We start from the raw sequence: 57,671 nt of genomic DNA on the forward strand, positions 1-57,671 counted from the left end.
ATCGACATCAACCCGTTCCTGATCAATGCCAAGACGGGTGTGGCGGTCGATGCCCTGATCGTGCTGAACAATGCCGCGGCAAAACGCGCCGCGGGGCATTGATGCCATAGGGCGGATTAGTCGTTAACCCGCCCCGCGTATCATTGCGGCCTTCTTCCAACCTCCTCGTTTTGGCCGTAAAATCTCCCGCATGGCACGCGCGAGCAATCTCGTCATCGGAACCGCGACGTTGGCGGTGATCGCCGTGGTATTCGGCGGGCTGCTCGGCGTGCAGAAATGGCGCACGATCCAGAGCCGCAGCCAGCTGCGCGTGGTGTTCGAGGGCGGCTCCGCCAGCGGCCTGCGCCGCGGCGGCCCAGTGAATTTCGACGGCGTGCCCGCGGGCCAGATCCTCTCGATCAAGCTGGACAGTCCGCGCAGGATCGTGGCGCTGGTGATGCTCGACAACACCGCGCCGATCCGCAAGGACACCGTCGCCGGCATCGAGTTCCAAGGCCTCACCGGCGTTGCCGCGATCTCGCTGGTCGGAGGCGCGCCCTCCGCGCCGCCGGTGCCGCTGGACACGGACGGCATCCCCGTGCTGACCGCCGATCTCAGCGACGCCGAATCCATCGTCGAGACCCTGCACAGCGTCGACCGCACCATCGTGAGCAACGCCCCCGCGATCAAGGAGGGCCTGCGCACATTCGAGACCCACACCGCCGATCTCCGCAGCAAGGGCGGTGAGATCGATTCCGTGATGGCCAAGGTCGACAGCGCCTTTGCGGGATTCGACAAGGCCGTCACCAAGATCGAGGGCGTGGTACCCGGCTTCGTCGACGGCAAGGCCGACGAACTGTTCGAGAAGGTGCAGGGGCTGCGTGAGCTCGCCGACACCATGAGAAAGAAATCGGCTGTTTACATCGAGGACATCCGCCGCTCGCTGCTCGACGTCAGCGAGACCGCCAACAAGATGGCGGGCATCCCCGTCGCACCGCGGCCGCCGCGCAGGCCCGAGCAGCCAAAGCGGTGATGCGCTCTTACCCTCTCCTGGAGGGGGAGGGTCGATCGCGCGCAGCGCGAGCGGGGTGGGGTGATCTCTCAACTCGGGCAGTGCAATGGGGGATAGACTGTCACCCCACCTCGGTTCGCATTGCGCTTCGCTCCATGCGAACCGATCCTCCCCGTCCGGGGGAGGATGGCAATCCCGCCGTTGCCGATCGACCTCGCCTCACCACGCGTAGCGCACGAGGCCCTTGCCGGCGTAGGAACGGGTGACGTTCGAGAACTCGCCCTCGAAGGTCGCCGACGCGGACCAGCCGTTCATCCAGTTCATCTGCACCGCCGCCGTGGTCAGCGCGGAATCGCGCGCCTGCGCGGCGCCGTTCACGACGAAGGCGGAGCCCGGCAGCGTCTGGAACACCGCGCCGACGGTGCGATCCGGATTGTAGTCATGCGCCCAGGCGAGCCGGCCGCGCAGGGTCATCAGCCCGCCGGCCGCGGCGAACGACTGATCCGCGCGCAGGCCAAGCTCAGTGCGGGTGCTGGTCACATCCTTGGCGGCATAGTTGAGCGCGAAGGTGTTGTTGCCGACCACCGCGAACTCCGAATAGTTCGGAAGGCTGAACATGGTGGCCTGCAGCGCCGCATAGGGCGTGAGGCCGACCCACTGCATGGCATAGCGATAGCCGCCTTCGATGCGGCCCGAGAGGGCGTTGGCATTGAACTGCGCACGCAGCTGGTCGACGCCGGCAGCGGTGACGATGCGGTTGGTGGTGACGTCCTGCCAGCCATAGGCCAGCGCGGCCGTGACATAGGCCGGTCCCGCGGTGTGACGCACGAAGGCGCCGGCCTGGAACAGGTCGGAGCGGCCCCAGCCGAGCCCGTTGACACTGAATCCGGTACCACCGCCGGCAAGCGCAAAGCCGGCGATGGTCGCGGGCGAGAAGCGATAATCAAGACCGACCGCGGTGCCATAGATGCTGCTGGTGGTGTTGTTCGAGCCCAGCGCCACATGGCCGTCGGTGGTCTGCGAGCCGCCGTAGCCGGCCGCCCACACATCCCAGCGCTGCGCAAAGCTCGCAGCCGGCGCCTTGCGGTAGATCGAGGCAAAGGCGTCGCGCGCGTCCCTGCCACGCGCGGCGTAGGCACTCGCGTTCGTCTCCTCGGCCAGCGGCGTCGCACCGGGCGTGCCGCTGCGCCCCGAGCCGAACACATCGGTCAGCAGTCCGAGGAACTGGTTCATCGCGTTGAAGGTGGTCTGCTGCGATCCCGTGCCCGATTCACCGGAGGCCTGGGTGAGACCGGCCGGCGAGAGATTGGCAAGCGCGACCGGGAGGCTGCCGGTGCGATCGAAATAGCGCGTCAGCGCGTTGGCGACGTTCTGCTGGTTGATATTGAGGCCGGAGCCGTAGCTCAGCGACAGATCGAGGAAGACGTCGTGCGGATCATAGCTCAGCACCGCCTTCAGGTTCGGCGAGAGCCCGGCAACGACCGGATTGAACTTATCGGGGAGCGTCGTCGCAGTCAGGATCTTGTAGTGCTTCGCGATCGAGCCGGTCGGGACGACCACGACCGTTGCACCGCCAAGCGTCGCCATTCCCGTCACCGCCGCAAGGCCGTTGCTGGCGCCCGAGACCTGCACCAGGTAGCTCGACGCCGACGTGAATGTGAGGTCGCCGGACACGGTGAGCGTGCCGGTCGGATTGCCCGGCGCCAGTGTACCGCCATTGACGGTGGTCGTGCCGACCGCGCCGACGCCGCCGAAGGTACCACCGCTCGCGACGGTCACGGTGCCGTTGATGGCGCCGACGAGCAGAAGCGTACCGCCGAGCACGTTCCAGTCCTGATTGCCGGTGCCGGTCACGGTCCAGGTCGAGCTGTCGACCTTGTTGAAGGTCGCAAAGCCGGCGTACTGGAGACCGGTGCCGATGTCGCTGAGATTGAACGTATCCTTGCCGGTGCCGCCGAGCTGGAAGGCGCCGGTGCCAGAGCCAAGCACCTGGCCCTTGATGATGCTGCCCGGGCCGAGCGTCAGCGCGCTCGGGCCGCAGCTGCAGAACTCGATCGCCGCCAGACCGGTCGCGGCGTTGATGGTGCCCGAGTTGAACACGCTTCCGCCGCCGCTCAGGTTGATGCCGACACCGCCAGTCCCGACGGTGATGGTGCCGGTATTGACGACCTGGCTGGTCGGGCTGAACGAGTTCACGCTGATGCCGACGCCGCCGGCGCCGACGGTGATCGTGCCGCTCTGGCTGATGATGGCCCGATCACCCGCCACGGAAATGCCGGCCGATGCGGTATTCCCCGCCGTGATCGTACCGCCGTTGGTCACCTTGACATCATCGCCGAGCGCGGCGATGCCAACGCCGGCATTGCCGGCCGTGATTGAGCCAAAGTTGCTGACGGTCTGGACGTTGCCTTGCAGGAAGATGCCGGCGGCGAACTGCCCGACCGTGATCTTGCCGGTGGCGGTGTTGACGACCGTATTGTTGTTGCTGATCGCCAGAATGCCGCCGGAGAATCCGGCGGATGAGCCGACCGTGATCGTGCCGGCATTGGTGATGGTCCCGCCGCCAAACGCAAAAATGCCCCTTGCACTGTCGCCGCCCGTGATCGTGCCCGTCTCGGCGTTGGTGATCGTGTTGTTCTGGCCCGAGAAGATGCCCGCCCCCGACGCGCCGACAGACAGCGCTCCACTGTTGGTGACGGTGTTGCTGTCGCCGACCGAGATCGCGGCACCGTTGTCACCTGTCGTGATCGTTCCGGCATTAGCGACGACGTTGTGGTCGATCACCTGGATGCCGAGGCCGTTGTCCAGCACCGTGATGCGGCCGTTGTTGGTCACCGTGTTCGAATATCCGGCGCCGATGCCGGTCAGGCCCGAGCCAGCCGAGAGAATGCCGTTGTTGACGACCGTGCTGGTATTGTTGACGCCGATCGAGACCGTCCCGTTGTCGTTCACGGTCGCGCCGGAGAGCACGTTGACATTGAGGCTGTCGACCCCGACCCCGGCCTGAAAGCCATCCGCGTCCGTGCCGCTACATGTAACGGTCTGGCCGCTGATGGCCGGATCAGGCGCGCAGAGCGCGTTGGCCGGCGTCGTGCAAAGGCTGAGGCCGACGAAGACCGCCGATACGCTGAAAAGCGACGCAGCAACGGATCGGCGCAGTCGATTCTGCCGCCTCCAAAGCCCCTCGCCTTGCACGCCACACCCCCCGTTCGCAGCAATTCCGCCGGGAACTTAGGTCATGACGAGGCTCCATAACACTACGGCAGCCTCAAAATGCGTCCGTTTGCCCTACAGCCGGGGCAGAATCCGACCGCCTTGTTGCAACCGCGCCACGCTTTTGCCGCGCAGAATGATCAATCCGCGCATGTGCGGCGTGTGCAGTCCTGTCGCAGTGTTGACCGCCGTTCACATGAACCCCGATCGTCCAAGGCGATCGCTAGCGCACCTCACCCATACACGAACGCCTTGTCGTCCAGATCGGTCTTCGGGATCTCGTCCTTCTCGGTCCAGTAATCCTGGCTGTGCTGCCATTCCGGCTTGTCGCCGCGCTTCGGCAGCAGGTTCATGTTGCGCATGATGTATCCGGGGTTGAAGTTTTCCGGATCGATCCAAGGCAGGATCGGCATGTTGTGGTCCTCGGGGCGCAAGCTCACCTCGACCTTCTTCGTACCCTTCGCCTTCATGTGGCCGAGCAGCCGGCAGACGAAATCAGCGACGAGGTCGACGCGCAGCGTCCAGCTGGCGCGGAAATAGCCGAACACCCAGGCCATGTTCGGCACGCCCGTGAACATCATGCCGCGATAGGTGACGGTGTCGCCGAAGGCGAGCGGCTTGCCATCGATCTCGAAGGCGATGTCGCCGAGCGCCGAAAGGTTGAAGCCGGTCGCAGTAACGATGACGTCCGCTTCCAGCAGCTTGCCCGATTTCAGCTGGATCCCGTTCTCGACGAAGCACTCGATCTCGTCGGTGACGACGGAGGCCTTGCCGCTGGCGATGCCCTTGAACAGGTCGGCATCCGGCACGAAGGCGATGCGCTGCCGCCATGGCCGATAGTTCGGCGTGAAATGCGTCTCGACGTCGTAGTCCGCGCCGAGCACCGCGCTGATCTGGCCGATCAGCTCCTTCTTCACCTGCTCGGGCTTGGAGATGCAGAGCTTCGTGAACGCATCCTGCTCGAACAATATCTTGCGGCGGACGATCTCGTGAATCCAGGCCGCGTCGACCTGAAGCCGTCGCAGCTCCTCGGCGATCTCGATGGCGTTGCGGCCGAGCCGGAAATAGGTCGGCGAACGCTGCAGCATGGTGACATGCGCGCATGTGTCGGCGATGTTCGGCACCAGCGTCGCCGCGGTCGCGCCCGAGCCGATCACGACCACCCGCTTGCCCGCGAGATCGATATCGTCAGGCCAGGTCTGCGGATGGACGATGCGGCCCTTGAAACGATCCATGCCCTTCCATTCCGGTGTGTAGCCTTCGGAATGGCGATAATAACCCTGGCACATCCAGAGGAAATTCGCGGTGAAGGTCTTTGACTCCCCGGTGTCGGTGGTGACCGCCTCGATGGTCCAGAGATTCTGCTCGCTCGACCAGCTCGCCGAGTTGATCTTGTGCTTGTAGCGGATATGCCGGGCGATATCGTTGTCGTCGATCACCTCTTTCATGTAGGTGAGGATTTCTTCGGCGGTCGCGATCGGCGGGCCGACCCAAGGCTTGAAGCTGTAGCCGAAGGTGTGGAGGTCGCTGTCGGAGCGAATGCCGGGATAGCGATGCGTGCTCCAGGTGCCGCCGAACGTCGCCTGCGTTTCCAGGATGACGTAGCTCGTGCCCGGAAGCTGCTTGGTGAGATGGTAAGCGCTGCCGATGCCGGAGATGCCGGCGCCGACGATCAGCACGTCGAAATGTTGAGAGGCCTGCTTGGCCGTGGCGTGACTGCGAACAGCGACATTCATTGTTGCTTCTATGCCTTGCTTGTTTTTGTGGCCGCCCTTGATGGACGACGCGTTTCCTCCGCGACGGGCATGGTCGCCCACCGCGCTTCCGCATTAAAATGACATAGATCAATTCGCGATCAAACTACAACGCCGCGCCCCAGCTCCGCGCGGTCTGCAAGATCCAGTCGCGATAGAGCGTGAGCGGCGTGACGCCGGTCAAGCCGCCGCAGCCGGCGGCGCCATTCGGTCCTGTGGACCAGCTGATGAGACCGACAAGCACGGGACCGCTCGGCTTGTCCTCGAACACGGGCCCGCCGGAATCGCCGGTGCAGGCGCCGATTCCGTCGCGAACACCGTTGGTTACGGGATCGACCAGGCGAATCTGAAGCGTGCCGGGCTGACCTGTCGCGACGAGACCGGCAACGCGTGTGGTGCCGCCGCTCTTGCCGTCACCGCGCACCGTGACACCGATGCCGGCGATGACGAAGCGGCCGCCGACCTGGATTGGAATATTCGGCGCACCGACCACGACCGTCGATTTTCCCTTGAGTGGAATATCGAGTTGCAACAGCGCCACGTCGGCAGTGGCGCGGTGCGCCTGCATCGCCTGCATGTTGAAGCTCGGATGGATCGCGACGGTGCGCACGTTCAGCAATTGCGGTGCACCGTCGGTGCCGCGATCAACGATCTTGTAGTCCGCGCCCGGCTGCACGCAGTGCGCCACCGTCAGCACGATTTTCGGCGCGATCAGGCTGCCGGTGCAGAAATTGCCGCGCGAGCCCACTATGGTAATGACCGCGCGCGCAACGCCGTCGGCCTGCGGCGTGCCGCCGCCGACGATGGCGTGAGCGGGGGTGGCGAGCAGAGCGGCAATGATGAGGGCTGCAAGCTTCTTCATGGAACACGTATTGGAGCGGAGCCGATGCGGCGCGGATTGCTTCGGACTGGTCCTTGCCGATAGCGCATGCTAGCGCTCTTGGAAAGGAATTGACGAGGGCAGGACAGTGGCGATCGAGGCAGTGATCTTTGATTTTGGCGGCGTTTTGACCAGCTCGCCGTTCGAGGCGTTCACGCGGTTCGAGACCGAGCGCGGATTGCCTGCCGACATCATCCGCCGCACCAACGCTGCCAATCACCTCGAAAACGCCTGGGCCAGGTTCGAGCGGGCCGAGGTCGATATCGACACCTTCGATGCCTTGTTCGCGGAGGAGTCACGCGCACTCGGCGCGGAAGTGCGCGGCCGCGACGTGCTGCCGCTGCTCCAGGGCGATCTGCGCCCCGAGATGGTCGAGGCGCTCAAGCGTATCAAGGCGCAATTCAAGACCGGCTGCATCACCAACAATCTGCCGGCCAACGCGATCGGCAGCATGACCGGACGCTCGCTCTACATTGCCGAGGTGATGGTGCTGTTCGACCATGTGATCGAATCCGCCAAGATCGGCCTGCGCAAGCCCGACCCGCGCATCTACCAGCTGATGGTGGAGACGCTGAAGGTTGATCCGAAGACCTGCGTCTATCTCGACGACCTCGGCGTCAATCTGAAACCGGCGCGCGAGATGGGCATGACCACGATCAAGGTCGCCAATGGCGCGCAGGCGATCCGGGAGCTCGAGGCGGCGACAGGGTTAAAGCTGGCCTAGTTCACAAATGCCGTAGGGTGGGCAAAGCGCAGCGTGCCCACCACTAGCAGATGGTGGGCACGGCGCTTCGCGCCTTTGCCCACCCTACAGCACCTACTCCGCGGCAGCAGCGATCCGCTCCGGAAACGCAGCTGCCAGCGCGGCTCGATCCGGCTTCAACACGCCGCGCTCGGTGATCAGGCCCGTCACCAGCCGCGCGGGCGTCACGTCGAAGGCATAGTTCGCCACCGGTGAGCCCTCTGGCACGATGCGGACCGTCTCCAGTCTTCCATCCGCGGTGCGGCCGGTCATGTCGGTGACCTCGGTGCCGCTGCGCTGCTCGATCGGGATGTCGCGGATGCCGTCATCGACGGCGAAATCGATGGTTGGCGACGGCAGTGCGACGTAGAACGGCACGCCGTTGTCATGCGCGGCAAGCGCCTTCAGATAAGTGCCGATCTTGTTGCAGACATCGCCATTGGCGGCGACGCGGTCGGTGCCGACGATGGCGAGATCGACCATGCCGTGCTGCATCAGATGTCCGCCGGTGTTGTCGGGGATCACGGTGTGCGGCACGCCGTGATGGCCGAGCTCCCACGCTGTCAGCGAGGCGCCCTGATTACGCGGGCGCGTCTCGTCGACCCAGACATGGACCTTGATGCCACGCTCATGCGCGAGATAGATCGGCGCCGTCGCCGTGCCCCAATCGACGGTCGCGAGCCAGCCGGCATTGCAATGAGTGAGCACGTTGACCGTTTCGCCCGGCTTCTTCGCCGCGATCGCCTCGATCAGCTTCAGGCCGTTGCCGGCGATGCCGCGGTTGATCTCGACATCCTGCTCGACGATCTCGTCGGCGCGCGCATAGGCGGCTTCCGCCCGCTCAACCGGATCGATCGGTTCGAGCGTCGCGCGCATCTCGTCGAGCGCCCATTTCAGATTGATCGCGGTCGGCCGCGCCACGACGAGTGTGTCGTAGGCGCGCTTCAGGCCGGCATCGGAGGCGTCCTCGCGCATCGCAAGCGCCATGCCATAGGCCGCGGTGGCACCGATCAGCGGCGCGCCGCGCACCAGCATGTCGCCGATGGCGACGGCCGCGTCCTCGCACGACGTCAGCTTCGCAATGACGAACTCGTGCGGCAGCCGGCGCTGGTCGATCGCGCCGACCGACCAGCCGTCGCGCTCGCGCCAGATGCTGCGGAAATGCTTGCCGTCGACCTTCATGGCGTTCTGCCTTTTCGTTCTTCTTGCGTCTCAGCCGCGCAGGATGCGCCCGGCCACAGCGTCGAGCTTCTTCAGCAGCTCGGGATCGCGCGCCTCGGGCGCGGTGATCAGCGCGGTGTCGAGCGCGCGGTCCGAGCCGATCGGGCACGGCTCGTGCTCGCGCGGAAAATCCTTTGCCAGCCGCGCCACCAGCGCCTTGGCCTTGTCGGCGTTCGAGCTCAGCACGCGGATGATGTCCTGCACGGTGACGGCGTCGTGATCGGGATGCCAACAGTCGAAATCGGTCACCATCGCGACGGTGGCGTAGCAGATCTCGGCCTCGCGGGCGAGTTTTGCTTCGGGCATGTTGGTCATCCCGATCACGGAATAGCCCAGCGTCTTGTAGGTCATGCTCTCCGCATAGGTGGAGAATTGCGGGCCCTCCATGCAGACATAGGTGCCGCCGCGCGCGATCGCGATGCCCTCGGCTTCGGCCGCCGCCGCAAGATGGATGCGCAAGCGCGGCGAGACCGGATGCGCCATCGACACATGGGCGACGCAGCCCCGGCCGAAGAAAGAGCTCTCGCGCTTGTGGGTGCGGTCGACGAACTGATCGACGAGAACGAACGTGCCCGGCGGCAGTTCCTCTTTGAACGAGCCGCAGGCCGAGAGCGAGATCAGGTCGGAGACCCCGGCGCGCTTCAGCACGTCGATATTGGCGCGATAGTTGATGTCGGAGGGCGACAGCCGGTGGCCCTTATCGTGCCGCGGCAGGAACACGATGGGCAGGCCGGCGATGGAGCCACGCCGGAGCGGCGCCGACGGCTCGCCCCAGGGGCTCTTGATCACCTCTTCGTGTGCGCCTTCGAGGCCCGGCAGATCGTAGATGCCGGAGCCGCCGATGATGCCCAATACCGCTTGCGCCATGCCTGCTCCACCCTGTTCGCTACGTGCGACATGGTTAAGCTATGCCAGTTTTGCGGCGGTTTTGGAACGGGGATAGTCGGGGGATGGCGGCGCTGTGAGAAGCGGTGGTGCCGGCCTCACACTCAGCGTCGTCCCTGCCTAGTGCGCAATTGCGCACGGCGCAGGGACCCATACTGCGGCATCTATCGAGGTGGTCGGTCGCAGTCCTGAACGACCAGTCTTCGCCAAACGTCTCCCTGGGGTTATGGGTCCCTGCGTTCGCAGGGACGACGCCGGGGGGGGTTGCAGCCTAGTTAAGCCGCGGTCGCCAGCTTCAGCTGGGTCGCAACCATGCGCTCCAGCGTATCGACGGACTGGAAATTCTCCGGCGTGATCTCGGCTTGCGGAATGGTGAAGTCGAACTCGGCTTCGACGCCGAGCATCAGATTGACCATGTCCATCGAGGTCAGGCCGACGTCGACGAGCTTCGCCTGTGGCGTGACATCAGCGCTCAGCGAATTCTGCTCGAGGATGCCCTTCACCAGCTTGATGATGCGATTGCGCAAATCGGTATCGAAGGCCTGCATCGGTAAATTCCCATCTGTCATCAAAGGTCGGACCGGTCGCCGGCTACGATGGGCACGGCCAGCCGATCTCGCAATGGGCGTCACCCTTACTTCGCGTTTCTTAGTAAACGATGACTCAGATTGTCTGGAATTCGCCCTTCTTCCAGAACCCTAACGCGACCTTCGAATTTCCGGCGACGCAAACAACCCGACTTTAACTGTCCATTCGGAATTGGGCTTCGTTTACCCTCTATTTCATCGACGAATTTGAATTAAATCCCTAGCCTCTCCCACAAGCAAAGATGATCGGAGGATCGCGCCAAGCGGCATCGCGAATGATGCCGGCGATCCTGAACGACAAACCGGAGGCGGACGAGTATGAACGTGCGTGAAGCGGTCCTCACTGTCGACGAAACACAAATGAGTTTTCTCGAGCAGGGTCCTTCCCTGATCGAGCGCGCCGCCCGGACCGCCGCTGCGGCGGCCGCCGACGCAGACGGCGTCGACCGCGACGCCCGTTTTCCCCATAAGGCTTTCGACGTCGCGCGCGAGCAGAAACTGCTCGGCGTCATGATCCCGGTCGAGTTCGGCGGCTTCGGTGCCTCGATCCACGACGTCACCGACATCTGCTACACGCTCGGGCGCGCCTGCGCTTCGACCGCGATGATCTACGCGATGCACACGACAAAGGTCGCCTGCGTGACCAGGCATGGCCACGGTATTCCCTGGATGGAAACCATGATGCGGCGGGTCGCGCGCGACCAGTGGCTGCTCGCCTCCTCCACCACCGAAGGCCAGAACGGCGGCAACATCCGCGCCAGCGCGGCCGCGGTCGATCACGCCGGCGACACCATCTCGCTGGTGCGCGACGCCACCGTGATCTCCTACGGCGCCGAGGCCGACGGCCTCGTCACCATCGCCCGCCGCGCCACCAATGCCGCCGCTTCCGACCAGGTGCTGCTGGCGCTCGCCAAGGACGACTATTCGCTGAAGCAGACCCAGGGCTGGGAAACGCTCGGCATGCGCGGCACCTGCTCGACCGGATTCGAGCTGAAGGTCGACTGTCCCGCCGACCGCGTCTTCCCCGAGGCCTATGACAAGATCCATGCCCAGACCATGACGCCGTTCGCGCATCTGTGCTGGTCGTCGGCCTGGGCCGGCATTGCCGCCGCCGCCGTCACGCGCGCGCAGGCCTTCATTCGCAAGGCGGCCCGCTCGTCCGGCGGTCAGATGCCGCCGGCCGCCGCCCATTTCACCGCCGCAAAGATGTCGCTCGCAAAACTGCGCGCGCTGATCGCGGCAAATATCGAGGCCTTTGCCCGCGCCGAGCACGACGAGCGCGCGCTCGGCTCGCTCGACTTCCAGTCCTCGATCACGCTGCTCAAGGTGCAGGCCTCCGAGCTCGCGGTCGAGACCGTGATGCACGCGATGCGCACCGCCGGCCTTTCCGGCTACCGCAACGACGGCGAGTTCACCATGGGCCGTCACCTGCGCGACGTGCTGTCGTCGCCGATCATGATCAACAACGACCGCATTCTGGCCAACGCCGCGACCTCGACGTTGATGAGCGGCGTGCCGGCAAGCCTTCACGACTGAAACAACAAGAACAATTTTTCTGATAGCAGGACACCATTCCATGAACATTGCCGTCCTCCCCAACTCGCCCGAGACCGCGCCCGAGATCGCCGATCCGCTCGATCATCTCGCCGACAAGCTGTTCCACCGTATGGGCTCGGACGGCGTCTATGCCCGCACCGCGCTCTATGAGGGCGTCGTCGAGAAGCTCGCCGCGCTGATCACCCGGCATCGCGAGGCCGGCACCGAAGCGCTGCGCTTCCCGCCGGTGATGAGCCGGGCCCAGCTGGAGAAATCAGGCTATCTCAAGAGCTTTCCGAACCTGCTCGGCTGCGTCTGCGGCCTGCACGGCACCGAACGCGAGATCAATGCCGCGGTGAGCCGCTTCGATGCCGGCGGCGACTGGACCACCTCGCTCTCGCCCGCCGACCTCGTGCTCTCGCCCGCCGCCTGCTATCCGGTCTATCCGATCGCGGCGAGCCGCGGCCAGTTGCCTAAAGGCGGCCTGCGCTTCGACGTCGCCGCCGACTGCTTCCGCCGCGAGCCGTCAAAGCATCTCGACCGGCTGCAATCGTTCCGGATGCGCGAATATGTCTGCATCGGCACGCCCGATGACGTCGCCGATTTCCGCGAGCGCTGGATGGTGCGCGCGCAGAAGATCGCGACCGACCTCGGCCTGACCTTCCGCGTCGACTATGCCAGCGATCCGTTCTTCGGCCGCGTCGGCCAGATGAAGGCGGTGAGCCAGAAGCAGCAGCAGCTCAAGTTCGAGCTCTTGATCCCGCTGCGCTCGGAAGAGCAGCCGACCGCCTGCATGAGCTTCAACTATCACCGCGAACATTTCGGCACGACCTGGGGCATCCAGGACGCCAATGGCGAGCCCGCGCACACCGGCTGCGTCGCCTTCGGCATGGATCGCCTCGCCGTCGCCATGTTCCACACCCACGGCACCGACCTTTCCGCCTGGCCCGCCAAGGTGCGGGATCTCATGGGCATGCAGCCGCACGTCGCGACTGAAGCCCATGGCGAAGGCTGGCGCTAACTAAACTCACGAGGCCTCCCATTTCCACGGGCAAGACGAGCGTGATCCACACCAAGGTCCGATGCCGCGAGATCACCGAAGCCGACGTCGAGGCGGTCGCGGACCTGTTGACGCGCGGCTTCGTCGGCCGCTCGTACAATTACTGGATCCAGGGCCTGCGCCGTCAGGCCTTCCGGCCCGTGCCGGAGGGCTATCCGCGCTTCGGCTACATGCTCGACAATGACGGCACGCCGGTCGGCGTGCTGCTGCTGATCTACACGGCGCGGAAGGTCGGCGAGGAGACCGCCATCCAGTGCAATTTGTCGAGCTGGTATGTCGATCCGGCCTACCGCAACTATGCGCCGCTGCTGACCAAGATCGCGCAGCGGCACAAGGACGTCACCTATCTCAACATCTCACCGGCGCCGTGGACCTGGCCGATCATCGAGACCCAGGGCTTTCGCGCCTATTGCCGCGGCATCTTCTTCTCCGTGCCGGCGCTGTCGCGCGCCCCGCGCTGGAGCAAGATCGAGGTCATCCCGCAGCACGCCAAGACCATCGAGGGACTTTCCGCCGAGGAGACCGAGCTGTTGACGCGGCATGCGCGCTACAATTGCCTCAGCCTGGTCGTCCGAACACCAAAGGGAACGTTCCCGTTCATCCTGCAACCGGTGCGCATCCGCCGCGGCTTCATCGCGCCGCCCGCGATGAAGCTGATCTATTGCCGCAGCGCCGCCGAATACGCCGCCTGCGCCGGCCGCATCGGCCGGCTCTTGCTGCGGCTCGGCAAGATCTCGGTCGCGGTCGATTCCAACGGCCCGATTCCCGGCCTCGCCGGCCTTTATACCGAGCGGCGCGGCCGCAAATATTTCAAGGGCCCGCATCGCCCGCAACTCGGCGACCTCACGGATACGGAGCTCGTGCTGTACGGGCCGTAGGAATCGAGCCAAACATCCGCTGTCGTCCGTGCGAACGCAGAGACGACGATGGGATTTGTTGCGCGCTCTCGGCTAACTCTGGCTCGCAGGCACTTCCGCATTCGCGTGCCGACACACGCCTTTCCTCATTCCCAGTCACCCTCCGTAAACTACTGCGCTTAAGGGAATTTTCCCGCCTCTTCGCTACCCTCGGCGCCCGAATTACGTTGCGTTAAGTCTATTGCCCGCCGAGACCTCGCCGACCCCATGACGTCGACCCGCGACAATGAGCTTGGTGCACGCCGCGAGCAGGGCCCGGAGGCCCTGGTCGGGCTGAGCCAGCTTGCGCTCGACCACATGGAGCAGGGCGTCTGCGTCTACGATGCCGACAACCGGATCGTGCTGGTCAATCAACGCTACCTCGGCCTGTTCGACATGTCGGCCGAAATCGTGCGGGTCGGCACGAGCTACCGCGAGGTGCTTGCGCACAGCGCAAGGCGCGGCAACTTTCCCGAGGACGAGCTCGACACGCTGTATTCGGCGCGGATCGCGCAGATCGCAGCGGGCAAGCCGTTCCGGACCGAGCAGCGGCTTGCGACCGGCCTCGTCATGTCGCTAGAGCTCAAGCCGCTCCCCGGCGGCGGCTGGATGACGATCTGCGACGACGTCAGCCGCCTCGCCCGACTCGAAGCGGAATTGCGCGTGCAGACGGAGCGCAGCCAGCACGCGCTCGCCAACATGTCGCACGGCCTCATCATGTACGACGCCGACAGCCGCGTCGTGGTCTGCAACGAACGCTTCCTGAACCTCTACGATCTCGACCCCGAAGTCGTGAAACCGGGCATCACGCACAGCACGGCCATCGACCATTGGTTGTCGCGCGGCAATTTGCCGGGCATGTCGGCCGACGAATTCCACGACACCCGGCTGGAGGACGTGCGCAGCAGGAAGGCGAAAACCCTGCTGGTGAAGCGCTATGACGGGCGGATGGTGCAGGCCGTCTCGCGCTTCCTGCCCGACGGCGGCTGGGTGACGGTGCACGAAGACGTCACCGATCGGCTGCAATACGAGGAGGCACTGCGGCAGCAGAACTTCATCCTCGATGCGGCGCTGGAGAACATGGCGCACGGGCTCGCCTTCTACGACAGCGACATGCGCCTGCGCGTCTGCAACACCACCTACCGCACCATCTACCGGCTGTCGCCGGAGGAGACCAGGCCCGGCACGCATCTGGGCGAGCTGATCGAGCGATCGATGGTGAACGGCGCGTTCTCCTCGGAATACAGCCCGCAGCAGATCCTCGAAACCGCCCGCGCCCGGATCGCCAATCGCGACTCCTCGCCGATGCGCCGGAGCATGTCGAACGACACCGTGATCTCGGTGCGCTATTGCGCGCTGGCCGAGGGCGGCTTCGTCGCCACCTACGAGGACATCACCGAGCGCGAGCGCGCGGTCGAGGAGCTGAGCGAGCAATACCGCCGCTTCGACGCGGCGCTGAACAACATGAGCCAGGGCCTGTGCATGCTCGATGCAAGCCTGCGCGTCATCGTGTGCAACCGCCGCTACATCGAGATGTACGGCCTCTCCCCCGACGTGGTGAAGCCCGGCGTCTCGATGCGCGAGATCATGGAGCACAGCTGCGATCTCGGCATCCATCCGAACACGACCGCGGCCAAGCTCTATGCCGACTATGTCGAGCGGCTGCGGGAAGGCGAGCACACTCTGCACCGTCATTTGAGCGACGGCCGCATCATCAAGCTCAACCACAAGCGGATGGAGCATGGCGGCTGGGTCGTCACCTATGAGGACGTCACGGAGCGTCACAAGGCGCAGGCGCGCGTGGCGCACATGGCGCGGCACGATTCCCTGACTGATCTGCCCAACCGCACGCTGTTCCGCGAGAAGATGGGCGAGGGGCTGAACCAGGTGGCGATCGCCGGCGGCGCGATGGCGGTGCTCTGCTTCGACCTCGACAATTTCAAGACCGTCAACGACCGCCTTGGCCACGCTGCCGGCGACCGGCTGCTGCGCTGGGTCGCGGCGCGGCTAAAGGAGAATGTCGGCGAGAACGACACCGTCGCGCGCCTCGGCGGCGACGAATTCGCCGTGCTTCAGCGCGGGCCGCAGCCGGAATCGGCCGAGAAGCTCGCTCGCCGCCTGGTCGAGATCATCGGTCACCCGCCGGCGCTGGAAAGCCAGTCGATCCATGTCGGCGTCTCCGTCGGCATCGCGATCGCGCCCGATCACGGCCTCGATGCCGACGAGCTGATGAAATGCGCCGATCTCGCGCTGTACCAGGCCAAGGCCAAGGGCCGCGGCGCCTATCAGCTGTTCGAGCCCGAGATGGAGGAAGAGGCGCGCAGCCGCCACGCGCTGGAGCACGACCTGCGCGGCGCGCTGGAAGGCAGCCAATTCCATCTGGTGTTCCAGCCGCAGGTGCGGCTCGACACCACCGAGCTCACCGGTTTCGAAGCGCTGCTGCGCTGGAAACATCCCTCGCGCGGTTTCGTCTCGCCGGCCGAGTTCATTCCGATCGCGGAAGAGAATGGGCTGATCGTGCCGATCGGCGAATGGGTGCTGCGCACGGCCTGCGCCACGGCCGCCTCATGGCCTGATGTCACCGTCGCGGTGAACCTGTCGCCGGTGCAGTTCCGCTCGCGCGGGCTGGTCGCGATGGTCACGAGCGCGCTGGCGGAAGCCGGCCTGCCGCCGCAGCGTCTCGAGCTCGAGGTCACCGAGACCGCCCTCCTCGACGACAGCGAGGCGACGATCGAGATTTTGCACCAGCTCCGTGCGCTGGGCGTCCGCGTCAGCCTCGACGATTTCGGCGTCGGCTATTCCTCGCTGAGCTACCTGCGCAAGTTTCCGTTCGACCGCATCAAGATCGACCGCTCCTTCGTCGGCACGCTCGGCGAAAGCCCCGAGAGCGTCGCCATCGTCCGCACCATTGCCAGCCTCGGCTCCGTGCTCGGCGTCGAGACCACGGCGGAAGGCGTGGAGACCATCGAGCAGCTCGACTTCGTCCGCGAATGCGGCTGCACCGCGGTGCAGGGATATTATTTCGGCAAGCCGTGCCCGGCGGCCGAGGTCGGACGTACCATCGAGACGCTGAACGCGGTTCGGCGCGTGGCGTAAGCCGCAGCAATCAGTCTTCGCGAGGATCCTCGAGCCGATCGCGCAGGGCGCCGATCAGGCGGTGGGCGATCTCGATCTCCTTCACCGACAAGCCATCCGCCAGGCCGTTGACCCACGGGACCTGCAAGCGGCCGGCGGCGTCGTAGACCTGCCTGCCCTTGTCGGTGAGCACCACGAGCTGCGCCCGGCGATGATGCGGGTTGGTCTCGAACACGACGAGACCATTCCGCTCCAGATCGTTGACGATCCGCTGCACGTTCTGGCGATTGGCGCCGAGATTGCGCGCCAGCCAGGCGACCGGCTCGGGGCGCTCGGCATCGACGATCGCCCCGAGGATCTGCCAGCGGGCGCTGGTGAGGCCGAGCGAGGCGACCAGCCGGTCACCTGCGGTGAGAAGCAGGCCGTTGGCCCGGAACAGGTCGAGGATGAGGCCGGTCAGGGCATCGCCCGCCGGGGTGCGCTTGGTCTTGCTCATTTGTCTCGATTATTCCGTATTGACATCATCATGTCAAATATCTATGTCGTGTATTGTCGAATTGACATGATGATACCAAACTGGATGGAGTAGTGCCATGCCCCAGATGCGCCCTCTCGACCCCGCCTTCCCGATCGACCGCCAGATCGCGCTCGATGCAGGCCCCGTGGTGCTGGTCAATTTGTTCACGCTGGATGCCGCGGATGAACAGAGCTTCCTGACGAGCTGGCAAGACGATGCCGCTTTCATGAAGCGGCAGCCGGGTTTCATCTCGACCCAGCTTCACCGCGCCGTCGGCGACAATCCGACCTATCTCAATTACGCGGTGTGGGAATCCAACGCGCATTTCCGCGCGGCGTTCACCCACCCCGAATTCCGCGCCAAGATCGCGGACTATCCGGCGTCGGCCGTGGCAAGCCCGCATCTGTTTCAGAAGGTGGCGGTGGCAGGAATTTGCGTGGCGTAGCTACGCATCATCATTGCTTCGCTACGCTCGCGATGGCGGAGGCGAGAGCCGGCCCCAATGGCGCAATCGTAGGGTGGGCAAAGGCGCACTTGCGCCGTGCCCACCATCTCTCCATGAATGCAACTGAAGTCGTGGGCACGCTTCGCTTTGCCCACCCTACGGCATTTCAACTACGGCACCTCAACTCGCCGCGGGCAGCGCGCTGTCCGGCGGCGCACCCCACGGGCGCTCGGCCGATGCCAGCCCGATCAGGCGGCCCTGGATGTAGTCGCAGCCCCAGTCGCGCAGCATGTTGGCGGCTTCCTCGTCCTGCACCCATTCGGCCACGGTCTTGATGTCGAGGCGGCGGGCGAGGTCGATCAGGGTCTGCACGAAAGCGCGATCGTCGGCAGAATGGGTGATGTTCTGCACGAAGGCGCCGTCGATCTTGACGATGTCGACGCCGAGCTTGCGCAGGTTTCGGAACGAGGTGTAGCCGGCGCCGAAATCGTCGATGGCGATGCGGCTGCCGAAATGCTTGAGCCGGCCGACGAAGGCGCGGACGTCGTCGATGTCCTGGATCGCAACCGTCTCGGTGATCTCGACGATCAGCCGCTCGGCAACGCCGGGATGGGCCTGCATCAGCGATTCGATTCCGGCCCACCAGTCCGGATCCATGGTCGTATCCGGCGAGATGTTGAGGCTGAGGCAGATGCCGGGAGCGGCTGCGAGCTCGGCGACCACGAGCTCGAGCACGCGGTGATCGACGAGGCGGATCAGGCCGAGCCGCTCCGCCACCGGCACGATGTCAGGCGCGAGCAGCACCTGGCCGTCGCCCTGATCCATCCGCACCAGACATTCGTGGAACGCGCGCTCGCGCGAGGCGGCCGCGACCACCGGCTCGTAGGCGAGCTTGATACGGCGCTCGTTCAGCGCGGTGACGATCTCGTCCGTGACGCGGATGTTGACGCGACGCTGCGCGTCGCGCGCGGCGTCCGGACGCCAGGCCGCGAACGAGCCGGCGCGGCGGCGCTTGGCCGCGTCCAGCGTCTCATGGGCGCGGTTGACCGCCTCGTCGGTGCTGCGGGCATAGCGCGGCAGGCTGACCGCGCCGATCGAGGCCGTGACCGAGACCGGCCCGGATTTGGTCGGCACCACCTCGTCGCGGATGCCGGCGAGGAAGCGTTCGGCGGCGACGTTCATGTCGTCGACGGTGCAGTTCTTCAGGATCAGGCCGAACTTGTTGCCGGAGAAGCGCCCGAGCACGTCACCGCCGCGCAGCCGCGCACGGATGCGCTTGGCGACGTCGAGGATCACCGCATCCGCAACGTCGAAGCCGAAGGCGTCGTTGACGCGGGCGAGATGGTCGATGCCGACCAGCATGAAGGCTGCGGTCGAGCGGAAGCGGGTCGTCTCCTCGATCGCCTCGGCCAGCGCGGCGATCAGGTGGGAGCGGTTCAGCTCGCCGGTCAGCGGATCGAGCCGGGCGAGCTTGGTCAGTTCCTCGTCGCGAGCATGCCGCTCATTGTTGATGCGGACAGAGCCGATCGCGCGCGTGGGGCGGCCATCGGGGCCGGCGAACCAGCGGCCGGTCTCCTCGATCCAGACCACGGGATCGGCGGCGCTCATGCGCACGCCATACTCGACCCGGTAGGGCGTGCCGTCGGCGCCGTGCACGGCGGAGGTCTGCGCCAGCGCGGCGGTCCGCAGCGACTGCGAAGGCTCGATCAGCTTGGCGAACTCGGCGCCGGTCGCGAGTCGTTCGGCCGGGATATCGGGGAAGACGGCGCTGACCTGCTCCCCCCAGACGATGACATCGCTGGCGATGTCCCAGGCGAACAGGGCCTGGCCGAGCGTGGCCAGGATGTCGGAGGCTTGCGGCAATGCGGGGGTCAAAAATCGCCTCGTTTCGGGACAGCAGGGGAGTCCGGAGCCGGCACAGGATAGAGCCAGATTCGCCCCCGACCCTAGGCAAAGTTGATAAACAATTTGGAAACCACGTTTCTGCGTGCGGCGGAACCAAACCGGGCCGTCCGGCATAGGCCTTGCGAGTACTGACACGCACCCGGCGCCAGCGTCCCGAAACGCGACACCTTCGCCGGATCAACGGTGATTGCGATGTTGGGTACTGATCGATCAGACGTGGTGGAAGCCGGCACGGGCACGGCCCTGGTGCCGGTCGTGCCCACGCTTGCGTGGGTCCACAAGGCGCCGCTGCCGCGCCCCGATCCAAGCTTCGTCACCCAGCTCATCGCCAATGCCGAGCACCTGCCCCAGACCACACGGCTGCGCCGCGGCTCCTCTGAAGACGCGCGGATGGCCTATGGCAGCAAGCGCCCGCTTCCAAGCGTCACCGCGCGCACGCGGCAGGTAGCTTAATTGAATCTTCTAGACGCTCGTTGCCTCGCACTCGCGGCATAGAGAGATCGTCATGCCCGGGCTTGTCCCGGGCATCCACGATCTGCCTTCAACGTGGCTAAGACGTGGATGGCCGGGACGAGCCCGGCCATGACGTGGCGGTGGCCTCGGCGCTCGATCAGCGCGGCGCGTCGGGAGACGACGGCGTGCCGCTGCCCGGCTGCAGATGTGGCGAGGGAATTTCCGGCGAGGACGGGTTCACCGGCTTCGGCGCGGGATGATCCATCAGCACGGATTCGGCGACCGACTGCGCCGTGGGCGCGGGCGGCACGACAGGCGCGGCTTGCGGCGCGGGCGCCGGCTCGAACCTGGGCTCGGATGGGGGTTCATCTGCCGGCGCTTCGGCCTGGCGCTTGGCCCTGCGCGGCGCCGGCACCGTCTCGGCGACATAGGCGACGCGGCGACGCGTGCGCTGGGCGATGCCGCCGAGGAAATCGGCCATCGCGAGCAGCACCAGCAGGAAAAAGGTGGAGTTGCCGAATTTGGGCCACATCACGAATTCGGCGGCGGCCGCGCCGAAGATGATCAGCGACAGCAGATGATCCATCAGGAATTTGGAGCCGGGCCGCGCGCCTTTGACCACCTCGAGCAGCAGCAGCACGACGCCGAGCGCAAGCAGCAGATCGGCGAGCGTGACCGGCCAGGTCTCGCCCGTGATCATCGGCACCTTGAACAGCACGTCCGTGAACGACACGGTGGGCATCAGGAAGGCGATGATGTTGTAGACCGCGAACGGAATCAGGAGCAGCGGGAAACCGACCATCGGCGAAATGCCTTCTCGATCAAGATATCCAGACAGGACAATGCGGCGGCGAAGCATTGGCTCCGCCGCCGTCACTGTCATATCTCATGCGTTGGCCGAAATCAGGCAGGTCAAATCGTCCTGCCCCGAGAAAAGTCCGAAAACTCAGGACTCTTTCTTCTTCAGGACCTGACGGCCCTTGTACATGCCGGTCTTGAGGTCGAGATGGTGCGGACGACGGAGCTCGCCGGAGTCCTTGTCTTCCACATAGGTCGGCTTCTTGATGGCGTCTGCCGAGCGGCGCATGCCACGGCGCGACGGCGAGGTTTTTCTTCTCGGAACGGCCATTTCAATATCCTCTAGGGATTGGTGTCATCAGGGCATCGTCCGCGAGGGGACGGCTCAGCACCCGCAATACGAGGCGAGCTGAATGCCGATCAAGGCCGCGCTTATAGAGGAAGGCTGGCCGTAAAGCTAGGCTCTTGGGCCGGAAAATATGCCCCAAATGGGCCCGAAATCAGCGATTTTCCCGCCAGCAGGTCACAAGCGAGCTCGCCTGCCCCCGCGCCATATAGGTCGCCGCCAGCCGCCGGACACCCGGGCCGGGGGTCCGGGCGCTGCGTTTGACCGGGTTGGGCAGGATCGAGGCCAGCAGGGCCGCTTCCCGGGGCGAGAGGTCCTCGGCCGATTTGCCGAAGGCATAGGCGCTGGCCGCCTCCACCCCGAATTGGCTCTGGGGGCCGAGCTCGGCGATGTTGAGGTAAATCTCCAGGATCCGCGCCTTGGGCAGGACCAAGTCGATCCACAGCGCCAGCGGGAATTCCAACGCCTTGCGGACGAAATCCCGGCCCTGCCAGAGGAACAGGTTCTTCGCCACCTGCTGCGGGATGGTGGAGGCGCCCCGGAAGGCGGTGCCGTCCTCTCTGGCGTCGTCGATCGCCTCGCGGAGCGCGCCCCAATCGATGCCGTGATGCTTGCAGAAATGAGCATCCTCGGCCGCCACCACTACGCGCGGCAGATAGGGCGACATGTTAGCCAGATCGATCCATTCCCGCTGCATCGGCGCGCCGCGCAAGCTGCGCCAGGCCATCAGCGTCGAAACCGGATGGCCGGCGCGGTAGAACGGCGCGATCACATAGGGCGCGAGAACCACGATCGCGAGCAGCGCCAGCAGGATTTTAACGATGCGCAAATCGACCTTTCCGGCGGAAAACGAAACGCGGCCACAAGGCTGGCATTAAGTCTGTGATAATTCGGGCCTTTTCCAGCACTTTTTACGCCTTCCAAACGATTGACTGGGGCGGGCGCATAAAGGATTGTCCGGCCGAATTTTAGTTCTGGAGCCCTTCTTGATGACCGGCACGTCCCCGTCCGATTTCGCCAAACGTCTGGACAAGACCGCTGATGATACCGAGGCCCTGCTCGGGCGCCTCTTATCGGACGACATCCTGCACGATGAGATCGCCCGGCCCAAGCGACTGATGGACGCAATGCGCTATTCGAGCCTGAACGGCGGCAAGCGTCTGCGGCCGTTCCTGGTGGTCGAGAGCGCGGCGGTGTTCGGCGTGCCACGCGAGGCCGCGCTGCTCGCTGGCGCTGCGCTCGAATGCATCCACTGCTATTCGCTGATCCATGACGACCTGCCGGCGATGGACAATTCGGACCTGCGCCGCGGCCGCCCCACCCTGCACAAGAAGACCGATGACGCGACCGCGATCCTCGCCGGTGACGGTCTCCTGACGCTCGCCTTCGACATCATCACCCGCGACGAGATCCATCGCGACGCCAATGTGCGCCTGCTCTTGACGCGCGCACTGGCGCGCTGCGCCGGCATCGGCGGCATGGTCGGCGGCCAGATCCTCGATCTCGCCGGCGAAGGCCGCTTTGGCGGCAACGAGCCGATCGATGTCGCCCGCATTCAGCAGATGAAGACCGGCGCGCTGTTGCGCTACGGCTGCATCGCCGGCGCGATCCTCGGCCAGGCCTCGCCAAAGGAATATCAGGCGCTCGACGATTACGGCCGCGCGCTCGGCGAAGCCTTCCAGATCGCCGATGATCTGCTCGACGTCGAAGGCGATGCGGCTGCGCTCGGCAAGCCGGCCGGCGCCGATGCCGTGCTCGGCAAGACCACCTTCGTCACCCAGCTCGGCATTGAAGGCGCCAAGCAGCGCGTGCGCGACCTGCTCGCGCGGGCCGACAGCGCGGTGTCGATCTTCGGCGACCGCGCCGCCGTGCTCCAGGCCGCCGCACGCTTTGTGGCGGAACGGAAGAGCTGACGTTTCACCTCTCCCGCTTGCGGGAGAGGTCGCGCCGAAGGCGCGGGTGAGGGCTCTCTCGTCTTGGGGGTTCTCAATTGTGGAGACACCCTCTCCCCACCCCTCCCCCGCAAGCGGGGGAGGGAGCAGACCGCTGCAGCGGCAACAGTGTGAGAGCCATCACCATCATGGCCACCGACAAGGAAGATCCCGTCCTCGTTCGCTTCCGCAAGATGTCGCGGCCGGTGCGGCTGATCTATGCGCGGCCGCGGACCTTCATCTCGCTTGGCGTCGGGATTCTCGTCTGCCTGCTATTACCAGGCTCGCACCGGCTGGTGACGCGGCTGTTGTTCGGCTGGGATGCGCTGATCGCGGTCTATCTCGTGCTGGTTTACGCGATGATGCTCTGCAACGATCACCAGCACATCCGCCGCGCGGCCGCGATGCAGGACGATGGTCGCTTCGTGATCCTGCTGGTGACGGCGATCGGCGCGTTCGCCAGCATTGCCGCAATCGTTTCGGAACTCGGCACGCCGCAGCGCGGCGCTGCCGAGTTGACCGTCGCGATCAGCACCATCGCGCTGTCATGGGCCGCCGTGCACACGACCTTCGCGCTGCATTACGCCCATGATTACTATCGGAACGCCAAGCCGGGCGGCTTGCAATTTCCGAGCGGCGACAAGGACGTCCATGCCGACTATTGGGACTTCGTCTATTTTTCCTTCGTGATCGGCATGACCGCGCAGGTCTCCGACGTCGGCATCACCGACAAGACCATCCGCCGCACCGCCACCGCGCACGGCATTGTGTCCTTCATCTACAACACGGCCTTGCTGGCGCTGACGGTGAACATCGCGGCGAGCGCGATCTCGAACTGATCTGTCGTCCCTGCGAACGCCGGGACGACCCAGAGCAGTGTCAGTAGCACACCTCGGCATTGGCATCGTTGCCGGGGCCGCCGCCGCCGCGATATTCGAGGTGGCAGCCGCGGCTGACCGGACGGCAGCCGCCGCTGTTGCAGAAGACCTGCCCGCCACCCGAGCGACGGCCAGCGCCGGCGGCGGCAGCGATGCCGGCGGCAGCACCGTAGCCGCCTGCCGCAGCGCCGGCCTGACGACGCTGCCGTGCGGGACGCTCGTCGCTGTCGTCGCGCTTGGCGGTCGCGGGCTTGGCCGGCTTGGCGGCACGCTGCTTCTCGCATTCGTTGTCGTCGTTGACCGCATAGCCCTCGCGGCACACGATCTTGGTGCAGTTGTCGCCGTCGGCCTTGAAGCCGTGCTCGCAGACCAGGGGGCAGACGCGCGATTGCTTGGCCTTGACGGTATCGAGCGCATCGGTGCTCGCGACCTTCACGTCGAGCTTGGTGCCGGCATAGCGGTTGAACTGCGACAGCGACCGCTGCGAGGACGTATTCCAGTTGCCGTCGGCCTGTCCGGAGAAGCAGCCGACACGCCCGAGCTCGGTCTGCACCGAGCGGGTGAGATCGGCTGGCGTCGCCGCCGGCGTCAAGGAGGCGACATTGGTGCCGGTCGGGCTCGCCGTGCTGGACGGCGCAGTGCTAGATGCCGCGGCGGCGAGATTGACGCGCTGCTGCTCGGCGGCAGCCGCCTGCTGCTGTGCCTGCTCCTTGGTCTTCTGCGCAGCGAGCTGCGCCTGCTCGGCGGCCTTGGCGTCAGCCGCGGCCTTGGCCTGCGCCTCCTTCTGCGCGCCAAGCGCGGCGAGACGATCACGCTCGGCCTCGGCCTGCTTCGCCTTCTCGGTCGCCGCCGCGTGAGCCTGCTCGGCGCCGATTTTCTCGAGCTGGAGCTTGGCAAGGTTCGCATAGAAGCCGTCGGGATGCTGGGCGAGAAACGCCTCCCAGGCCGCCCTGTTGCCGACCTGGAGCGAGAGCTCATAGTCGCGGCGGATATCCGCCTGCGGATTTACCACGGGCGCCGTTGGCGCCGCGGCCACCACCTTGACCGGCACCAGCGGCACGTCCTCGCCGCCGAGCGAGCCATACACGAACGGCTCCTGCTTGTTGCCGGTCGACTTGAGCACGTCATCGCGCACGAAGCCGAAGGCGCGACGGACGTCGAGGCCCGGCGTCGTCAGATGCTTCGACAGCGCCATTGTGAACGGGCTGTTGGCGCCGTCGCCGTCCTGCGCGGTGAAACCGGCCTTGGCCGAATAGGCGATCAGCGTGTTGGGGCTCGTCGGCTCGACCTGGGCGAGGCCGCGGCCGATGCCGCGCGTCGCGATCGTGCGCTTCATGGTCTTGCCGAACGGATTGTCGCGGCAGGCATCCAGGATCACCAAGCGCAGCTGCTTGGCGGGCTCGACCGCGACCAGGACACGGTCGAGCGAGAGCGCCTCGTCGTACACGTCGGTGTCGCGCTCGAGCTTGGCGTCGACAGGGATCAGATAATTCGAGCCTTCGACCTCGATGCCGTGGCCGGCATAATAGACCACGGCGATGTCGGCATCGCGGGTCGCGTCCGCAAAGTCGCGCAGCACGCGCCGCGTGTCGAGCGCCGACAGATCGTGACGGGACTCGACGACGTCGAAGCCGGCCTCCTTCAGCGTCTTCGCCATCACCGAACCGTCATTGACGGGGTTCGCGAGCGAGGGCGCATGCTGGTACGCCGAGTTGGCCAGCACCAGCGCGACGCGCTTTCCGGCAAAGGCGGGCTCGGCGCCGAACAGCAGCGCTGCGGCGAGCAGAACCGGGCAAAGTCTGAGCAGATTGCGCATGACACGACTTCCGAAGTTCAGGGGCGTTCGAGCCCCTTTGGGACCGCTTTAGCAGGACCCGCTGCGGCCGCTTGTGATGGAGGTCACGAAGGCGGCGCGGGCAGCAGGCCGAACGACCCTCTATGTTTGTCGCGCCAGCGCGGTCGGGGTTCGGCGACAAAGGTGCGCTGGCCCGGTTCCTCTAGGAATCCCCGATGTGCCCCCGATATTGCGGAAGATTGTCCGTAATCTCGTGCCAGGGCGCCTTCGAACCGACGAAGATATGGGCGGTCCGCCGGATCGAGGGGGCATCGACCAGGGTTCCCATGGCGACATGGACCCATTTTCCCTCGCGCACCCGGGAATAGAGCAGCGAGCCGCAGCGCGCGCAGTGGGCGTCATGGGTGATGTCGTCACCGTAGATGAGGCGCTGGTCCGCGCCTTGGACGAGGCGGAGCTTGTGCTGCTCGATCCCGGCGAACGGCTTGAAGGCGGAGCCGGTGGTGCGGCGGCAATTCGAGCAGTGGCAGTTCATCGCATAGGAAAACGTATCCGCCACCTCGAAGCGCACGGTGCGGCAATAGCATTCGCCGGTGAGGATACGAGCGTTCGAATTTTCTGATCCGGTCATGGCGACGCCTTCGCGCAAATGGCTGACACACCCATAGCGCATTCTGACGTGTACGACTAAGTTCCTCCCAAGCCATCATGCAAAAGGATGACCCATGAGCCAGAACCGTTCGAGCGTCGAAGCCGTCGTGCAATCCTATTTCGACGGCCTCTATGAGGGTGACGCCGACAAGCTCGGCACCATCTTCCATCCCTCCGCCGATCTGCGCTGGGTCGAGAAGGGCGAATTGCAGGTCCTGACCGTGCCCGACTGGCTCGACCGCGTGCGCAAGCGCCCTTCCGGCAAGGCCGAAGGCAAGCCGCGCGAGGATTTCATCGTCACCATCGACCGCTCCGACGACAAGACCGCCTTCATCAAGGTCCGCTGCCAGCTGCCGCCGCGCTACTTCACGGACTATCTGGTCGCGATGAAGCTCGCCGACGGCTGGCAGATCGTATCGAAATCGTATCGGTATGATTTGAGAGAGTGAGGGCTTTGCCTTCCGCTGCCCGAAATCGGGCGCACTCGCTCCCCAGTCTCTGTCATTGCGTGCGCAACTCTCGCCACGTCGTTGCGAGGAGCTCTTGCGACGAAGCAATCCAGAATCCCTCCGCGGAGACAGACTGGATTGCTTCGCCGCTTCGCTCCTCGCAATGACGACGCAGATGCAGCCTCCGCTAATTTCCCGCCTCCACTCACCTGAAAGCCTCCCCATGCCTATCGACCGCCGCTCCCTGCTCGCCTCGCTTTGCTGGATCGCCGCCTCTCCCGCGTTCGCCGCGGAGGCGCCGCCCGAGCTCGAATCCTACGAGCGCGAGAGCGGCGGGCGGATCGGGCTCTATGCCGAGAACCTCGCGACCGGTGCAAAGCTCAGCTGGCGCGCCGACGAGCGGTTCGTGATGTGTTCGACATTCAAGGCCTCGCTCGCAGCCTGCGTGCTGGCGCGAGTCGATCGCGGCGAGGAGCAGCTTGCGGCCATGATCCCTTACGGCCAGGCCGACCTGCTGGACTACGCGCCGGTCGCCAAGCAAAATCTCGCGGGCGGCAAGATGTCGGTCGCCGAGATGTGCAAGGCGATCGTCGAGCTCAGCGATAACACCTGCGCCAATCTGCTGCTGGCGCGGGTCGGCGGGCCCGCCGCGCTCACCGCGTTCTGGCGATCGCTTGACGATGCCACCTCGCGGCTCGACCATAACGAGCCCGAGCTCAATCGCTCCCCGCCCGGCGATCCCCGCGACACCACGACGCCGGCGGCGATGGCCGGCAATCTGAAGCGGCTGGTCGTGGGCGAGGCGCTGTCGCCGGCCTCACGTGCGCAGCTCACCGAATGGATGGTGGGCTGCAAGACCGGCGCGAACCGGCTGCGCGGCGGCTTGCCCCCGGGCTGGAAGATCGGCGACAAGACCGGATACAACGGCAAGGATGCCGCGGGCGACATCGCCGTCGTCTGGCCCAAGCCGGACAACAGGCCGGACGTGCCGATCCTGATCGCGACCTATGTCCAGGGCGGCACGCCGGCTGCGGCCCAGATCGAGGCCGTGTTCGCGCGCGTCGGACGCATGGTGGCCGAACGGCTGGGGTGAGCCGTGCCGCATTGACCTTGCGATTGCTTCCGGGCCAAGACAGGCCATGATCGCAGCGAAATTCCAGACCTTTCTCATTCTACTCACCGTCCTGGCGGGCACCGCGCTGGTCGCCCGCCGCTTCAACATCGCGCCCGCCATTCTCCTGATGCTGTCCGGCGTCGGCCTCGCCTTCGTCCCAGGCATGCCGCCGGTCGAGCTGCCGCCGGAACTGGTGCTGCTGATGGTGCTGCCGCCGCTGATCTACTCGGCCAGCGTCGCGATGAGCTGGCGCGAGTTCAGGAACAATCTGCGCCCGATCGTGCTGCTCGCAGTCGGCGCGGTGATCTTCACCGCGGCGATGGTGGCCGCCGCCACGCACTATCTGATCGGCCTGCCCTGGACCATCGGCTTCCTGCTCGGGGCGATCGTCGCGCCGCCCGACGTGGTGGCGCCGCTCGCGATCGCGCGCCGGCTGAACCTGCCGCGCCGGCTCGTGGTCATCCTCGAGGGCGAAGGGCTTGCCAATGACGCCACCGCGCTGATCCTCTACCGCTTCGCGCTCGCCGCCATCATGGTCGGCCACTTCTCGCTGCCGCTGGCCGCCGGTGAATTCGCCCTCATCGTCGCCGGCGAGATCGCGTTCGGCATCGGCGTCGGCTGGCTCTCCCTGCGTTTCCGCAAATGGTCCGGGGATCCGCAGGTCGAGCTGACGCTGTCGCTGATCACGCCCTACGTCTCCTACTGGTTGCCCGAGCATGTCGGCGGCTCCGGCGTGATCGCCACGGTCGCCTGCGGCCTTTACGTCAGCTGGAACGGCCCGCTGCTGATCTCGTCGGCGACGCGCCTGCAGGGCATCTTCTTCTGGGACCTCATCATCTACCTGATCGAGGGCCTGCTGTTCCTGCTCACCGGCTTCCAGATGCGCGCGCTCTACGAGAAATCGAAGGCGTTCCCCCTCGACGACATCCTGATCGCGACCGCGGTGGTCCTGACGATCATCGTGACCGCGCGCTTCACCTGGCTTTATCCGGCGACCTATCTGCCGAGGATCCTCTCGAAGTCGCTGCGCGAGCGCGATCCCTCGCCGCCGTGGCAATGGCCGTTCGTGCTCGCCTTCACCGGCGTGCGCGGCGCCGTGTCGCTCGCGGCCGCGCTGGCGCTGCCGTTCACGCTGCCCGGCGGCGAGGCCTTCCCGTATCGCGACCTGATCCTGTTCGTCGCCTTCGGCGTCATCTTCGTCACCCTGATCGGCGTCGGCCTGACGCTGCCGCCCGTGGTGCGCTGGCTCGGCGTCGCCGAAGCCGGCCGCAACGAGCACGTCGCGGAGCACGAGGCCGAGATCGCGGCGCGCCGCCAGGCGCTCGATGCCGCGTTGAAATCACTCGACGCGCTGACCGCGGAGAAGGAAGTCTCCGACGAGGTGATGCGGCTGCTGCGCGCGCGCCACGAGATCCGCGTCAACCAGCTTCCGGACTCACTCGATCCCGCGCACCACGACGTCTCCGCCGCCGGCACCGCGCTGACCCGCGAGCTGATCGCCGCCGAACGCAAATTCATCCACGAACTCCTCCGCGATGGCGAGATCACCGACGAGACAAGGCGGCGGATCGAGCGCGATCTAGACCTGGAGGAGGCTAGCCTGGCGAACCGGGAGTACCGGGGGGTGCCGCTGTAGCAGCCCGTCATTGCGAGCATAGCGAAGCAATCCAGACTGCCGCGGCGGAAAGACCCTGGATTGCTTCGCTGCGCTCGCAATGACGGCTGTTGAAACACACGGGGCAAGCTACCGCCTTTCACAGAACTCCCCGACCCCCGCCGCAACAGCCCTCGCAATCATCTCCTGCCGCTCGGACGAGTTCAGCTCCATCTCCTCATCGCGGTTGATGATCGAGCCGGCCTCGAGCAGCACGGCAGCACTCCGCGTCCGCGACAGCACGATGAGCCCGTCATAGCGGTAGACGCCGACATCCTTGTCGAGCAGCTGGCGGCGGTAGCGGCCCATCACCGGTAGTGTGTACTGGCTGGCATAGTGAAGGCCCTGCTCCTTGAGCTGCCTGCCGATCATCCGCGCCAGCAGCAGGCTGGTGGCGAAGTGCGGATTCTGCTGCGACACGAACAGCGAGTGACCCGAGAAGCGGTCGCTGAAATAGCTCTTCGCGCCGTCGAACTCCCAGGTCTCGAGCAATTTATCCGGCACCGAATCGTGATGGATCGACAGGAAGAGATCGGTCCGGCTGTCATTGGCGGCACTGACGCGCTTGAACAGGCTCGGCCGCGCCTTGCCGTCCGTGACGAGCAGGCGGGTGCCGACAAAACCTTCGGACTTGAGCCTCGCCGTGATGAGTTTTGCGAGAACGAAGTTGAAGCCGAACTCCGGATCATTGCGGGCGCTAAGCGCGCCGTAGGCGTCCGGGGTATGCCCGACGTCGACGACGATCCGGAATTTCCGCGGCTCGCATGTCTCCGGCGCAGACGCTTTCGGCCTCGCCTTTGCCGCCTTCCGCGACGCGGCCGCCTGGCCAGGGTCAACTGGCGACAGCAAAAGCGGGATCAGCGCAAACGCAAGAGCGACGATGGCGCGCCACGGCTTGCTCACACCGGCCTTTCCCCCTTCACCGTCACCCGCGTGCCCGAGCGCGTATGCGGCCAGTAGTCCCACATCGCGCGATGCTGGGTGCAACGGTTGTCCCAGAACGCGATGGCGTTCTCGGTCCAGCGGAAGCGGCATTGGAACAACGGGTTCTCGACGTGCTGGTAGAGATAGGCGAGCATCGCGTCGCTCTCGTCGCGCGGGATGCCGTTGATGTGGCGGGTAAAGCCGCGGTTGACGTAGAGCGCCTTTCTGCCCGTGACGGGATGCGTGCGCACCACGGGGTGCTCGGCGTTCGGATAGGAGGGACGGTCGGCGACGCCATAGTTCGCGTAGAGCCCGCGATAGATCGGCTCGCCGTCATGCAGGGCGGTGAGGCCATCGAGATAGGCCTTCATGCGGTCCGACAGCGCCTCATAGGCGGCGTACATGTTGGCGAACAGCGTGTCGCCACCGCGCGGCGGGCACTGCTTGATGTAGAGGATCGAGCCCATCGGCGGCTCGAGATCGCAGGACACGTCCGAGTGCCAGCCCTCGCCGTTGGCGCGCGGCGAGTTCTTGTCGGCGTAGATCTTCATCAAGGCCGGGTCTTCGTCCTCGTGGGGAGCTGCGGGGTGGAAATGCAATTCACCGAACTTGCGGCCGAAGGCGAGGTGCTGCTTTGGCGTGATGTGCTGGTCGCGAAAGAAGATCACGAGGTTTTCGGCGAGCGCGCGATGGATCTCGTCCATCTGCCGGTTGGAGCGCGCGTCACCCTCGACGAGCTGACCGATATCGACGCCGGAGATTTCCGCACCGATGATGGGGGTGAGCTTTTCGACCGCGATGGTCTCGTAAGGCGCGCCGTCGTCCGCCGTGTGGCGATAGCGCGGACCCTGCTTGCCGGCGAGTGAGCTCATCGCGTGTCTCCCGATCATTGTTGATTGGGAGCCATCGTAGCCCGGATGGAGCGAAGCGCAATCCGGGAACGGTCGTTCTGCGGCTGACGACCCCGGATTTCGCGCGCGCCATCCGGGCTACGCACGCAAAAAATAAGGCGGGTTTCGCTTCGCGAACCCGCCTTACGACTCCAATGTTTAGGAGAAAACTACTCCGCCGCGGTCACCGGGACCTTGGCGCCCTGGCCGTAGCGCTGGTCGATGTAGTCGATCACCAGCGCCTTGAAGTCGGCGGCGATGCCGGGGCCGCGCAACGTGCGGAACTTCTTGCCGTCGACGAACACGGGCGCGGCCGGCGCTTCGCCGGTGCCGGGCAGCGAGATGCCGATATTGGCGTGCTTGGATTCGCCGGGGCCGTTGACGATGCAGCCCATCACCGCGACGTTGAGCTCTTCGACGCCGGGATATTTGGTCTTCCAGGTCGGCATCTCGTCGCGGATGAAATCCTGGATCGAGCGCGCCAGCTCCTGGAACGTGGTCGAGGTGGTGCGGCCGCAGCCGGGGCACGCCGCGACCAGCGGCACGAAGGTGCGGAAGCCCATGGTCTGCAACAGCTCCTGGCCGACCTGCACCTCGCGGGTGCGGTCGCCGCCGGGCTCCGGCGTCAGCGAGATGCGGATGGTGTCGCCGATACCCTGCTGCAGCAGGATGCCGAGCGCCGCCGACGAGGCGACGATGCCCTTCGAGCCCATGCCGGCCTCGGTGAGGCCGAGATGGATGGCGTAATCCGAGCGCGACGCGAGGTCCTGGTAGACCGCGATCAGATCCTGCACGGCCGAGACCTTGGCCGAGAGGATGATGCGGTCCTTCGGCATGCCGAGCTCCTGGGCCCGCGCGGCCGAGAGCAGCGCCGACTGCACCATCGCTTCACGCGTCACCGCGCGCACGTCGCGCGGATTCGGCGACGCGGCGTTCTCGTCCATCAGCTTGGTCAGCAGCTCCTGGTCGAGCGAGCCCCAATTGGCGCCGATGCGCACCGGCTTGTTGTTCTTGTTGGCGATCTCGATGATGTCGGCGAACTGGGTGTCGCGCTTGTCCTTGAAGCCGACATTGCCGGGATTGATGCGGTACTTGGCGAGCGCCTCGGCGCAGGCCGGATGCTCGGCGAGCAGCTTGTGGCCGATATAGTGGAAGTCGCCGATCAGCGGCGTGGTGATGCCGCGCTTGGCGAGGCCGTCGCGGATGTGCGGAACGGCGGCTGCGGCTTCCTCACGGTCCACGGTGATGCGGACCATTTCGGAGCCGGCGCGCGCCAGCGCTGCGACCTGGGCGATGGTGCCGTCGATGTCGGCGGTGTCGGTGTTGGTCATCGACTGCACGACGATCGGCGCACCGCCGCCCACAGTGACGTCGCCGACCTTCACCTGGGTGGTCTGGTGCCGGGGCGCCGGGCCCGCGAGGTCGGAGTCGATGGAGTTTTCGAGCTTGTTCATAGGGTCCAAATATCAGGTTTTGGTGACGTTCAGCAATGCATCAGCTGGCGCCGCAGCCGTTTGGCTCGGACGGTTAACCAGAAAAAGCCCAGCAATTACAAGGACGGCGGCCGCCCCGAAAGCCAAGCTCAGGGTATCGTGCATGATGAAATAGCTACCCACCACGCCAAACAAAGGGGTGATGAAGGTAAAAGCCGACAATTTGCTGGCCGAATAGGCCTTCACCAGCGCGAACCAAAGCGTGAACGTGGTTCCGACCACCCAGATCGCCTGGAAGGCCATCAGTCCGAGCGACAGCGGCGATGGGGTATGCGTGATGGTCTCCCCGAACATATACGCCGCCAGCCCGAGGATCGGGATCGAGGTCGCGACCTGATAGCCGAGCGCCTTCTCGGGAGCTGCGAAGCGCAGCCGGGTGCCCTTGGCGACCAGCGTGGTCGCGGCCCACAGCGCGGCGCCGCCGACGATCAGGAGATCGCCGAGCAGGACATGCGCGTCGACGTTGGGTTGCGGCACGCCGATCGCGAGCGCGACGCCGGCAAAGCTGATGGCAAGACCCAGCCATTGCGACGCGCCGAGCCGCTCGCCGAGCACCTGATAGGAGCCAAGCGCCACGAAGAACGGCGCGGTGTAGAGGAACACCACCGCGCGGGAGGCCGAGGTCAGGCGCAGGCCCTGGAAGATCAGCACGAACTCGATGCCGAACATCAGCCCGGCGATCAGGCCGGCCTTCCACGTCCCATCACGCTCGAAGAATTTCACGCCGCGCAGGGTGCCGATGATGAACAGCACCGGCAGCGCCCCCATCGAGCGGATCATCGCCTGGAGCATCGGCGGGACGTCCGGCAGCACCAGCTTGATCGCGATCTGGTTGAAGCCCCAGGTCAGGCACAGCATGAGCATCAGGGCGATGGCGCCGGCACTGAGGGGACGACCGGCGGACGGGATGGCTTGAGGTGTGGGCATGTTTCCTGGAATCCGGCTTTGCGCCGTTGTTGCTTGACTGATCAGACGGCGGACTCTTCACCTCTCCCCAACGGGGAGAGGTCGATTTGCGAAGCAAATCGGGTGAGGGGGCGCCGGCCCCACGAGAGAGCGAAGCCCCTCACCCGCGCCTTCGGCGCGACCTCTCCCCCTGGGAGAGGTGAGCACCGCCATTGTGGCTCGAGCTGATCCCATCTTTCTAAGAGACTTTCTGACAATGGGTGCAGACGCCCGTGATCTCCACCACGGACAATTTGGGGGCAAAGCCTGAGCTGCGCGCCGCGGCGTTGAGGCCCCCGGCGAAGGATGCCGAGGGGATCTCGCCGACGAGGCCGCAGCGCTCGCAGATCAGGAACGCCACCGCCGAGGTCGAATCGTGGTCGTGGGCGGCGCAGGCGAGATAGGCGTTGCGGCTTTCGATGCGGTGCACGAGGCCGTTGGCCATCAGGAAATCGAGCGCACGGTAGACCGTGATCGGCGCCGGCCGCGCCATCGACTTGGCGAGCTCGTCAATCACCTCATAGGCCCCGAGCGGGCGATGGCTGGAGAGCAAGGCTCCCAGCACCTGGCGGCGGATCGGCGTGAATTTCTGCGCCCGCTGCTCGCAGACCGTCTCGGCATGCGCCAGCGCGTCCGCGGTACAGCGGCCGTGATCGTGGTCGGGCGCAGGAAAGGCCGGCTTTGCGAGGGTCATGCCGGCAGCGTTCTAGCATTTCGGTGAGGGAACCCAAAGCGCGCCGCGGAATGCGGCTGCCAGCCATGCTCTTGCCGCGGGACAGCATCCCGGTAGCCCGCCATGAAATAATCATAAGCTTGCTTATTATATGCCAAGCTTATTGGAGACCAAGCTTATGACCCGCGGGTCTGTCGACCAGAACTTCCTGTTCACGCTCGGCGAGCTCTACCGCCTCCTGCGCGTCTACGCAGACAAGGAGGCCTCGCGCTTCGGCATCACCCGCGCGCAATGGGCCGTGCTGGCCAAGGTCGAGCGCAGCGAAGGCATGAAACAGTCGGAACTCGCCGAGCTGCTGGAGATGCAGCCGATCACGCTGACGCGGCTGATCGACAAGCTGTGCGACAACGACTGGATCGAGCGCCGCAGCGATGCCTCGGACCGCCGCGTCAAGCGGCTTTATCTGAAGAAGGCCGGGCGGCAATTGCTCGGCCGGATGAGCGGGCTGAAGTCCGAGCTCACGGCCAACGCCCTCGACGGCATCAATCCGGCGGACGCCCACCGCCTCCTCACCCAACTCGAAACGATCAAGGAAAACGTGCGTAACGCGATCCAGAATAGCGGAGCGGAACAAGCGCGTAAGGAGCAGCGCTATGGCTGATCAAGTCCTCAAGTTCCAGCCCGAGCAGAAGATCGACAGCGGCAAGCCGACCAAGAAGGCCGGCACCGATCCGCGCCGCCGGTTCGTGGCAGGCCTGCGCCGCTATCGCCGCTTCCTGCTGATGGTCGTGCTGCCTGTTGTGGTCGCCGTCGGCGGCCTCACCTTCTATCTCAATGGCGGCCGCTATGTCGGCACCGACGATGCCTATGTCGGCGCGCAGAAGGTGCTGGTGACGCCAGACATCTCCGGCAAGATCGAGAAGGTCGTGGTCAAGGAAGGCCAGATCGTCAAGCAGGGCGACGAGCTGTTCGAGATCGATCCCGTGCCGTTCCGTCTGGCGGTGGACGAGGCCAGGGCGCAGCTGATGCAGGCGCAGACCACCTATGACAATCTCCGCGCCAACATCAAGATCTACGGCGACATGCTGGATCTCGCCCAAAAAGGCGTCGACCTGAAGCAGCGCGACGTCGAGCGCAAGCAGGCGCTGGTGAAGAACAGCTACGGCTCGCAGCTCGACCTCGACAACGCCGCGAACGCGCTGGTCACGTCGGGCTCGATCGCGCAATACGTCAAGCAGCAGATCTCGACGGCCAAGACGCAATTGCTCGGCGACATCGACCTGCCGCTGGAGAAATTCCCGCCCTACGCACAGGCCAAGTCCAAGCTCGACAATGCCGAGCGCAATCTCGACCACGCCGTGGTGCGTGCGCCGATGAGCGGCGTGGCGACGCAGGTCGAGCAGATCCAGCTCGGCCGTTACGTCACCGCAGGCACGGCGGTGTTCTCCATCATCGACGTCGCTCATCCCTGGGTCGACGCCAACCCGAAGGAGAGCGACCTCACCTACGTCACCGAAGGACAGCCGGTCACCCTGGAGGTCGACGCATTCCCGAACCACGTCTTCAAGGGCAAGATCGGCTCGCTCTCGCCCGGCACCGGCGCGCAATTCGCGATCCTGCCGCCGCAGAACGCCACCGGCAACTTCGTCAAGGTGGTGCAGCGTGTGCCGATCCGAATCTATTTCGACGAGACCGACAAATACGTGAGGAAGTTGAAGGCCGGCATGAGCGTCTATGCCACCATCGACACCGGCCACAAGCGCTCGCTCGCCGGACTGTTTGGCCTGTCGGCGACGGCCGCTCACGACAAGGACTGATCCAATGTCCGGCCCCAATGCCAGCCTGATGGTGCCCGGCCTGCGCCGGAACATGGTGACGATCTGCGCCATGACCGCGACCATCATGCAGGCGCTGGACACCACCATCGCCAATGTCGCCCTGCCCTACATGCAGGGCACGCTGTCGGCCTCGCAGGACCAGATCAACTGGGTGCTGACCTCCTACATCGTCGCCGCGGCGATCATGACGGCGCCGGTGGGCTGGATCGCCAACCGCTACGGCCGCAAGCGCATCTTCATCATCTGCTCGGCCGGCTTCACCATTGCCTCCGTGCTGTGCGGACTCGCGCAGGACATCAACCAGATGGTGCTGTTCCGCCTGCTGCAAGGCGTGTTCGGCGCCGCGCTGGTGCCGCTGTCGCAGTCGGTGATGCTCGACTATTACACGCTCCAGGAACGCGCCAAGGCGATGTCGATCTGGGGCATGGGCGTGATGATGGGCCCGATCATGGGCCCCTCGCTCGGCGCCTGGCTGACCGAGACCTATTCCTGGCACTGGGTGTTCTTCGTCAATTTGCCGTTCGGCGCGATCACCGTGATCGGGCTCATCATCTTCATGGACGAGACCAAGAAGGACCTCAGCCTCAAATTCGACTGGCTCGGCTTCGCCGCGCTGGCGATCGCGATTGGCGCCCTCCAGCTCGCGCTCGACCGCGGCGAGCAATTGGGCTGGCTCGAATCGAACGAGATCATCGCGGAATTCATCGTCTCGGCCGTCGCCTTCTACTTCTTCCTCGCGCACTCCTTCACGACCTCGACGCCGTTCATCCGCTTCGCGCTGTTCCGGGATCGCAATTTCGTCACGGGCTGCATGTTCATGGTCGTGATGGGCCTCGTGCTGTTCTCGACCATGGCGCTGGCCTCGCCCTACATGCAGAACGTGATCGGCTATCCCATCATCACCGCCGGCCTGCTGCTGGCAAGCCGTGGCTTCGGCACCTTCTTCGCCATGATGCTGGTCGGCCGCATGATGCGCTATTTCGAGGCGCGCACGCTGATCATCACGGGCCTGACGCTGACCGCGGGCTCGCTGTTCCAGATGACCGGCTGGACCGACCTGACCCAGGTGCCGGAGATCGTGACCGTCAGCGTGATCCAGGGCTTTGGCTTCGGCCTCGTGTTCGTGCCGCTCTCGACCGTGGCGTTCCTGACGCTGCCGAACAATTTGCGCACCGACGGCACCGCGATGCTGACCCTGATGCGCAACGTCGCGAGCTCGGTCGGCATTTCCGTCGTCATTGCCGAGCTGACGCAGGGAACGCGGCGGACCTATGCGATCCTCTCCGAGCACATCAATCCGTTCAACCACGCGCTGCAGATGCCCGACGTGCGCGGCATGATCAATCTGTCCACCGACGCCGGCCGCGCCATGGCTGACAGGATGGTCAGCGTGCAGGCGCAGATCATCGCCTTCGCGCACGACTACCAGCTGGTGATGTTCTTCATCCTCTTCACCATCCCGCTCGCCCTGCTGATCGGCTCGACCAAGGCCACGCTGCGCAAGCAGGCCGCGGGGCCGGAACACGCGGTGATGGAGTAGTTATCGGACGTTAGCGCTTCGCACCGTCATTGCGAGCGCAGCGAAGCAATCCAGACTGTATCCGCGGCGGCAGCCTGGATTGCTTCGTCGCAAGTGCTCCTCGCAATGACGGCTTGCTGCACGAGCTTCTACAACAGCTCCTCGCACCCCAAATCCTCGACCGCCATCATCACCCGCTCGAGGTTGTTCCACCAGATCAGCGGCGGAATGTTGATGCTCCATTGCCAGACCGGCTTGGTGATCTGCCAGAGCACCGACAGGCGATAGTCCTGATCGAGCGCGCCGCGCGTGTAGCCGGTGACACCATTGGCCATCAGCGTCTCGTGATAATGATTGAGCAGCGGCCGCTCGAGCGTCTGTCGTTGCTGCGGATACCATTGGGTCGCCATCATGTAGGCGAGGTCGATCGTGGGCACGTTGACGCGCCATTGGTCGAAATCGAAGATTCGCACGGTGTCTGCGACGCCGGGGCGCGGCAGCAGGAAATTCCAGATATGGGCATCGCCATGCGCAATGCTGATGTGACGCCGTGACTGATAGCGCTGGGACAGCCGGGCCGAATGCTCGATCAGGCAGCGATAGAGGGTGCGGCGCTCTTCGCTGAGGCGGTCGCCGAGCAGATCGGCAAAACGGTCGTAATGGCCGGCAAAGGTCTCCATGTGCTGCGCTCGGTCCTCGGCGCTCGCCCAGCTGCCGACGGTATCGCCAAGGCCTGGATGGTCCCACCATGCCGCATGCCAGCGCGCCAGGGTCGTGACGATGGCCATCGCCTGCTCGCGCGACGGCGGCAGAGGCCATTGAGTCGCGAGCACATGGCTGTCGGTGAGATCCTCGAGCAGGAGATGCCAGGCCTGGCTCTCCTCGTCGAAGCTGCCGTCGAAGCTGCGCGGCGCGAGCCCCCGCGGCATGCTCGGCGCAAGTTGCGTGTAGAAAGCCACCTCGTGCCGGCCGGCATCTGCAAGCGATTTTGCGAAGGCGGCATGCGCGGTCTTCAGGATCAGCGATTGCGGGGCACCGGCGGATTCCCCGACATAGCGCAGGCCGAGGCGGACGATGTGCGACAGGACGGTGTCACGCTGGTGCAGCACCTTCACCTCGCGCACGGCACCGGCGTCCAGCACGCCGCCCCTGCGCAGCGCCGTCGTCAATTGGGCGGGCTCAACGACCGCCGGCAGTTGTGGAGGTGTCATGGCCACGATGCCCCTGTCCCGCGCCATACTGCACGATCGCAATTCCGGGCACCAGCGGCAGAGCTGATGCCGGGCTTCAGGCCGCGGCGGTCGAGTCCCGCACGGTCCGGACCACGACCGACCGCAGCTGTTCGAGATTGGCCGCCATGCCGGCGATCGCCTGCCTCACCTCCGTGGCGCGTTCGTTCACGGAGGCAGCGTCGCGGCTGACACTGCCGATCTTGGCTGAGACCTCCTTGGCGGCGGACGCCGATTCGGAGATCGACCGGGCGATCTGCCGCGTCGCGGCGTCCTGCTCGCCCATCGCGGCGGCAACCGAGGTGGCGACGCCGTCGATCTCGACGATGTGGCCTCCCATGCTCTCGACGGCATCGACGGCGGCCTGGGTCGAGGTCTGGATCTCGGCGATCAGCCGCGTGATCTCCTCGGTGGATTTGGCGGTCTGGTCCGACAGCGATTTCACCTCTGCAGCGACCACCGCGAAGCCGCGGCCGGCTTCGCCGGCGCGCGCGGCCTCGATCGTGGCGTTGAGCGCCAGCAGATTGGTCTGGCCGGCGATGCCGCCGATGAGATCCGAGACCTCGGCGATCTTCTTCACCGCGCCCGCCAGCGCCTGGATGGTCGAACGCGCCTGCTCACGGCCGGTGACCGCCGATTTGGTGACGGTCGAAGTCCGCGCCACCTGGGTCGCGATCTCCCGGATCGAGGCGCTCAACTGTTCGGCCGCGACCGAAACGGTCTGCGAGCTGCCCAGCGCCTGGGTGGAGGCCGCGGCCACCGCCTGCGACTCCGCCGACAGCGACCTCGCGATCTCGGACAGGCTGGAGGCGGCCCGCTCGACGCCCTGGCTCGCCGCACTCGCGGTGTCGACCGAGCGGCCGGTCTCGCGCTCCACGGTTTCGGCCATCTGGTTCAGGGCAGAGCGCTTGGCGAGCACGGCTTCCTGCTCCTGGCGCTGCTGCTCCTCACGCAGGCGGGAATTCTCGACCGCCGCCTGCTTGAACACCAGAAGCGCGCCCGCCATCGAGCCGACCTCGTCCTGACGGTGCGCGAAAGGAATATCGGCGCCGAGATCGCCGGTCGCGAGCTTCTGCATCGCCCCGGTCATCCGCACGATCGGTCGCACCACGCCGACGGCAACGCCGAGCAGACCCGCGGCAATGAAGGCGAGGACGGCGGCGGAGACGCCGAGAAGGATGTAAAGCATCGAGCTGTCGCGGTCCGCGGCCAGCTTCTCCATGGCGGCATTCTGTTTGTTGGCGTTCTCGACGATGCTGTCGATGACGGCGCGGTGCGCGGTGTAGGCATCCTTGAGCTGCGCATAGGCGCGCTCGGCGGCAGCCGTATCCTTGGCCTTGAGGGCCGGCAGCACATGGTCGGACGCCTTCCAGAATTTCTGCACCTCGGCATCGGATTTTTGCACCAGGGCAGTCTTCAGGTCGGCCGAGAGGCTGGATGCGACCCAGTAAGCCTTGCGCTCGTCGTAATCCTTGCGGAGCTGGACCAGGCGCTCGCCATGGGCCGCCAGCTGATCCGGCTCGCGCATGGCGAGGGTGGCTTCGAGATAGGCCTCGATGACGTATTCCGGCGGCGGCAGGATGTCGGCGATGAGGTCATTGCCGAGCTTGATGTCGGAATAGAGCGGACCGCCGACCTTGAGTTCGCGTAGCGCATAGAGACTGGTGGAGACGACCGCGGTGAAGCCGATGGCCAGCACGATTCCGAACGCAATAATCGCGGACGACAACGACAGGCGAATTTTCATGGGGCAATCCGGGCGCGAATCAAATTCGCACTGACCCTAGACCGCTACGGTAAATACGGGCTTTCCTCGCGGAGAGGTTGCAGAAGAAAAGCTCCGGAGAACTACGGGAAGAAGTGCCGCCAATCGGTTTGGGTCAATGAACTGACGCTCAAACGCGCACCGGCTGCGATTTTGCGCTGAATGAGAAGCGCGTAGCGGCGACCGGGAGTCGCCGCTACGCATTGCCTTAGACGTCGAAGAACACCGTCTCGTTGTCGCCCTGAAGCCGCAGATCGAGCCGGTAGACCGGCTTGCCGGCTTCGCGCACCGCGGTCAGCGTGGCGCGGCGATCGGCCGGCACCAGCGCCAGCACGGGGTCGGCGGCGTTGCCGGCCTCGTCGCTGAAATAGATCCGGGTGTAGAGATGCCGCAGCATGCCGCGTCCGAACACCGCGAGCACGATGTGCGGCGCCTGCGGCTTGCCATCGGGATCCGGCACTGCGCCCGGCTTGATGGTGTCGAAGGAATAATTGCCGTCCTTGTCGGTGCCGCAGCGGGCAAAGCCGCGGAAGCTGGCGTTCGGCAGCGCGCGCTTGTCCTGCGGGTCGGCAAAGCGTCCCTGCGCATCCGCCTGCCAGATCTCCAGCATGACGTCGGGCACGACGACGCCGTCGCCGTCGAACACCCGGCCCTCGATGCGGATGCGGTCGCCGGTGACGTCGGGCGTCAGCGTCGAGTTGGTGAACGCGTCGTTCCACGCGTACTCGCCGTTCGGCGTCAGGCCGTATTTGAAGAACGGACCGACGGTCTGCGATGGCGTGATCCCATTGGGCTTCACAGAATCCTGCACTAGTGGTTCTCCATAGGCGTGGCGTTCTTGCCGCGCAGCACGATGTCAAAGCGGTAGCACAGCGCCCATTCGGGCTGGGTGTTCTCGAGGTCGAACGACGACACCATCCGCGCCCGCGCCTTCTCGTCCGGCACCGAGTTGAAGATCGGGTCGAACGGAAACAGCGGATCAGCAGGGAAATACATCTGCGTCACCAGGCGCGTGACGAAGGAATGGCCGAACACCGACAGATGGATGTGCGCGGGTCGCCAGGCGTTGTGGTGATTGCCCCAAGGGTAGGCGCCGGGCTTGATGGTGACGAAGCGGTAATAGCCGTCGGCATCGCTCACGGTGCGGCCCGCGCCGGTGAAATTCGGATCGAGCGGCGCCGGATGCTGGTCGCGGACATGGACATAGCGGCCGCAGGAATTGGCTTGCCAGATCTCGACCAGCGAATTCGGCACGCCGCGGCCGTCCTCGTCACGGACATGGCCGTGCACGATGATGCGCTCGCCGATCGGCTCGCCGGCATGCTGGGTGGTGAGGTCGTTGTCGCCCTTGCGCACGGTCTCGTGGCCATAGACCGGGCCGGTGAGCTCCGACAAGGTGTGGCGCATCGGGATCAAGGGCTTGTTCGGCGCGCGCTTGATCGAGCTCTTGTAGTCGGGCGACAGCGGCAGCGGATGCGCCTTGTTGCTGTCGGTGGGATAGATGAATGTCATTGGCGAACTCCTCCCCGGCCATTTTGGTCCGGCCGGTCAACGCTTCCGCCAATCATTATAGGATATAACTAATTGGGGGAAGCGGGTTTAAGCCTCCTGCGCCGACGCTATTTGATCGGCGGACGTGGCAGCACGGCTTCCCCAGCGTCGAGTCGGTAGGTGTGGTCGAGCGAGTACCAGGGCGTCGCGACGTCGGGCGCGGTCGGATGCGGCGCATCATGGCGCTGGAACTTGCCGATCAGCGCCTGCGTCACGCCGAACTGCACGTCGCTGTCGATATGCGGATCGGCGGGATCGTAGACCTGCGAGATCAGCACCTTGAATCCGGGCTTGAAGATCAGGGCGTGCAGATGCGCGGGTCGATAGGGGTGCCGGCTCTGCGCCTCCAACAGGCGCCCGACCACGCCGTTGGTCGGAATGGGATAGCCGACCATCATCACCGAACGGAAGGCGAAGCGCCCGTCTTGGTCGGTCGTGAACTTGCCGCGCAGGTTCATGTCGGCCTGCTCAGGGTCCTGGTTCTCATAAAGACCAACCGGTGAAGCATGCCAGACATCGATCTCGGCACCGGCGACGGGACGGCCGCCCTTGTCGACGACGCGGCCGCTCACGAACAGCGGCGCCCCCGGCGTTTCCGAGCGCACGATCGATCCGCCATTCTCGACCCGCGGCGAGTTCAGCCGCCAGAACGGCCCGAGCAGCGACTGGTCGGTTTCGGTATTACCGTTGTCGCCATTGTTGAGCAGGCACACCAGCGGAGAGACGCCCAGCGAGCCCGCCATCAGCACGACTTCGTTGTGCGTGTCGGTGGTCAGCTTACCGAGCTCGGCCACGATCGCGGTGGCATCGCGAAACTCCTTCTCGGTCAGGCGAACGTCGCGGACGAAGGCGTGGAGGTGCTTGACCAGCGAGACCATGATCTGGCGGAGCCGCGGATCGGATGTCCGCTCCATCACCGCCAGGGCTGCAGCCGTGACGTCCTGCTCGCGCTCGATGATCATGCTCGTCTCCCAACCACCCGGTCGTTCCGGGGCGCGAGTGAAACGAGCGGCCCGGACTCTTCACCTCGGCCCGCTTGCGGGGAGAGGTCGGATTGCGCAGCAATCCGGGTGAGGGGGTACAGGTCCCAAAGCCATCTCATCCGCGGAGAGATGCCCCTCACCCCAACCCTCTCCCCGTAAGAACGGGGAGAGGGGGAGGACAGAGTCTTAATTCAGCTTCTCGATCGCGACGGCCACACCCTGGCCGACGCCGACGCACATGGTGGCGAGCGCGAGCTTGCCGCCGCGCTTCTCCATGCCGTGCACGGCGGTGAGCGCGAGGCGCGCGCCGCTCATGCCGAGCGGATGGCCGAGCGCGATGGCGCCGCCATGCGGGTTGACGTAGTCGGCATCGTCGGCGACGCCGAGCTGGCGCATGCAGGCAATGCCCTGCGAAGCGAAGGCTTCGTTGAGCTCGATCAGGTCGAAATCGCTGATCTTCTTGCCCAGCCGCTCCATCAGCTTGCGGGTCGCGGGCACCGGGCCGATGCCCATGATGCGCGGCGGCACGCCGGCCGAAGCGAGGCCGAGAATGCGCGCGCGCGGCGTCAGACCATGCTTCTTCACCGCGGCCTCCGAGGCGAGGATCATGGCGGCGGCGCCGTCATTGACGCCCGACGCGTTGCCAGCGGTCACCGTGCCGGGATTGCGCACGATCGGCTTCAGTTTGGCCAAGCCTTCCAGCGTGGTCTCGGGACGCGGATGCTCGTCCTTGTCCACCATGATGGGACCAGCCTTGCCGCCGGGAATGGTGATCGGGATGATCTCTTCGGCGAAATAGCCGGCTGCGATCGCCTTGCCGGCGCGCTGCTGCGAGCGGATCGCGAAGGCGTCCTGGTCGGCACGCGAGACCTGGAACTCCTCGGCGACGTTCTCGCCGGTCTCGGGCATGGCATCGACGCCATACTGCGCCTTCAAGAGCGGATTGATGAAGCGCCAGCCGATCGTGGTGTCGAAGATCTCGGCGGAGCGCGAGAAGGCCTCCTGCGCCTTGCCCATCACGAAGGGCGCGCGGGTCATGGATTCGACGCCGCCAGCGATGGCCAGTTCGATCTCGCCGGAACGGATGGCGCGGCCTGCCGCACCGACCGCATCGAGGCCGGAGGCGCAGAGGCGGTTGAGCGTCTGGCCGGGAACCGAGTCCGGGAGGCCCGCCAGCAGGAGCGCCATGCGCGCGACGTTGCGGTTGTCTTCGCCGGCCTGGTTGGCGCAGCCGAAGAACACTTCGTCCACCTGCGCCCAATCGAGATTCGGGTGCTTGGCCATCAGCGCCTTGATTGGGGCCGCGGCGAGGTCGTCGGCGCGCACCTTGGCGAGCGAGCCGCCGAAACGGCCGATCGGGGTCCGCACGGCATCGCAGATAAAGACGTCACGCATCGTTGTTCTCCCTGAATGCCGCGATCCGGCCAAATTCTTCAATGTCGGCGGAGTATTAGGAGGGCGCCCGCGGCAGGTCAATTGACGGTTTCGCGGGCGGCGTATTCGACCGAAAGCCATGAAACCCAACCGTCATTCCGGGGCGCGACGAAGTCGCGAGCCCGGAATCCATAACCACGAGCCGGGGTTATGGATTCCGGGCCTGCGCCTGACGGCGCACCCCGGAATGACGACCGAGAATGTGGCGCTCATTATCCCGCCATACGGACAGCGTGGAAAACCCGCCCTTCCAAGTCAAACCGATAGGACGCTCAGGCGAAATTTTGTAGGTTGCGCCGCCCATGACCATGCAACAACCGATACCCGTACCGCCGCCCGACGAAGCGCCTGCCGCGCCGGCGGAAGCCGCCGCGCGCGTCACGCCAATGATGGAACAGTACCTTGAGATCAAGGCTGCGCATCAGGGCTTGCTGCTGTTCTACCGGATGGGCGATTTCTACGAGCTGTTCTTCGAGGATGCCGAGATCGCCTCGAAGACGCTCGGCATCGTGCTGACCAAGCGCGGCAAGCATCAGGGCAATGACATCCCGATGTGCGGCGTGCCGGTCGAGCGCTCCGAGGATTATCTGCACCGCCTGATCAGCGCCGGCCACCGGGTCGCGGTCTGCGAGCAGACCGAGGACCCTGCGGCGGCGAAAGCGCGCGGCAACAAGAGCGTCGTGCGCCGCGGCGTGGTGCGGCTGGTCACGCCGGGCACGCTGACCGAGGACACGCTGCTCGATGCGCGCGCCAACAATTACCTGCTGGCGATCGCGCGCGCGCGTTCGTCCGCCGGTGGCGACCGCTTCGGTCTCGCCTGGATCGACATCTCGACCGCCGAATTCATGGTCACCGAGGTTTCGGGTGGCGAGCTCGCCGCGACGCTGGCGCGCATCAACCCGAACGAGGCGATCGTCACCGACGCGCTCTATGGCGACAACGAGCTCAGCCAGACCCTGCGCGAATTGCCGGCGGTGACGCCGCTGACCCGCGACGTCTTCGATGGCGCTACTGCCGAGAAGCGCCTCTGCGACTATTTCGCGGTCGCGACCATGGATGGCCTGGCGCAGCTCACGCGGCTGGAAGCAACGGCTGCGGCCGCCGCTGTCACCTATGTCGACCGCACCCAGGTCGGCAAGCATCCGCCGCTGTCGCCGCCCGCGCGCGAGGCTTCCGGCGCCACCATGGCGATCGATCCGGCGACGCGCGCCAATCTCGAATTGACGCGGACGCTCGCCGGCGAGCGCCGCGGCTCGCTGCTCGATGCCATCGACTGCACGGTGACCTCGGCGGGCTCGCGCCTGCTGGCGCAGCGGCTCGCAGCGCCGCTGACGGACGCGCCGGCGATCGCACGGCGGCTCGACGCGGTCAGCACTTTCGCTGCCGACTCGGCCACACGCGAGGACATCCGCAGCATCCTGCGCGGCGCGCCCGACATGTCGCGCGCGCTGGCCCGCCTCTCGGTCGGCCGCGGCGGACCGCGCGACCTTGCGGGCATCCGCGACGGCATCATCGCCGCCGATCAGGTGCTGACGCGGCTTTCCGAGCTCGACCAACCGCCGCAGGAGATCACCGCCGTGATGGCAGCCTTGCAGCGGCCGTCGCGCGAGCTCGCATCCGAATTCGCCCGCGCGCTCGACGAGCAGCTGCCGCTGATCAAGCGCGACGGCGGCTTCGTCCGCCCGGGCTACGAGCCCGCGCTCGACGAAGCGCGAAACCTGCGCGATGCCTCGCGCCTCGTGGTCGCTTCGATGCAGGCGCGCTACGCCGACGACACCGGGGTCAAGGCGCTCAAGATCCGCCACAACAACGTGCTCGGCTATTTCGTCGAGGTCACCGCGCAGCATGGCGACAAGCTGATGTCGGCGCCGCTGAACGCGACCTTCATCCACCGCCAGACGCTGGCGGGCCAGGTCCGCTTCACCACGTCGGAGCTCGGCGAGATCGAGGCCAAGATCGCCAATGCCGGCGACCGCGCACTCAACCTCGAGCTCGAAATTTTTGAGAAGCTCTGCGCCAAGGCGCTCGAGATCAGCGACGATCTGCGCGCCGCGGCGCAAGGCTTTGCATTGCTCGACGTCGCGACCTCGCTGGCCAAGCTCGCCGTCGACGAGAACTATGTGCGGCCTGAGGTCGATTCGTCGCTCGCCTTCGCCATCGAAGCCGGCCGTCATCCCGTGGTCGAGCAGGCCTTGAGGCGCACTGGCGAGCCGTTCATCGCCAATGCCTGCGACCTCTCGCCTGGCCCAGCGCAAAAATCCGGCCAGCTCTGGCTGCTGACCGGTCCCAACATGGCGGGTAAATCGACCTTCCTGCGCCAGAACGCGCTGATTGCACTGCTGGCGCAGATCGGCAGCTTCGTGCCGGCGACGCGCGCGCGGATCGGCATCATCGACCGCCTGTTCTCGCGCGTCGGCGCCGCCGACGATCTCGCCCGCGGCCGCTCCACCTTCATGGTGGAGATGGTCGAGACCGCGGCGATCCTCAATCAAGCCGGCGAACGCTCGCTCGTCATCCTCGACGAGATCGGCCGCGGCACCGCGACCTTCGACGGCCTCTCGATCGCCTGGGCCGCGATCGAGCACCTGCACGAAAGCAACCGCTGCCGCACGCTGTTCGCGACGCATTATCACGAGCTGACCGCGCTCTCGGCCAAGCTGCCGCGGATGTTCAACGCGACCGTGCGGGTGAAGGAATGGCAGGGCAATGTCGTGTTCCTGCACGAGGTGCTGCCGGGCTCGGCCGACCGCTCCTACGGCATCCAGGTCGCCAAGCTCGCCGGCCTGCCGCCCGCCGTGATCACGCGCGCCAAATCCGTGCTCTCCAAGCTGGAGGCGCAGGACCGCGGCCAGACCGCGCGGGCGCTGGTGGACGACCTGCCGCTGTTCGCCGTCCCCTCCCGCGCCGCCGCGGAAGCCGTCCCGCCGACCGAGGCCGAGCTGCTGATGGAAGCCGTGACGGCGCTGCACCCGGACGAGATGTCGCCGCGCGAGGCGCTCGATGCGCTCTATGCGTTGAAGGCCAAGCTGCCGAAGCAGTGACGGTGCCGTAGGGTGGGCAAAGCGAAAGCGTGCCCACCATGTCACAGCCAAGATCGGATAGATGGTGGGCACGGCGCGCAAAGTGCGCGCCTTTGCCCACCCTACGATTCCGAGTGCTTGACTACGCCCGCGCCGCGATCGCTGCGGCTTCCGCGGCGGCGCGCTGCATGCTGGTCGACATCTCGTTCGTCACCGTGCTCTGCTCCTCGACGGCGGCGGCGGTCGAGGTCACGTATTCGCTGACGTTGTTGATGGCCTGCTTGATCGAGCCGAGCGCGCTGACGACGTCGCCGGAGATGCCGTTGAGGCTGCCGATCTCCTGGCCGATCTTGTCGGTCGCCTGCTTGGCCTGGTTGGCAAGGCTCTTCACTTCCGACGCAACCACCGCGAAGCCGCGGCCGGCCTCGCCGGCGCGGGCGGATTCGATCGTGGCGTTGAGCGCGAGCAGGTTGATCTGTCCGGTGATGCTGTTGATCATCTCGACGATGCCGCTCATCGCCTGCGCCGCCTCGGTGAGGCGCTGCGCCTGCGCGTCGGCGGCGGCGACCTGATCCACCGCGCTCATCGCGGTCTCGCGCGACTTGGTCATCGCCTCGGAGATCTCGCGCACCGAGGCGTTGAGCTCCTCGGAGCCGGCGGCGACCGATTCCATCATGCCGCGGACGCGCTCGTTGCCCATGCGGACCAGCACCTGCCGCGTGGTGTCGGTGGCGTATTTCACGACCTTGAACGGCTTGCCGTTGAGATCGAGGATCGGGTTGTAGGAGGCCTGGATGTAGACCTCCTTGCCGCCCTTGCCGATGCGCTTGTATTCGGCCGCTTGGTACTGGCCGCGGTTGAGCGCGGCCCAGAACTCGCGATAGGCCGCGCCGTCGCGCTCACTGGGCTCGACGAACATGCTGTGATGCTTGCCCTTGATCTCGGCCAGCGAATAGCCGAGCGCAGCGAGGAAGTTAGCGTTCGCCGTGATGATCGTGCCGTCCATGTTGAATTCGATCACGGCTTGGGCCTTGTCGATCGCCGCGATCTGACCGGCGAGATCGGCGTTCTTCAGCTTTTCCGCGGTAATGTCTGTTGCGTACTTGACCACGCCGAACGGCTTGCCGCTCTCGTCGAGTAGTGGATTGTACGAGGCGAGGATCCAGACCTCGCGGCCGCCCTTGCCGATACGCTTGAACTCGCCGGCCTGGTAGTCGCCGCGGTTGAGCTTGGCCCAGAACTCGCGATAGGCCGCACCGTCGCGTTCGGCGGGGGCGACGAACATGCTGTGATGCTTGCCCTGGATCTCGGCGAGCGAATAGCCGAGTGCCTTGCAGAAATTCTCGTTGGCGGCGACGACGGTGCCGTCGAGCTTGAATTCGATCACGGCCTGGGCGCGGCTGCTGGCGGCGATCTTCGAGGCGTCCGTCATGCTCCGGATCTTCTTCTCGGTGATGTCGGTCGCGATCTTGGCGACCATCACCGCCTTGCCGTTGCCGTCGAGCACCGGATTGTAGGATGCTTCGATCCAGACCTCATGGCCGTCCTTCGCGATTCGCTTGAACTCGCGCGCCTGATACTCGCCACGATTCAGTGCGGCCCAGAACGCCTTGTACTCGGAAGTTTCGCGCTGGTCGGCCGGCACGAACATGGAGTGATGCTTGCCCTGGATTTCCTCGAGCCTATAGCCGAGGGCATCGAGAAAATTCTTGTTGGCGGTGACGATCGTCCCATCAAGTTTGAATTCGATCATCGCCTGCGAGCGACCAATGGCATCGAGCCGCGCCTGCGCATCACTATGGGACTTGCGACCGAACATCCAAATGTCTCCTCGATGAGAAATCGTTTTACATGACGCAGCCAGCGTCGCTCTTGCGCTCGAAAATTTTCGGCTCGCCCGTCACTCGGGTGTACCGGAACCATAGGCCCGCATTTGATGAGGGCCGCCTCGACAGCCGACGGGTATATTTACGGACAAGGCGCAAAGATTAAATTAACGACGCTATCGAAATCGCGCAGCCAAGCACCGCAGTACTACTGGCCAATCCCCGCAAAAATTCCGTGTGGAATGCTTACGCTTCAATGCGCTGTCTTCGGCGCCCACTCCACCACAGCGTCAAGTTCCACGTCACGCAGGTTGCAAGCGCCAGAAAAAGACCAATCGCCGATCCAAATTTCACGACCGCAACGTGCATCACTGCAATCGCCATGCCGAATCCGAGCAGCCCCCAGGCGGAATTGGCGAGCACGGCAGCAGTCGGCGGACCGCCGATGCGCGGATGCAGGATCACCATGATGCTGGTGAACACGATCGGGTAGAGCGCGATGACGCCGCTCACCCGCGGGCCGACCCAGCCCGAGGTCGAGACCACGATCGCGACCAGCGTCGCCACCAGCGAGGCGCGGAACGGGATGTCGTACCAGCGGCGCGTCACCAGCGGCATCTTCGCATGCCGGTACTTTGCGAGCAGCGGAATGCAGATGCCGAAAGCGACCAGGTTCACGGCGAGGCCGGCCGTCAAGCTCCAGTCGAACAGGCGGATGATGGAGGCGAGCACGATCCACACCGCGACCGCGCTTCCGGCGCTCACCAGCAGATTGTTCCGCTGCGCCAGCATGACATAGGTGAGCCCGAGGACGATCGTCGCGGCGTTGACCGGAAGGCTGGCCAGCGCGCCTTGCGCGATGAAGGCGGCGTCATGGTCGATGGCGAGGAAGACATAGGATGGCCCCGCCGAGATCGGCAGCGTCGCCACCAGCGCGCCGATCACCGGGCCGGAGCGTTCGGTGATGATCGACGCCGACACGACGAACCCCGCCGCGATCGCCATGCGCAAGAGAAGAATGAGAATGAAGTGGAGGTCGAGGGACATTTTTTTGTTTTTGTCGTCGCGGACAGGCGAAGCGCCGATCCGGATGTAGGCGAAGTATTCTGTCCGTCATTCCGGGGCGCGCCGCTTGGGGCGAGCCCGGAATCCATAACCACAGGCCGTGGTGGTTAAAGAGCTGGAGCTACGACCGTCTGAAGTCACTGCGGCCTGGGGCTATGGGTCCCTCGGCTCGCGCCAAGCGGCGCGCCCCGGGACGACACCGATTGTTGGGTTAGGGCCTTCGCGTCACATCCGCTGCATTGACACCGAAACCTTCGGGCCGTTCTTGATGGTCTGGTAGACCACGCAGTAGCGCTCGGTGAGTTTCAGCAGGAGGTCGAGCTTGTCCTGCGGTGCATCGGTATCGACCTCGAAGCGCAGGCGGATCGCGGCGAAGCCGACCGGCGTCTCCTTGTCGACGCCGAGCGTGCCACGGAAATCCAGATCGCCCTCGGCATAGACGTTGCCGGTCTTCAGCGGCACCTCGATCGCGGTCGCCACCGATTTCAGCGTGACGCCGGCGCAGGCGACGAGGGCTTCCAGCAGCATGTCGCCGGAGCAGAGCTCGAGGCCGGAGCCGCCGGTGGCGGGGTGCAAACCGGCCATTGCGATGGCGCGGCCGGTCTCGACCTTGCAGGCGATGCCTTCGCTGTCGGTGGAGCCCTTGGCCTTCAGCGTGATCATCGCGGCCTTGGGATCGGTCTTGTAGCGTTCCTTGATCGGAGCCTGCATCTGGCGCAGTTCGGCGGCGTCCATGTTGTTCTCTCCCGGAAAATACGCCTGCCGATGTACCGGCTTAAGGAGCGAATGTCACCACCACATGGCCTGACCGGGACCCTGGGTTGCGTCACGGTCGGGCACGCTGCGGTCGAGCGAGCGGTCGAGTGACTTCAGCACACTCCGCTTGAAGGTCTCGAACAGCGGCGCGTTGCGGTCGCGCGGCCGGGCGAGATTGATCTCGATCTGGTCGAACAGCCGGCCCGGCCGCGGCCGCATCACCAGCACGCGGTCGGCCAGCACCACGGCCTCGTCGACGTCATGTGTGACGAGGATCAAGGTCGGGCGCGTGTCGGCCCAGAGATCGAGCAGATGATCCTGCAAATCCCTGCGGGTGAACGCATCGAGCGCCGAGAACGGCTCGTCGAGCAGCAGCACCTCGGGCTGCGGCACCAGCGCACGGGCGATCGCGACGCGCTGCGCCTGTCCGCCGGAGAGCTCGCGCGGCCACGCCTGTGCCTTGTCGGCGAGACCAACACGATCGAGCGCGCGCGCGACCTTGTCGCGCCGCTCGGCCGCCGGCAGATCGGCGAGCCCAAAACCGATATTGTCGGCGACGCTGAGCCAGGGCAGCAGCCGCGGCTCCTGGAAGATGATGCCGATCTTGGCGTGCGGCGAAGAGATCGCTTCGCTGTCGAGCGTCACCGTGCCGGAGCTGGCGCGGTCGAGGCCGGCGATGGCGCGCAGCAATGTGGACTTGCCGCAGCCCGAGCCGCCGATGATGGCGATGATCTCGCCCTGTTTGATCTCGGCGGAGAAGCGCGCCAGCGCCTCGACGCCGTTGGGATAGGTCTTGCTGACCCGGTCGAGTGCCAGCATCGCGTTAGGCTCCCCTCGCGCGGGAGAAGGCGTCCTGCCAGCGCAGGAATGGCGCGGCCGCGACCTCGATCAGCCAGTCGGTGAGCTTGCCGAGGATGGCGAAGATCACGATGGCGGCGAGAATCTGCGCAGGCTTGCCGAGCTGCTGGCCGTCGAGCAGGAGATAACCGAGACCTTCGGAGGCGCCGATCAGCTCGGCGGCGACCACGAACATCCAGCCGAGACCGAGACCGACGCGCAAGGACACGACATAGGCCGGCAGCACCGCCGGCAGCAGGATGCGCCGGATCATGGCAAAGCCGGAGAGGCGGAAGGTGCGGCCGACCTCGACGATCTTGCGATCGACCGACAGGATCGCACCCATCACGCCCAAATAAACCGGGAAGAACACGCCGACCGCGATCAGCGCGATCTTCGAGGTCTCGAAGATGCCGAGCCAGAGGATGAACAGCGGCACCCAGGCGAGCGAGGGGATCGCGCGCAGCGCCTGCACAGTCGGATCAAGCAGCCGCCGCGCCAGCGACCAATAGCCGGAGATGGCACCTAACAGCGTGCCCGCCACCACGCCGAAGGCAAAGCCGAGACCGACGCGCCACAGTGTCGCGGCGATGTGACGGACCAGCTCGCCGGAGCGGGCGAGCTCGGTGATGGTGGCGAACACGCGCGAGGGCGGCGGCACCAGGCGACCGTTGGACCAGCCCAGAAAAACCACGAGCTCCCAGCCGAGCGCAAGTGTGATCGGCAACAGCAGCCCCAGCATCGGCCGCCCATAGCGCGACAGCCGCGAGGGCGCGGCAGCACGTTCGGCGGGTTCCGAAGTTTGCTGCAGGACTGGCGCGTCAGAGATCATGGCCGGTAGGAAGCGCGTCTGATGAGGGAATGCAAGGGCGTGCGGCAATCTCGGTTGTCGCCCCGGACAAGCGAAGCGAAGATCCGGGGCCCATAACCACAGGACGATGTGGTTACGGGGACTCGGAGTGACCGCCTTCGCGCCAAACCACGCCCTGTGGCTATGGGTCCCGGGCTCGCTTCGCGCCCCGGGACGACGACGGAATTTGCTGCGCGCGCGTGCCTCTTCCCTGCCGACTAATTCGTCGGCAGCGGGACCTGGTCGTCGATCAGCGCATCTAGCGTCGCCTTCACGTCGACCTTGGCGTCGACGACGCCGGCTTGCTGGAGCGCGAGGCCGGCGGCGAGGATCGACTCGCGCTGGGGCGCGCCGATGCGGCTGTGGGTCAGCTCGGTGCGCTCCTTGAGCTGCTTGTCGACGACGGCCTCGGGCAGCTTCGTCACGGCGATGAAGGTCTTCTTCAGCTCGTCGTAATTCGCCAGCGAATATTTTCGCGCCTCCTCATATACCGCAAGCACGCGGCGGGCGGCGTCGGGATAGTCCTTCAAGAACTGCTCGCGCACATTGAGGATGCCCCAGGTGTTGGCGTCGGCCTTGCGATAGAACAGCTTTGCGCCCTCCTCGACCTCGGCCTGCGCCATCATCGGATCGAGACCGGCCCAGGCATCGACGTCGCCGCGGATCAGCGCGGTCTTGCCGTCGGCGTGCTGGAGCAGCACCGGCGTGATGTCCTTTTCGGTGAGACCGGCACCCAGCAGCGCGCGCACCAGGAAGATGTGCGGATCGGTGCCGCGCGTCACCGCGACGCGCTTGCCTTTGAGATCAGCGACATCAGCGATCTTGGAATCCTTGCCCGTCACCAGCGCGGTCCATTCGGGGCGCGAATAGACATAGATCGACTTGATCGGGTTACCGTTGATGCGCGCGACCAGCGCCGCCGAGCCGGCGGTCGAGCCGAAATCGATCGAGCCGGCGTTGAGGAATTCGAGCGCCTTGTTGGAGCCGGCCGACTGCACCCAGGTGATGGTGATGCCGTCCTTGGCGAACTCCTTCTCCAGAAGTCCCTTCTGCTTCAGGACCATCGACACCGGATTGTAGGTCGCCCAGTCGATGCGGATTTCCTTGAGCGGATCCGCCGCCTTTGCCGCGGGGGTCGCGGCGAGCGCAATGGCTCCCGCGAGCAGAATGCGTCGTGTCATCCAGGTCATACCCAGTCTCCTCCAAAACTTCATTGTTTTTCAATGAGTTATATCTAGAGGTCAACGAGAAAATCCGCCCCTTGAAAGCGTGGCGGCCGAGAACAGATTTGCCCAAAGCCGCACCTTTCCAGCATGGAACGACTATTGCCTGAGAATGGCGGGTGACAGCGCCTGTCACCTCTTATATCCGATGAGACTCTATATTCGGTGAGACATGGACAGCGTCGCGACTGAGCAGAAGCCTGAGGTGGACGATCGTTTCGATACCGCGCGGATCACCGTCGCGGTCGATGCCCTTGCCGAAAAGCATGAAGGACGCGAGGACGCGTTCCGCACCGCGGTCGCACAACTGCTCAAGGCCGAGCTGATCGCGGCGCGCGCCGCGGCGCAGGCGATCCTGCTGAAGGACCGTCACGGAAGGCGCTGTGCCGAGCGGCTGTGCCATGTGCAGGACGAGATCATCCGCATCCTCTATTCGGCAGCAACCCGCCATCTCTACCGCTCGCCGATTCCGAGTGGTGCCGAGCGCATGGCGGTGGTCGCGACCGGCGGCTATGGCCGCGGCCTGATGGCGCCCGAGTCCGACATCGATCTGCTCTTCATCCTGCCCTACAAGCAGACCGCCTGGGGCGAGCAGGTCGCCGAAGCCATTCTCTATTGCCTGTGGGACATGGGGTTGAAGGTCGGCCATGCCACGCGCTCGGTCGACGAATCGATCCGCCAGGCGCGCGGCGACATGACCATCCGCACCGCGATCCTGGAGACGCGCTTCCTCACCGGCGACCAGCCGCTCTACGACGAGCTGGTCGAGCGCTTCGACAAGGAAGTGGTGCAGGGCACCGCGTCCGAATTCGTCACCGCGAAGCTCGCCGAGCGCGAGGAGCGGCACCGTCGCGGCGGCCAGTCGCGCTATCTGGTCGAGCCCAACGTCAAGGACGGCAAGGGCGCGCTGCGCGACCTGCACACGCTGTTCTGGATTGCCAAATACGTCTATCGCGTGCGCGACACCGACGAGCTGGTCGAGCGCGGCGTCTTCGACGCGCAGGAATACCGCACCTTCCGCCGCTGCGCCGATTTCCTCTGGTCGGTGCGCTGCAATCTGCATTTCTACTGCGGCCGCGCCGAGGAGCGCCTCTCTTTCGACCTCCAGCGCGAGATCGCGATCCGGCTCGGCTACACCTCGCATCCCGGCATGCAGGACGTCGAGCGCTTCATGAAGCACTACTTCCTGGTCGCCAAGGACGTCGGCAACCTCACCGCCATCCTCTGTGCCAAGCTCGAGGACCAGCAGGCCAAGCCAGCGCCGGTCTTGAGCCGGATGATGGCGCGGCTGCGCCCGACGCCGGTGAAGCGGCGCGTGCCTGATAGCGACGACTTCATCGTCGACAACAACCGCATCAACGTCGCCGCACCCGACGTCTTCAAGCACGATCCGGTCAACCTGATCCGCATCTTCCGCCTCGCGCAGAAGAACAACCTCGCCTTCCATCCGGACGCGATGCGCGACGTGACACGCTCGCTCGGCCTGATCAACGCGCAGCTGCGCGAGAACTCCGAGGCCAACCGGCTGTTCATGGAGATCCTGACCTCCGACAATGCGGAGATCGTGCTGCGGCGGATGAACGAGACCGGCGTGCTCGGCCACTTCATCCGCGCCTTCGGCAAGATCGTCTCGATGATGCAGTTCAACATGTATCATCACTACACCGTCGACGAGCACCTGATCCGCTGCATCGGCTTCCTCCAGGACATCGAGCGCGGCGGCATCGAGGAGTTCACGCTCGCCAGCGACCTGATGCGCAAGACCCGCCCCGAGCACCGCGCGGTGATCTACATCGCCACGCTGCTGCACGACGTCGCCAAGGGCCGGCCCGAGGATCACTCGATCGCCGGCGCCAAGGTCGCGCGCCGACTGTGCCCGCGGCTCGGCTTCAGTCCGGCCGACACCGAGCTCGTGGCCTGGCTGATCGAGGAGCACCTCACGATGTCCACGGTCGCGCAGTCGCGCGACCTTTCGGATCGCAAGACCATCGAGAATTTCGCCGCCGTGGTGCAGTCGGTCGAGCAGATGAAGCTGCTCACCATCCTGACCACCGCCGACATCCGCGGCGTCGGTCCGGGCGTCTGGAACGGCTGGAAAGCGCAGCTGCTGCGTTCGCTGTATTACGAGACCGAGCCGGTGCTGACCGGCGGCTTCTCGGAAGTCGATCGCGGCAAGCGCCTCACGGCCGCCTACGCCGAATTCCGCAACGCCTTCGCCGAATGGCCGGCGGACGAGCTCGATGCCTATATCGCCCGGCACTATCCGGCCTACTGGCTCAAGGTCGAGCTGCCGCGAAAGATCCGCCACGCCCGCTTCGTGCGCTCGAGCGAGCAGGCCGGCCACAAGCTCGCGATCAATGTCGGCTTCGACGAGGTGCGCGGCGTCACCGAGCTGACGATCTTCGCAGCCGACCATCCCTGGCTGCTCTCGATCATCGCCGGTGCCTGCGCCTCGGCCGGCGCCAACATCGTCGACGCCCAGATCTACACCACGACCGACGGCCGCGCGCTCGACACCATCTCGATCTCCAGGGAATACGACCGCGACGAGGACGAGGGACGGCGCGCCACGCGGATCGGCGAGATGATCGAGGACGTGCTGGAAGGCAAGCTGCGCCTGCCCGAGGTGGTGGCGCGGCGCACCGTGCGCAGCAAGGCGCGGCCGTTCGTGATCGAGCCGGAGGTGACCATCAACAACCAATGGTCCGACCGCTACACCGTGATCGAGGTCTCCGGCCTCGACCGGCCCGGCCTGCTCTATGAGCTGACCACCGCGATCTCGAAGCTCAACCTCAACATTGCGTCAGCCCATGTCGCGACCTTCGGCGAGCGAGCCCGCGACGTGTTCTACGTTACCGACCTCCTGGGCGCACAGATCAATGCGCCGACGCGGCAGTCCGCGATCAAGAGCGCGCTGACCCATGTAATGGCCGGCGACAAGGCGGTGCAGCCGGCGGCGTGAAGCTGGTTGCGCGCATCTCTTTCCCTTCGTCATTCCGGGGCGCCGCGTAGCGGCGAGCCCGGAATCCACATCCACCAGCCGGGGTTATGGATTCCGGGCCTGGCCCTTCGGG

Annotated in this window: 49 protein-coding genes (1 of these 49 cut by a window edge); 19 read left to right on the forward strand and 30 right to left on the reverse strand. The window is 65.5% G+C overall.

Going from position 1 to position 57,671, the window contains the following annotated elements; translation table 11 throughout:
- Both QA642_RS45880 and QA642_RS45885 read left to right on the forward strand, forming a co-directional pair.
- On the forward strand, positions 1-102 hold the 3' portion of the coding sequence (locus QA642_RS45880; protein WP_283082716.1) for an acetate--CoA ligase family protein. It extends 2,118 nt beyond the left edge of the window; 102 of the gene's 2,220 nt are visible here — the last part of the coding sequence; the start codon falls outside the window, past its left edge; its stop codon occupies positions 100-102.
- Between the two features lie 88 nt (positions 103-190).
- A complete protein-coding gene (locus QA642_RS45885) occupies positions 191-1,012 on the forward strand; it encodes an MlaD family protein (RefSeq protein ID WP_283082717.1) in 822 nt (273 codons plus the stop codon).
- 198 nt (positions 1,013-1,210) lie between these two features.
- On the opposite strand, the gene QA642_RS45890 is transcribed toward QA642_RS45885, so the two are convergent.
- The 3 genes from QA642_RS45890 to QA642_RS45900 form a co-directional block, all read right to left on the reverse strand.
- Positions 1,211-4,186, reverse strand: a complete 2,976-nt coding sequence (locus QA642_RS45890; protein ID WP_283082718.1) for an autotransporter domain-containing protein — start codon at positions 4,184-4,186, stop codon at positions 1,211-1,213.
- A gap of 251 nt (positions 4,187-4,437) precedes the next feature.
- Entirely contained in the window at positions 4,438-5,940 is a 1,503-nt protein-coding gene (locus QA642_RS45895) for an NAD(P)/FAD-dependent oxidoreductase (protein ID WP_283082719.1), read from the reverse strand.
- 124 nt (positions 5,941-6,064) lie between these two features.
- A complete protein-coding gene (locus QA642_RS45900; protein ID WP_283082720.1) occupies positions 6,065-6,820 on the reverse strand; it encodes a trypsin-like serine protease in 756 nt (251 codons plus the stop codon).
- Positions 6,821-6,926: 106 nt separating this feature from the next.
- Between QA642_RS45900 and QA642_RS45905 the strand changes: the two genes are divergently transcribed.
- Positions 6,927-7,562 (forward strand): HAD-IA family hydrolase, encoded by a 636-nt coding sequence (locus tag QA642_RS45905; RefSeq protein ID WP_283082721.1) that lies wholly within the window; start codon positions 6,927-6,929, stop codon positions 7,560-7,562.
- A 93-nt stretch (positions 7,563-7,655) separates the two neighbouring features.
- On the opposite strand, the gene mtnA is transcribed toward QA642_RS45905, so the two are convergent.
- The 3 genes from mtnA to QA642_RS45920 form a co-directional block, all read right to left on the reverse strand.
- The gene (gene mtnA / locus QA642_RS45910; RefSeq protein WP_283082722.1) at positions 7,656-8,762 is read right to left on the reverse strand and encodes an S-methyl-5-thioribose-1-phosphate isomerase; all 1,107 of its coding nucleotides are present in this window, start codon (positions 8,760-8,762) and stop codon (positions 7,656-7,658) included.
- Between the two features lie 30 nt (positions 8,763-8,792).
- Positions 8,793-9,668 carry an S-methyl-5'-thioadenosine phosphorylase gene (locus QA642_RS45915; protein ID WP_283082723.1) on the reverse strand — a complete coding sequence of 292 codons (876 nt, stop codon included), beginning with the start codon at positions 9,666-9,668 and terminating at the stop codon, positions 8,793-8,795.
- Between the two features lie 293 nt (positions 9,669-9,961).
- Positions 9,962-10,234 (reverse strand): phosphopantetheine-binding protein, encoded by a 273-nt coding sequence (locus QA642_RS45920; RefSeq protein WP_283082724.1) that lies wholly within the window; start codon positions 10,232-10,234, stop codon positions 9,962-9,964.
- Positions 10,235-10,591: 357 nt separating this feature from the next.
- Between QA642_RS45920 and QA642_RS45925 the strand changes: the two genes are divergently transcribed.
- The 4 genes from QA642_RS45925 (at position 10,592) to QA642_RS45940 (ending at position 16,861) form a co-directional block, all read left to right on the forward strand.
- Positions 10,592-11,809 (forward strand): acyl-CoA dehydrogenase family protein, encoded by a 1,218-nt coding sequence (locus QA642_RS45925; protein WP_283082725.1) that lies wholly within the window; start codon positions 10,592-10,594, stop codon positions 11,807-11,809.
- A gap of 40 nt (positions 11,810-11,849) precedes the next feature.
- Positions 11,850-12,830, forward strand: a complete 981-nt coding sequence (locus QA642_RS45930) for an amino acid--[acyl-carrier-protein] ligase (protein WP_283082726.1) — start codon at positions 11,850-11,852, stop codon at positions 12,828-12,830.
- 41 nt (positions 12,831-12,871) lie between these two features.
- On the forward strand, positions 12,872-13,747 hold the full coding sequence (locus QA642_RS45935) for an acyl-CoA acyltransferase (protein ID WP_283082727.1): 876 nt from the start codon (positions 12,872-12,874) through the stop codon (positions 13,745-13,747).
- Positions 13,748-13,993: 246 nt separating this feature from the next.
- A complete protein-coding gene (locus tag QA642_RS45940) occupies positions 13,994-16,861 on the forward strand; it encodes a PAS-domain containing protein (RefSeq protein WP_283082728.1) in 2,868 nt (955 codons plus the stop codon).
- A gap of 10 nt (positions 16,862-16,871) precedes the next feature.
- Here the strand turns inward: QA642_RS45940 and QA642_RS45945 are convergent, their stop codons facing one another.
- Complete coding sequence (locus tag QA642_RS45945) at positions 16,872-17,336, reverse strand: MarR family winged helix-turn-helix transcriptional regulator (protein ID WP_283082729.1); 465 nt, start codon at positions 17,334-17,336, stop codon at positions 16,872-16,874.
- 97 nt (positions 17,337-17,433) lie between these two features.
- Here QA642_RS45945 and QA642_RS45950 point away from each other — a divergent pair, with 97 nt between their 5' ends.
- A complete protein-coding gene (locus tag QA642_RS45950) occupies positions 17,434-17,802 on the forward strand; it encodes an antibiotic biosynthesis monooxygenase family protein (protein WP_027563254.1) in 369 nt (122 codons plus the stop codon).
- A gap of 180 nt (positions 17,803-17,982) precedes the next feature.
- Here the strand turns inward: QA642_RS45950 and QA642_RS45955 are convergent, their stop codons facing one another.
- Positions 17,983-19,677, reverse strand: coding sequence for a bifunctional diguanylate cyclase/phosphodiesterase (locus tag QA642_RS45955; protein WP_283082730.1), 1,695 nt, complete (start codon positions 19,675-19,677; stop codon positions 17,983-17,985).
- Positions 19,678-19,899: 222 nt separating this feature from the next.
- On the opposite strand from QA642_RS45955, the gene QA642_RS45960 reads away from it, so the two are divergent.
- Positions 19,900-20,160, forward strand: coding sequence for a hypothetical protein (locus QA642_RS45960; protein ID WP_283082731.1), 261 nt, complete (start codon positions 19,900-19,902; stop codon positions 20,158-20,160).
- A 157-nt stretch (positions 20,161-20,317) separates the two neighbouring features.
- Here the strand turns inward: QA642_RS45960 and QA642_RS45965 are convergent, their stop codons facing one another.
- From QA642_RS45965 to mtgA, 3 genes are all read right to left on the reverse strand, one after another.
- Positions 20,318-20,962: a hypothetical protein gene (locus QA642_RS45965; RefSeq protein ID WP_283082732.1), complete on the reverse strand. Its 645-nt coding sequence runs from the start codon at positions 20,960-20,962 to the stop codon at positions 20,318-20,320.
- Positions 20,963-21,106: 144 nt separating this feature from the next.
- Positions 21,107-21,289: a 50S ribosomal protein L32 gene (gene rpmF / locus QA642_RS45970; RefSeq protein ID WP_007598106.1), complete on the reverse strand. Its 183-nt coding sequence runs from the start codon at positions 21,287-21,289 to the stop codon at positions 21,107-21,109.
- Positions 21,290-21,458: 169 nt separating this feature from the next.
- Positions 21,459-22,133, reverse strand: a complete 675-nt coding sequence (gene mtgA, locus QA642_RS45975) for a monofunctional biosynthetic peptidoglycan transglycosylase (RefSeq protein ID WP_283082733.1) — start codon at positions 22,131-22,133, stop codon at positions 21,459-21,461.
- Between the two features lie 160 nt (positions 22,134-22,293).
- On the opposite strand from mtgA, the gene QA642_RS45980 reads away from it, so the two are divergent.
- The gene (locus tag QA642_RS45980; RefSeq protein ID WP_283082734.1) at positions 22,294-23,217 is read left to right on the forward strand and encodes a polyprenyl synthetase family protein; all 924 of its coding nucleotides are present in this window, start codon (positions 22,294-22,296) and stop codon (positions 23,215-23,217) included.
- Positions 23,218-23,384: 167 nt separating this feature from the next.
- Positions 23,385-24,074, forward strand: coding sequence for a DUF1345 domain-containing protein (locus QA642_RS45985; protein WP_283082735.1), 690 nt, complete (start codon positions 23,385-23,387; stop codon positions 24,072-24,074).
- A 40-nt stretch (positions 24,075-24,114) separates the two neighbouring features.
- On the opposite strand, the gene QA642_RS45990 is transcribed toward QA642_RS45985, so the two are convergent.
- A complete protein-coding gene (locus QA642_RS45990) occupies positions 24,115-25,929 on the reverse strand; it encodes a caspase family protein (RefSeq protein WP_283082736.1) in 1,815 nt (604 codons plus the stop codon).
- Positions 25,930-26,110: 181 nt separating this feature from the next.
- Positions 26,111-26,539 (reverse strand): GFA family protein, encoded by a 429-nt coding sequence (locus QA642_RS45995; protein WP_283082737.1) that lies wholly within the window; start codon positions 26,537-26,539, stop codon positions 26,111-26,113.
- Between the two features lie 94 nt (positions 26,540-26,633).
- On the opposite strand from QA642_RS45995, the gene QA642_RS46000 reads away from it, so the two are divergent.
- The 3 genes from QA642_RS46000 to QA642_RS46010 all read left to right on the forward strand — a co-directional run bounded on the left by QA642_RS46000 (position 26,634) and on the right by QA642_RS46010 (position 29,758).
- Positions 26,634-27,008: a nuclear transport factor 2 family protein gene (locus tag QA642_RS46000; RefSeq protein ID WP_283082738.1), complete on the forward strand. Its 375-nt coding sequence runs from the start codon at positions 26,634-26,636 to the stop codon at positions 27,006-27,008.
- 223 nt (positions 27,009-27,231) lie between these two features.
- Positions 27,232-28,101 carry a class A beta-lactamase gene (bla, locus tag QA642_RS46005; protein ID WP_283082739.1) on the forward strand — a complete coding sequence of 290 codons (870 nt, stop codon included), beginning with the start codon at positions 27,232-27,234 and terminating at the stop codon, positions 28,099-28,101.
- A gap of 46 nt (positions 28,102-28,147) precedes the next feature.
- On the forward strand, positions 28,148-29,758 hold the full coding sequence (locus QA642_RS46010) for a Na+/H+ antiporter (protein WP_283082740.1): 1,611 nt from the start codon (positions 28,148-28,150) through the stop codon (positions 29,756-29,758).
- A gap of 108 nt (positions 29,759-29,866) precedes the next feature.
- Here QA642_RS46010 and QA642_RS46015 read toward each other — a convergent pair whose 3' ends face one another.
- From QA642_RS46015 to QA642_RS46035, 5 genes are all read right to left on the reverse strand, one after another.
- Positions 29,867-30,679, reverse strand: coding sequence for an N-acetylmuramoyl-L-alanine amidase (locus QA642_RS46015; RefSeq protein WP_283082741.1), 813 nt, complete (start codon positions 30,677-30,679; stop codon positions 29,867-29,869).
- A complete protein-coding gene (locus QA642_RS46020; protein WP_283082742.1) occupies positions 30,676-31,572 on the reverse strand; it encodes a TauD/TfdA family dioxygenase in 897 nt (298 codons plus the stop codon). Before QA642_RS46020 ends, QA642_RS46015 begins: the two co-directional genes overlap by 4 nt.
- Before the next feature lie 188 nt (positions 31,573-31,760).
- Positions 31,761-33,044 (reverse strand): flavodoxin-dependent (E)-4-hydroxy-3-methylbut-2-enyl-diphosphate synthase, encoded by a 1,284-nt coding sequence (ispG, locus tag QA642_RS46025; RefSeq protein ID WP_283082743.1) that lies wholly within the window; start codon positions 33,042-33,044, stop codon positions 31,761-31,763.
- A 12-nt stretch (positions 33,045-33,056) separates the two neighbouring features.
- Complete coding sequence (locus QA642_RS46030) at positions 33,057-34,010, reverse strand: DMT family transporter (RefSeq protein WP_283082744.1); 954 nt, start codon at positions 34,008-34,010, stop codon at positions 33,057-33,059.
- Between the two features lie 217 nt (positions 34,011-34,227).
- Positions 34,228-34,722 carry a transcriptional repressor gene (locus QA642_RS46035; protein ID WP_283082745.1) on the reverse strand — a complete coding sequence of 165 codons (495 nt, stop codon included), beginning with the start codon at positions 34,720-34,722 and terminating at the stop codon, positions 34,228-34,230.
- Between the two features lie 157 nt (positions 34,723-34,879).
- On the opposite strand from QA642_RS46035, the gene QA642_RS46040 reads away from it, so the two are divergent.
- From QA642_RS46040 to QA642_RS46050, 3 genes are read left to right on the forward strand one after another with little or no spacing between them, the layout of a single operon-like run.
- Positions 34,880-35,362 (forward strand): MarR family transcriptional regulator, encoded by a 483-nt coding sequence (locus QA642_RS46040; RefSeq protein WP_027563272.1) that lies wholly within the window; start codon positions 34,880-34,882, stop codon positions 35,360-35,362.
- The gene (locus QA642_RS46045; protein WP_283082746.1) at positions 35,355-36,518 is read left to right on the forward strand and encodes an HlyD family secretion protein; all 1,164 of its coding nucleotides are present in this window, start codon (positions 35,355-35,357) and stop codon (positions 36,516-36,518) included. The genes QA642_RS46040 and QA642_RS46045 overlap by 8 nt, the downstream gene beginning before the upstream one ends.
- A gap of 4 nt (positions 36,519-36,522) precedes the next feature.
- A complete protein-coding gene (locus QA642_RS46050) occupies positions 36,523-38,079 on the forward strand; it encodes an MDR family MFS transporter (protein ID WP_283082747.1) in 1,557 nt (518 codons plus the stop codon).
- A gap of 128 nt (positions 38,080-38,207) precedes the next feature.
- Here the strand turns inward: QA642_RS46050 and QA642_RS46055 are convergent, their stop codons facing one another.
- From QA642_RS46055 to pcaF, 6 genes are all read right to left on the reverse strand, one after another.
- Positions 38,208-39,296 carry a phosphotransferase gene (locus tag QA642_RS46055; RefSeq protein WP_283082748.1) on the reverse strand — a complete coding sequence of 363 codons (1,089 nt, stop codon included), beginning with the start codon at positions 39,294-39,296 and terminating at the stop codon, positions 38,208-38,210.
- 49 nt (positions 39,297-39,345) lie between these two features.
- Positions 39,346-41,034, reverse strand: coding sequence for a methyl-accepting chemotaxis protein (locus QA642_RS46060; RefSeq protein WP_283082749.1), 1,689 nt, complete (start codon positions 41,032-41,034; stop codon positions 39,346-39,348).
- A gap of 226 nt (positions 41,035-41,260) precedes the next feature.
- Positions 41,261-41,863 (reverse strand): protocatechuate 3,4-dioxygenase subunit alpha, encoded by a 603-nt coding sequence (gene pcaG, locus QA642_RS46065; RefSeq protein ID WP_283082750.1) that lies wholly within the window; start codon positions 41,861-41,863, stop codon positions 41,261-41,263.
- The gene (pcaH, locus tag QA642_RS46070) at positions 41,863-42,564 is read right to left on the reverse strand and encodes a protocatechuate 3,4-dioxygenase subunit beta (RefSeq protein ID WP_283082751.1); all 702 of its coding nucleotides are present in this window, start codon (positions 42,562-42,564) and stop codon (positions 41,863-41,865) included. The genes pcaG and pcaH overlap by 1 nt, the downstream gene beginning before the upstream one ends.
- 107 nt (positions 42,565-42,671) lie before the next feature.
- Positions 42,672-43,565: a dioxygenase gene (locus QA642_RS46075; protein ID WP_283082752.1), complete on the reverse strand. Its 894-nt coding sequence runs from the start codon at positions 43,563-43,565 to the stop codon at positions 42,672-42,674.
- 207 nt (positions 43,566-43,772) lie between these two features.
- Entirely contained in the window at positions 43,773-44,981 is a 1,209-nt protein-coding gene (gene pcaF / locus QA642_RS46080) for a 3-oxoadipyl-CoA thiolase (RefSeq protein WP_283082753.1), read from the reverse strand.
- Positions 44,982-45,322: 341 nt separating this feature from the next.
- On the opposite strand from pcaF, the gene mutS reads away from it, so the two are divergent.
- A complete protein-coding gene (gene mutS, locus QA642_RS46085) occupies positions 45,323-48,061 on the forward strand; it encodes a DNA mismatch repair protein MutS (protein ID WP_283082754.1) in 2,739 nt (912 codons plus the stop codon).
- A gap of 121 nt (positions 48,062-48,182) precedes the next feature.
- Here mutS and QA642_RS46090 read toward each other — a convergent pair whose 3' ends face one another.
- The 6 genes from QA642_RS46090 to QA642_RS46115 form a co-directional block, all read right to left on the reverse strand.
- Positions 48,183-49,859 carry a PAS domain-containing methyl-accepting chemotaxis protein gene (locus QA642_RS46090; protein ID WP_283082755.1) on the reverse strand — a complete coding sequence of 559 codons (1,677 nt, stop codon included), beginning with the start codon at positions 49,857-49,859 and terminating at the stop codon, positions 48,183-48,185.
- 253 nt (positions 49,860-50,112) lie between these two features.
- Positions 50,113-50,913, reverse strand: coding sequence for a hypothetical protein (locus QA642_RS46095; protein ID WP_283082756.1), 801 nt, complete (start codon positions 50,911-50,913; stop codon positions 50,113-50,115).
- Between the two features lie 243 nt (positions 50,914-51,156).
- On the reverse strand, positions 51,157-51,666 hold the full coding sequence (locus QA642_RS46100) for an OsmC family protein (protein WP_283082757.1): 510 nt from the start codon (positions 51,664-51,666) through the stop codon (positions 51,157-51,159).
- 54 nt (positions 51,667-51,720) lie between these two features.
- Positions 51,721-52,506 carry an ABC transporter ATP-binding protein gene (locus tag QA642_RS46105; RefSeq protein WP_283082758.1) on the reverse strand — a complete coding sequence of 262 codons (786 nt, stop codon included), beginning with the start codon at positions 52,504-52,506 and terminating at the stop codon, positions 51,721-51,723.
- Between the two features lie 4 nt (positions 52,507-52,510).
- A complete protein-coding gene (locus QA642_RS46110; RefSeq protein ID WP_283082759.1) occupies positions 52,511-53,356 on the reverse strand; it encodes an ABC transporter permease in 846 nt (281 codons plus the stop codon).
- Between the two features lie 236 nt (positions 53,357-53,592).
- On the reverse strand, positions 53,593-54,564 hold the full coding sequence (locus tag QA642_RS46115) for an aliphatic sulfonate ABC transporter substrate-binding protein (RefSeq protein WP_283082760.1): 972 nt from the start codon (positions 54,562-54,564) through the stop codon (positions 53,593-53,595).
- 205 nt (positions 54,565-54,769) lie between these two features.
- On the opposite strand from QA642_RS46115, the gene QA642_RS46120 reads away from it, so the two are divergent.
- Positions 54,770-57,559, forward strand: a complete 2,790-nt coding sequence (locus tag QA642_RS46120) for a [protein-PII] uridylyltransferase (RefSeq protein ID WP_283082761.1) — start codon at positions 54,770-54,772, stop codon at positions 57,557-57,559.
- Positions 57,560-57,671: the final 112 nt, after the last annotated feature.

Origin of the sequence: Bradyrhizobium sp. CB2312 (genome assembly GCF_029714425.1) — a bacterium.
Classification (GTDB): domain Bacteria; phylum Pseudomonadota; class Alphaproteobacteria; order Rhizobiales; family Xanthobacteraceae; genus Bradyrhizobium.

What these genes read in the sequence shown, in the direction of transcription:
- QA642_RS45885 (WP_283082717.1), top strand. Translation starts at nt 191, where the DNA reads ATGGCACGCGCGAGCAATCTCGTCATCGGAACCGCGACGTTGGCGGTG.
- QA642_RS45895 (WP_283082719.1), bottom strand. Translation starts at nt 5,940, where the DNA reads ATGAATGTCGCTGTTCGCAGTCACGCCACGGCCAAGCAGGCCTCTCAA.
- QA642_RS45900 (WP_283082720.1), bottom strand. Translation starts at nt 6,820, where the DNA reads ATGAAGAAGCTTGCAGCCCTCATCATTGCCGCTCTGCTCGCCACCCCC.
- mtnA (WP_283082722.1), bottom strand. Translation starts at nt 8,762, where the DNA reads ATGAAGGTCGACGGCAAGCATTTCCGCAGCATCTGGCGCGAGCGCGAC.
- QA642_RS45915 (WP_283082723.1), bottom strand. Translation starts at nt 9,668, where the DNA reads ATGGCGCAAGCGGTATTGGGCATCATCGGCGGCTCCGGCATCTACGAT.
- QA642_RS45920 (WP_283082724.1), bottom strand. Translation starts at nt 10,234, where the DNA reads ATGCAGGCCTTCGATACCGATTTGCGCAATCGCATCATCAAGCTGGTG.
- QA642_RS45925 (WP_283082725.1), top strand. Translation starts at nt 10,592, where the DNA reads ATGAACGTGCGTGAAGCGGTCCTCACTGTCGACGAAACACAAATGAGT.
- QA642_RS45930 (WP_283082726.1), top strand. Translation starts at nt 11,850, where the DNA reads ATGAACATTGCCGTCCTCCCCAACTCGCCCGAGACCGCGCCCGAGATC.
- QA642_RS45940 (WP_283082728.1), top strand. Translation starts at nt 13,994, where the DNA reads ATGACGTCGACCCGCGACAATGAGCTTGGTGCACGCCGCGAGCAGGGC.
- QA642_RS45945 (WP_283082729.1), bottom strand. Translation starts at nt 17,336, where the DNA reads ATGAGCAAGACCAAGCGCACCCCGGCGGGCGATGCCCTGACCGGCCTC.
- QA642_RS45950 (WP_027563254.1), top strand. Translation starts at nt 17,434, where the DNA reads ATGCCCCAGATGCGCCCTCTCGACCCCGCCTTCCCGATCGACCGCCAG.
- QA642_RS45960 (WP_283082731.1), top strand. Translation starts at nt 19,900, where the DNA reads ATGTTGGGTACTGATCGATCAGACGTGGTGGAAGCCGGCACGGGCACG.
- QA642_RS45965 (WP_283082732.1), bottom strand. Translation starts at nt 20,962, where the DNA reads ATGGTCGGTTTCCCGCTGCTCCTGATTCCGTTCGCGGTCTACAACATC.
- rpmF (WP_007598106.1), bottom strand. Translation starts at nt 21,289, where the DNA reads ATGGCCGTTCCGAGAAGAAAAACCTCGCCGTCGCGCCGTGGCATGCGC.
- QA642_RS45980 (WP_283082734.1), top strand. Translation starts at nt 22,294, where the DNA reads ATGACCGGCACGTCCCCGTCCGATTTCGCCAAACGTCTGGACAAGACC.
- QA642_RS45985 (WP_283082735.1), top strand. Translation starts at nt 23,385, where the DNA reads ATGGCCACCGACAAGGAAGATCCCGTCCTCGTTCGCTTCCGCAAGATG.
- QA642_RS45990 (WP_283082736.1), bottom strand. Translation starts at nt 25,929, where the DNA reads ATGCGCAATCTGCTCAGACTTTGCCCGGTTCTGCTCGCCGCAGCGCTG.
- QA642_RS45995 (WP_283082737.1), bottom strand. Translation starts at nt 26,539, where the DNA reads ATGACCGGATCAGAAAATTCGAACGCTCGTATCCTCACCGGCGAATGC.
- QA642_RS46000 (WP_283082738.1), top strand. Translation starts at nt 26,634, where the DNA reads ATGAGCCAGAACCGTTCGAGCGTCGAAGCCGTCGTGCAATCCTATTTC.
- bla (WP_283082739.1), top strand. Translation starts at nt 27,232, where the DNA reads ATGCCTATCGACCGCCGCTCCCTGCTCGCCTCGCTTTGCTGGATCGCC.
- QA642_RS46010 (WP_283082740.1), top strand. Translation starts at nt 28,148, where the DNA reads ATGATCGCAGCGAAATTCCAGACCTTTCTCATTCTACTCACCGTCCTG.
- QA642_RS46020 (WP_283082742.1), bottom strand. Translation starts at nt 31,572, where the DNA reads ATGAGCTCACTCGCCGGCAAGCAGGGTCCGCGCTATCGCCACACGGCG.
- ispG (WP_283082743.1), bottom strand. Translation starts at nt 33,044, where the DNA reads ATGAACAAGCTCGAAAACTCCATCGACTCCGACCTCGCGGGCCCGGCG.
- QA642_RS46030 (WP_283082744.1), bottom strand. Translation starts at nt 34,010, where the DNA reads ATGCCCACACCTCAAGCCATCCCGTCCGCCGGTCGTCCCCTCAGTGCC.
- QA642_RS46035 (WP_283082745.1), bottom strand. Translation starts at nt 34,722, where the DNA reads ATGACCCTCGCAAAGCCGGCCTTTCCTGCGCCCGACCACGATCACGGC.
- QA642_RS46040 (WP_027563272.1), top strand. Translation starts at nt 34,880, where the DNA reads ATGACCCGCGGGTCTGTCGACCAGAACTTCCTGTTCACGCTCGGCGAG.
- QA642_RS46045 (WP_283082746.1), top strand. Translation starts at nt 35,355, where the DNA reads ATGGCTGATCAAGTCCTCAAGTTCCAGCCCGAGCAGAAGATCGACAGC.
- QA642_RS46050 (WP_283082747.1), top strand. Translation starts at nt 36,523, where the DNA reads ATGTCCGGCCCCAATGCCAGCCTGATGGTGCCCGGCCTGCGCCGGAAC.
- QA642_RS46055 (WP_283082748.1), bottom strand. Translation starts at nt 39,296, where the DNA reads ATGGCGCGGGACAGGGGCATCGTGGCCATGACACCTCCACAACTGCCG.
- QA642_RS46060 (WP_283082749.1), bottom strand. Translation starts at nt 41,034, where the DNA reads ATGAAAATTCGCCTGTCGTTGTCGTCCGCGATTATTGCGTTCGGAATC.
- pcaH (WP_283082751.1), bottom strand. Translation starts at nt 42,564, where the DNA reads ATGACATTCATCTATCCCACCGACAGCAACAAGGCGCATCCGCTGCCG.
- QA642_RS46075 (WP_283082752.1), bottom strand. Translation starts at nt 43,565, where the DNA reads ATGATCATCGAGCGCGAGCAGGACGTCACGGCTGCAGCCCTGGCGGTG.
- pcaF (WP_283082753.1), bottom strand. Translation starts at nt 44,981, where the DNA reads ATGCGTGACGTCTTTATCTGCGATGCCGTGCGGACCCCGATCGGCCGT.
- mutS (WP_283082754.1), top strand. Translation starts at nt 45,323, where the DNA reads ATGACCATGCAACAACCGATACCCGTACCGCCGCCCGACGAAGCGCCT.
- QA642_RS46090 (WP_283082755.1), bottom strand. Translation starts at nt 49,859, where the DNA reads ATGTTCGGTCGCAAGTCCCATAGTGATGCGCAGGCGCGGCTCGATGCC.
- QA642_RS46095 (WP_283082756.1), bottom strand. Translation starts at nt 50,913, where the DNA reads ATGTCCCTCGACCTCCACTTCATTCTCATTCTTCTCTTGCGCATGGCG.
- QA642_RS46100 (WP_283082757.1), bottom strand. Translation starts at nt 51,666, where the DNA reads ATGGACGCCGCCGAACTGCGCCAGATGCAGGCTCCGATCAAGGAACGC.
- QA642_RS46105 (WP_283082758.1), bottom strand. Translation starts at nt 52,506, where the DNA reads ATGCTGGCACTCGACCGGGTCAGCAAGACCTATCCCAACGGCGTCGAG.
- QA642_RS46110 (WP_283082759.1), bottom strand. Translation starts at nt 53,356, where the DNA reads ATGATCTCTGACGCGCCAGTCCTGCAGCAAACTTCGGAACCCGCCGAA.
- QA642_RS46115 (WP_283082760.1), bottom strand. Translation starts at nt 54,564, where the DNA reads ATGACCTGGATGACACGACGCATTCTGCTCGCGGGAGCCATTGCGCTC.
- QA642_RS46120 (WP_283082761.1), top strand. Translation starts at nt 54,770, where the DNA reads ATGGACAGCGTCGCGACTGAGCAGAAGCCTGAGGTGGACGATCGTTTC.